This is a genomic window from Pantoea sp. PvP021, assembly GCF_054056055.1.
Map to the genome: position 1 here is coordinate 283,940 of NZ_JBSRXX010000002.1, position 56,376 is coordinate 340,315.

The 56,376-nt window shown below is 54.9% G+C and carries 52 protein-coding genes and 2 pseudogenes (2 of these 54 only partly in view); 32 read left to right on the plus strand and 22 right to left on the minus strand.

Translation table 11 applies throughout. From position 1 onward, the window contains the following. Positions 1-597: the 5' portion of a TetR/AcrR family transcriptional regulator gene (locus ACVKSX_RS10470; RefSeq protein ID WP_122889524.1), read on the minus strand. 18 nt of this gene lie to the left of the window's left edge; 597 of the gene's 615 nt are visible here — the first part of the coding sequence; it begins with the start codon at positions 595-597; its stop codon lies beyond the left edge, outside the window. Positions 598-810: 213 nt separating this feature from the next. Between ACVKSX_RS10470 and ACVKSX_RS10475 the strand changes: the two are divergent. After that, positions 811-1,189 (plus strand): annotated as a pseudogene (locus tag ACVKSX_RS10475) (LysR substrate-binding domain-containing protein); the annotation flags it as partial. A 34-nt stretch (positions 1,190-1,223) separates the two neighbouring features. On the opposite strand, the pseudogene ACVKSX_RS10480 reads toward ACVKSX_RS10475, so the two are convergent. Then, positions 1,224-1,481: pseudogene (locus tag ACVKSX_RS10480) on the minus strand (aldo/keto reductase); the annotation flags it as partial. Between the two features lie 144 nt (positions 1,482-1,625). Here ACVKSX_RS10480 and parS point away from each other — a divergent pair. The 3 genes from parS to ACVKSX_RS10495 all read left to right on the plus strand — a co-directional run bounded on the left by parS (position 1,626) and on the right by ACVKSX_RS10495 (position 3,739). Further along, positions 1,626-2,069, plus strand: a complete 444-nt coding sequence (gene parS, locus ACVKSX_RS10485; protein ID WP_033760867.1) for a type II RES/Xre toxin-antitoxin system antitoxin — start codon at positions 1,626-1,628, stop codon at positions 2,067-2,069. Continuing rightward, entirely contained in the window at positions 2,066-2,536 is a 471-nt protein-coding gene (locus tag ACVKSX_RS10490) for an RES family NAD+ phosphorylase (protein WP_354438678.1), read from the plus strand. Before parS ends, ACVKSX_RS10490 begins: the two co-directional genes overlap by 4 nt. Positions 2,537-2,707: 171 nt before the next feature. After that, positions 2,708-3,739, plus strand: coding sequence for an AI-2E family transporter (locus tag ACVKSX_RS10495; RefSeq protein WP_010670602.1), 1,032 nt, complete (start codon positions 2,708-2,710; stop codon positions 3,737-3,739). Here ACVKSX_RS10495 and ACVKSX_RS10500 read toward each other — a convergent pair. Further along, complete coding sequence (locus ACVKSX_RS10500) at positions 3,728-6,457, minus strand: cation-transporting P-type ATPase (protein ID WP_301247904.1); 2,730 nt, start codon at positions 6,455-6,457, stop codon at positions 3,728-3,730. The two genes, ACVKSX_RS10495 and ACVKSX_RS10500, sit on opposite strands and share 12 nt — an antisense overlap. 514 nt (positions 6,458-6,971) lie before the next feature. Between ACVKSX_RS10500 and ACVKSX_RS10505 the strand changes: the two genes are divergently transcribed. The 3 genes from ACVKSX_RS10505 to ACVKSX_RS10515 are packed head-to-tail and all read left to right on the plus strand — an operon-like array spanning position 6,972 to position 12,080. Further along, on the plus strand, positions 6,972-8,060 hold the full coding sequence (locus ACVKSX_RS10505; RefSeq protein WP_033768724.1) for an efflux RND transporter periplasmic adaptor subunit: 1,089 nt from the start codon (positions 6,972-6,974) through the stop codon (positions 8,058-8,060). Beyond that, a complete protein-coding gene (locus tag ACVKSX_RS10510; RefSeq protein ID WP_354438676.1) occupies positions 8,060-11,122 on the plus strand; it encodes an efflux RND transporter permease subunit in 3,063 nt (1,020 codons plus the stop codon). Before ACVKSX_RS10505 ends, ACVKSX_RS10510 begins: the two co-directional genes overlap by 1 nt. Beyond that, positions 11,115-12,080 carry an acyltransferase family protein gene (locus ACVKSX_RS10515; protein WP_010670598.1) on the plus strand — a complete coding sequence of 322 codons (966 nt, stop codon included), beginning with the start codon at positions 11,115-11,117 and terminating at the stop codon, positions 12,078-12,080. Before ACVKSX_RS10510 ends, ACVKSX_RS10515 begins: the two co-directional genes overlap by 8 nt. On the opposite strand, the gene ACVKSX_RS10520 is transcribed toward ACVKSX_RS10515, so the two are convergent. The 4 genes from ACVKSX_RS10520 to ACVKSX_RS10535 form a co-directional block, all read right to left on the minus strand. Beyond that, positions 12,066-12,758, minus strand: coding sequence for a DJ-1/PfpI family protein (locus ACVKSX_RS10520; RefSeq protein ID WP_354438674.1), 693 nt, complete (start codon positions 12,756-12,758; stop codon positions 12,066-12,068). The two genes, ACVKSX_RS10515 and ACVKSX_RS10520, sit on opposite strands and share 15 nt — an antisense overlap. A 56-nt stretch (positions 12,759-12,814) precedes the next feature. Continuing rightward, a complete protein-coding gene (locus tag ACVKSX_RS10525) occupies positions 12,815-13,717 on the minus strand; it encodes an alpha/beta hydrolase (protein ID WP_022624580.1) in 903 nt (300 codons plus the stop codon). 107 nt (positions 13,718-13,824) lie between these two features. Continuing rightward, complete coding sequence (locus ACVKSX_RS10530; RefSeq protein ID WP_010246806.1) at positions 13,825-14,148, minus strand: AzlD domain-containing protein; 324 nt, start codon at positions 14,146-14,148, stop codon at positions 13,825-13,827. After that, positions 14,145-14,813, minus strand: a complete 669-nt coding sequence (locus ACVKSX_RS10535; protein ID WP_010246808.1) for an AzlC family ABC transporter permease — start codon at positions 14,811-14,813, stop codon at positions 14,145-14,147. Before ACVKSX_RS10535 ends, ACVKSX_RS10530 begins: the two co-directional genes overlap by 4 nt. 111 nt (positions 14,814-14,924) lie before the next feature. Between ACVKSX_RS10535 and ACVKSX_RS10540 the strand changes: the two genes are divergently transcribed. After that, the gene (locus tag ACVKSX_RS10540) at positions 14,925-15,473 is read left to right on the plus strand and encodes a helix-turn-helix domain-containing protein (RefSeq protein ID WP_010246810.1); all 549 of its coding nucleotides are present in this window, start codon (positions 14,925-14,927) and stop codon (positions 15,471-15,473) included. Here ACVKSX_RS10540 and ACVKSX_RS10545 read toward each other — a convergent pair whose 3' ends face one another. Continuing rightward, positions 15,474-15,812 (minus strand): ASCH domain-containing protein, encoded by a 339-nt coding sequence (locus ACVKSX_RS10545; protein WP_163641551.1) that lies wholly within the window; start codon positions 15,810-15,812, stop codon positions 15,474-15,476. A 118-nt stretch (positions 15,813-15,930) separates the two neighbouring features. On the opposite strand from ACVKSX_RS10545, the gene zigA reads away from it, so the two are divergent. Further along, the gene (gene zigA / locus ACVKSX_RS10550) at positions 15,931-17,160 is read left to right on the plus strand and encodes a zinc metallochaperone GTPase ZigA (RefSeq protein ID WP_010246814.1); all 1,230 of its coding nucleotides are present in this window, start codon (positions 15,931-15,933) and stop codon (positions 17,158-17,160) included. A gap of 92 nt (positions 17,161-17,252) precedes the next feature. Continuing rightward, on the plus strand, positions 17,253-18,431 hold the full coding sequence (locus tag ACVKSX_RS10555; protein ID WP_033768734.1) for an NAD(P)/FAD-dependent oxidoreductase: 1,179 nt from the start codon (positions 17,253-17,255) through the stop codon (positions 18,429-18,431). Between the two features lie 3 nt (positions 18,432-18,434). On the opposite strand, the gene ACVKSX_RS10560 is transcribed toward ACVKSX_RS10555, so the two are convergent. Next, positions 18,435-19,805: an aldehyde dehydrogenase family protein gene (locus tag ACVKSX_RS10560; RefSeq protein WP_346454979.1), complete on the minus strand. Its 1,371-nt coding sequence runs from the start codon at positions 19,803-19,805 to the stop codon at positions 18,435-18,437. 459 nt (positions 19,806-20,264) lie between these two features. Between ACVKSX_RS10560 and ACVKSX_RS10565 the strand changes: the two genes are divergently transcribed. From ACVKSX_RS10565 to ACVKSX_RS10575, 3 genes are all read left to right on the plus strand, one after another. Then, positions 20,265-21,194: a RepB family plasmid replication initiator protein gene (locus ACVKSX_RS10565; protein ID WP_010246820.1), complete on the plus strand. Its 930-nt coding sequence runs from the start codon at positions 20,265-20,267 to the stop codon at positions 21,192-21,194. A 1,800-nt stretch (positions 21,195-22,994) separates the two neighbouring features. After that, entirely contained in the window at positions 22,995-24,194 is a 1,200-nt protein-coding gene (locus ACVKSX_RS10570) for an AAA family ATPase (RefSeq protein ID WP_010246822.1), read from the plus strand. A gap of 7 nt (positions 24,195-24,201) precedes the next feature. Next, positions 24,202-25,173, plus strand: coding sequence for a ParB family protein (locus ACVKSX_RS10575; RefSeq protein ID WP_010246824.1), 972 nt, complete (start codon positions 24,202-24,204; stop codon positions 25,171-25,173). Between the two features lie 1,146 nt (positions 25,174-26,319). On the opposite strand, the gene ACVKSX_RS10580 is transcribed toward ACVKSX_RS10575, so the two are convergent. From ACVKSX_RS10580 to ACVKSX_RS10595, 4 genes are read right to left on the minus strand one after another with little or no spacing between them, the layout of a single operon-like run. After that, entirely contained in the window at positions 26,320-27,330 is a 1,011-nt protein-coding gene (locus ACVKSX_RS10580; protein WP_022624574.1) for a transketolase family protein, read from the minus strand. A gap of 1 nt (position 27,331) precedes the next feature. Next, a complete protein-coding gene (locus ACVKSX_RS10585; protein WP_031292457.1) occupies positions 27,332-28,174 on the minus strand; it encodes a transketolase in 843 nt (280 codons plus the stop codon). Positions 28,175-28,186: 12 nt separating this feature from the next. Then, a complete protein-coding gene (locus ACVKSX_RS10590; RefSeq protein WP_060679377.1) occupies positions 28,187-29,485 on the minus strand; it encodes an MFS transporter in 1,299 nt (432 codons plus the stop codon). A gap of 54 nt (positions 29,486-29,539) precedes the next feature. Beyond that, complete coding sequence (locus ACVKSX_RS10595; protein ID WP_354438670.1) at positions 29,540-30,289, minus strand: SDR family NAD(P)-dependent oxidoreductase; 750 nt, start codon at positions 30,287-30,289, stop codon at positions 29,540-29,542. Positions 30,290-30,486: 197 nt separating this feature from the next. On the opposite strand from ACVKSX_RS10595, the gene ACVKSX_RS10600 reads away from it, so the two are divergent. From ACVKSX_RS10600 to ACVKSX_RS10615, 4 genes are all read left to right on the plus strand, one after another. After that, on the plus strand, positions 30,487-31,389 hold the full coding sequence (locus tag ACVKSX_RS10600) for a LysR substrate-binding domain-containing protein (protein WP_354438668.1): 903 nt from the start codon (positions 30,487-30,489) through the stop codon (positions 31,387-31,389). Positions 31,390-31,588: 199 nt separating this feature from the next. Further along, a complete protein-coding gene (locus tag ACVKSX_RS10605) occupies positions 31,589-33,040 on the plus strand; it encodes a sugar porter family MFS transporter (RefSeq protein ID WP_022624569.1) in 1,452 nt (483 codons plus the stop codon). A 345-nt stretch (positions 33,041-33,385) separates the two neighbouring features. Next, positions 33,386-33,946, plus strand: a complete 561-nt coding sequence (pagP, locus tag ACVKSX_RS10610) for a lipid IV(A) palmitoyltransferase PagP (protein WP_010246837.1) — start codon at positions 33,386-33,388, stop codon at positions 33,944-33,946. A gap of 18 nt (positions 33,947-33,964) precedes the next feature. Further along, positions 33,965-35,464 carry an alpha/beta fold hydrolase gene (locus ACVKSX_RS10615; RefSeq protein ID WP_010246839.1) on the plus strand — a complete coding sequence of 500 codons (1,500 nt, stop codon included), beginning with the start codon at positions 33,965-33,967 and terminating at the stop codon, positions 35,462-35,464. A gap of 39 nt (positions 35,465-35,503) precedes the next feature. On the opposite strand, the gene ACVKSX_RS10620 is transcribed toward ACVKSX_RS10615, so the two are convergent. Further along, positions 35,504-36,358, minus strand: coding sequence for an aldo/keto reductase family oxidoreductase (locus tag ACVKSX_RS10620; protein WP_354438667.1), 855 nt, complete (start codon positions 36,356-36,358; stop codon positions 35,504-35,506). 95 nt (positions 36,359-36,453) lie between these two features. Here ACVKSX_RS10620 and ACVKSX_RS10625 point away from each other — a divergent pair, with 95 nt between their 5' ends. Beyond that, positions 36,454-37,401: a LysR family transcriptional regulator gene (locus ACVKSX_RS10625; protein WP_354438665.1), complete on the plus strand. Its 948-nt coding sequence runs from the start codon at positions 36,454-36,456 to the stop codon at positions 37,399-37,401. Here the strand turns inward: ACVKSX_RS10625 and ACVKSX_RS10630 are convergent. Next, entirely contained in the window at positions 37,366-41,895 is a 4,530-nt protein-coding gene (locus ACVKSX_RS10630; RefSeq protein WP_435530756.1) for an ATP-dependent helicase, read from the minus strand. The genes ACVKSX_RS10625 and ACVKSX_RS10630 overlap by 36 nt on opposite strands. 112 nt (positions 41,896-42,007) lie before the next feature. Further along, positions 42,008-43,198, minus strand: a complete 1,191-nt coding sequence (locus tag ACVKSX_RS10635) for an MFS transporter (protein WP_354438662.1) — start codon at positions 43,196-43,198, stop codon at positions 42,008-42,010. 309 nt (positions 43,199-43,507) lie between these two features. Between ACVKSX_RS10635 and ACVKSX_RS10640 the strand changes: the two genes are divergently transcribed. Further along, a complete protein-coding gene (locus ACVKSX_RS10640) occupies positions 43,508-44,515 on the plus strand; it encodes a hypothetical protein (RefSeq protein ID WP_062759005.1) in 1,008 nt (335 codons plus the stop codon). Positions 44,516-44,684: 169 nt separating this feature from the next. Then, a complete protein-coding gene (locus ACVKSX_RS10645) occupies positions 44,685-45,077 on the plus strand; it encodes a VOC family protein (RefSeq protein ID WP_064690974.1) in 393 nt (130 codons plus the stop codon). Positions 45,078-45,200: 123 nt separating this feature from the next. Here ACVKSX_RS10645 and ACVKSX_RS10650 read toward each other — a convergent pair whose 3' ends face one another. Beyond that, positions 45,201-45,818 carry a pyridoxamine 5'-phosphate oxidase family protein gene (locus ACVKSX_RS10650; protein WP_033787202.1) on the minus strand — a complete coding sequence of 206 codons (618 nt, stop codon included), beginning with the start codon at positions 45,816-45,818 and terminating at the stop codon, positions 45,201-45,203. Between the two features lie 410 nt (positions 45,819-46,228). On the opposite strand from ACVKSX_RS10650, the gene ACVKSX_RS10655 reads away from it, so the two are divergent. The 3 genes from ACVKSX_RS10655 to ACVKSX_RS10665 all read left to right on the plus strand — a co-directional run bounded on the left by ACVKSX_RS10655 (position 46,229) and on the right by ACVKSX_RS10665 (position 47,766). After that, entirely contained in the window at positions 46,229-46,777 is a 549-nt protein-coding gene (locus ACVKSX_RS10655; RefSeq protein WP_064690935.1) for a GNAT family N-acetyltransferase, read from the plus strand. A gap of 142 nt (positions 46,778-46,919) precedes the next feature. Beyond that, positions 46,920-47,051, plus strand: a complete 132-nt coding sequence (locus ACVKSX_RS10660) for a hypothetical protein (protein WP_022624561.1) — start codon at positions 46,920-46,922, stop codon at positions 47,049-47,051. Between the two features lie 127 nt (positions 47,052-47,178). Further along, complete coding sequence (locus tag ACVKSX_RS10665) at positions 47,179-47,766, plus strand: TetR/AcrR family transcriptional regulator (RefSeq protein WP_124890711.1); 588 nt, start codon at positions 47,179-47,181, stop codon at positions 47,764-47,766. Here the strand turns inward: ACVKSX_RS10665 and ACVKSX_RS10670 are convergent. After that, positions 47,732-48,613, minus strand: coding sequence for a LysR substrate-binding domain-containing protein (locus tag ACVKSX_RS10670; protein ID WP_029519249.1), 882 nt, complete (start codon positions 48,611-48,613; stop codon positions 47,732-47,734). The genes ACVKSX_RS10665 and ACVKSX_RS10670 overlap by 35 nt on opposite strands. Before the next feature lie 96 nt (positions 48,614-48,709). On the opposite strand from ACVKSX_RS10670, the gene ACVKSX_RS10675 reads away from it, so the two are divergent. The 3 genes from ACVKSX_RS10675 to ACVKSX_RS10685 are packed head-to-tail and all read left to right on the plus strand — an operon-like array spanning position 48,710 to position 49,928. Beyond that, complete coding sequence (locus ACVKSX_RS10675) at positions 48,710-49,015, plus strand: carboxymuconolactone decarboxylase family protein (RefSeq protein WP_207253840.1); 306 nt, start codon at positions 48,710-48,712, stop codon at positions 49,013-49,015. Continuing rightward, complete coding sequence (locus tag ACVKSX_RS10680) at positions 49,015-49,404, plus strand: tautomerase family protein (protein WP_045139977.1); 390 nt, start codon at positions 49,015-49,017, stop codon at positions 49,402-49,404. Before ACVKSX_RS10675 ends, ACVKSX_RS10680 begins: the two co-directional genes overlap by 1 nt. After that, the gene (locus ACVKSX_RS10685; protein WP_010246862.1) at positions 49,401-49,928 is read left to right on the plus strand and encodes a DUF4865 family protein; all 528 of its coding nucleotides are present in this window, start codon (positions 49,401-49,403) and stop codon (positions 49,926-49,928) included. Before ACVKSX_RS10680 ends, ACVKSX_RS10685 begins: the two co-directional genes overlap by 4 nt. A gap of 25 nt (positions 49,929-49,953) precedes the next feature. On the opposite strand, the gene ACVKSX_RS10690 is transcribed toward ACVKSX_RS10685, so the two are convergent. Then, the gene (locus tag ACVKSX_RS10690) at positions 49,954-50,331 is read right to left on the minus strand and encodes a RidA family protein (protein ID WP_137241050.1); all 378 of its coding nucleotides are present in this window, start codon (positions 50,329-50,331) and stop codon (positions 49,954-49,956) included. Between the two features lie 450 nt (positions 50,332-50,781). Here ACVKSX_RS10690 and ACVKSX_RS10695 point away from each other — a divergent pair, with 450 nt between their 5' ends. Both ACVKSX_RS10695 and ACVKSX_RS10700 read left to right on the plus strand, forming a co-directional pair. Next, positions 50,782-51,057: a hypothetical protein gene (locus ACVKSX_RS10695; protein WP_010246864.1), complete on the plus strand. Its 276-nt coding sequence runs from the start codon at positions 50,782-50,784 to the stop codon at positions 51,055-51,057. Positions 51,058-51,071: 14 nt separating this feature from the next. Beyond that, on the plus strand, positions 51,072-51,410 hold the full coding sequence (locus ACVKSX_RS10700) for a type II toxin-antitoxin system RelE/ParE family toxin (protein ID WP_010246865.1): 339 nt from the start codon (positions 51,072-51,074) through the stop codon (positions 51,408-51,410). Between the two features lie 294 nt (positions 51,411-51,704). On the opposite strand, the gene ACVKSX_RS10705 is transcribed toward ACVKSX_RS10700, so the two are convergent. Further along, complete coding sequence (locus ACVKSX_RS10705; RefSeq protein WP_033768762.1) at positions 51,705-52,025, minus strand: hypothetical protein; 321 nt, start codon at positions 52,023-52,025, stop codon at positions 51,705-51,707. Between the two features lie 115 nt (positions 52,026-52,140). Next, positions 52,141-52,836 (minus strand): B3/B4 domain-containing protein, encoded by a 696-nt coding sequence (locus ACVKSX_RS10710; protein ID WP_022624553.1) that lies wholly within the window; start codon positions 52,834-52,836, stop codon positions 52,141-52,143. Between the two features lie 43 nt (positions 52,837-52,879). On the opposite strand from ACVKSX_RS10710, the gene ACVKSX_RS10715 reads away from it, so the two are divergent. Further along, complete coding sequence (locus tag ACVKSX_RS10715; protein ID WP_033768765.1) at positions 52,880-53,482, plus strand: helix-turn-helix transcriptional regulator; 603 nt, start codon at positions 52,880-52,882, stop codon at positions 53,480-53,482. A 5-nt stretch (positions 53,483-53,487) separates the two neighbouring features. On the opposite strand, the gene ACVKSX_RS10720 is transcribed toward ACVKSX_RS10715, so the two are convergent. Next, positions 53,488-53,994 carry a MarR family winged helix-turn-helix transcriptional regulator gene (locus ACVKSX_RS10720; protein WP_022624551.1) on the minus strand — a complete coding sequence of 169 codons (507 nt, stop codon included), beginning with the start codon at positions 53,992-53,994 and terminating at the stop codon, positions 53,488-53,490. A gap of 137 nt (positions 53,995-54,131) precedes the next feature. Here ACVKSX_RS10720 and ACVKSX_RS10725 point away from each other — a divergent pair, with 137 nt between their 5' ends. The 3 genes from ACVKSX_RS10725 to ACVKSX_RS10735 all read left to right on the plus strand — a co-directional run. After that, positions 54,132-55,289, plus strand: coding sequence for an MFS transporter (locus ACVKSX_RS10725; protein WP_163763514.1), 1,158 nt, complete (start codon positions 54,132-54,134; stop codon positions 55,287-55,289). Between the two features lie 67 nt (positions 55,290-55,356). Beyond that, entirely contained in the window at positions 55,357-56,049 is a 693-nt protein-coding gene (locus ACVKSX_RS10730; protein ID WP_033760791.1) for an aspartate/glutamate racemase family protein, read from the plus strand. A 33-nt stretch (positions 56,050-56,082) separates the two neighbouring features. Further along, on the plus strand, positions 56,083-56,376 hold the 5' portion of the coding sequence (locus ACVKSX_RS10735) for a DHCW motif cupin fold protein (RefSeq protein WP_010670565.1). The gene runs 36 nt beyond the window's last position; only the first 294 of its 330 coding nucleotides appear in the window; the start codon lies at positions 56,083-56,085; its stop codon lies beyond the right edge, outside the window.

The window sequence follows — 56,376 nt, forward strand, 5'->3', positions numbered from 1 at the left end:
CGCCAGGGGGATGATGCTGGCATCGGGCCGGGTCGCAGCAACTTTACCGGCGACCCGCATCCCCAGAACAATGCAAAGCATTAGCGAAGCGGTGGCGTCTCTGTCCAGTGCAGGATTGACCGAACCATCCTGCTGACCCAGGCTGATTATCTGCTGCAGATTCTGCTGGTTGCGTATCAGCGCCGCGCTGACGGCTCCGGCAAGTTCCTCATCCAGAGTTTGCAGCTCCACGGCGCTGACAGCCACCAGACAGCCGCGCTCACCTTCGACATCGCGCACTGAATCCACATAAAAATTGAGTAGCGCCGCCAGTTGCTCACGGCCATTTTCACATTGCGCCAGCCGCGCAGCTAAACTGCTGTTACGCATTGAGAGATAGCGAGCGAAGACGTTTGCAAACAGCGTGCGCTTGTCGGTAAAAGCTTTATAGATGCTGCCGGTAGTGAGCTGCATAGCATGGCCCAAATCGCCGATCGAAGTGGCGTGATAGCCCTTTTGCCGGAATACCAGCATTGCGCTGTCCAGTGCCGCATCGGTATCAAACGCCCGCGGTCGTCCCCGCTCTTTATAACGGTTATCGTTCATCACAAACACCATTAGAGAATGATCATTTCCTTAAAGATAGACTGATTTGTCCGCCAGATAAAGGCTTTCTTATGCCTGGGGCTCGCCTGGAAATGGAACTCGCCCCTCACCATGACCTTCTCAGATAAAACACCGTTTCGACGGCGCGTGAAAGGCATAGGCCCAGACATGTTCGGCACGTCAGGCACGCCGTTTTAATCTCGCGTTATGTAATCAGGCCTATCTGAGCCACGTATTGCCGATCTTGAGCAGGAGCATGAATTTCAGGTTCAACTCAATGGAACGCTCTCTGGCAATATCCGTTTATCCGCAGGGGAGCATGCAGCTCAAACTCTCGTATGGCCGAAATTAAAACTTTTATCATTGGAAGTTCGTGAAGGAAGGAAAATCGTTACGTGTCAGAGTTGAAGGACAGGTCACGTTTAATTTTCTGTCAGAAAGAATCGATGCCGTATTATCGGGTTTTGGTATTGCCTGTGTTCCTGAAGATACGATCAGGGAGCATGTAAAATCCGGAAAGCTAATTCAGATTCTGCAGGATTGGTGCCCTGCATTTCCCGGTTATTATCTCTGTTATCCGAGCCGTAAACAGCACCCGGAATAGCGGGTCTGCAATTCGATGCAGACCCGCCTGAATCTTAACGGCCCACACGAGCCTGATGCTCAGGGGAGTAACGCTCGCCGACGATTTCTATCGTTTCAAGCGCCTCTTCTATCTGCCGCACGTCGTCCTGTGAAAGCGTGATGTCGGCAGCACCCAGGTTTTCATCCAGCCGGTGCAGTTTAGTAGTGCCGGGGATGGGAACAATCCACGATTTTTGTGCCAGCAACCATGCCAGTGCTATTTGTGCAGACGTAACCCCTTTTCCGGCAGCCAGTTCACCCATTAATGAAACTCATGAATATGTGTGAGTCGCGACTTGATCTGACACATGCCACTGAAAGGTTCAGAGTGACCGGTTTTCCTGATTTATCAGATCCTGAAATTTGCGCCCCTCCCACCAAATGGTTATAGTTAAATGACCAATTGGAGGTGACAGATGAAAACATTCAGCTTTTCTGCGAACAAAACCAGGCCGCCACGCTTATGGCAGGCCGCAGGCCTGAACAACGCTGATGGTGTCGCCCTGCTGGGCCAGATTAATGAAGGCCTTGATGGCAACGTAGCTCACCTGATCGTCAACTGGGCGAAGATTACGCAAAACGACCTGCGCAAAATGTCCGGTATACCCTCCACGACGTTCAGCCGAAGCGTGAAAGCGAAATTCAGCGCTGAACAAAGTGAACGACTGGTACGTATTATCCGTGTCATTGATCGCGCAGTTGAACTGTTCGAAGGTGATAAGGATGAAGCGCAAAAATGGTTGAATGAGCCTAACAGGGCGCTGAGCTGGAAAATGCCCGCAGAACTGATGGCGTCTGAAACCGGGGCTTACGAGGTCATGAAATTAATCACGCGCCTGGAGCACGGAGTTTACTCTTGATTCTCTACAGGCTGACCAAGACAAAGTATCTTTCAACAGCCTGGACGGGATTTGGCGCAAAAGAGGCGGGCGGCCGCTGGAACAGCATCGGCATCTCCATGGTTTATGTTTCTGAAACAGCATCACTGACTTTGCTGGAAACACTGGTCCATCTGCACTCAGCACACATCCTGGATGCTTTCACACTTCTGCGCATCGATGTTCCCGATGCGTTGATTCAGACCGCTGATATCACTGAGTTGCCTGCAAACTGGGCTGATGAAGACGCACCGGCAGAACTGGCTGACTATGGAGACGCCTGGTGCTCTGCCTGCGATGCTGTTGCGTTGCGTGTTCCCAGTGCCCTCTCCCCTGTAGAATATAACTATCTGTTAAATCCTGAACATCCCGAGTTCTTCCGGATAGTTCAACAGGCTGAGGCTATTCCGTTCCGGTTTGATCGTCGGCTGAATCCGGATCGTAAATAAATTATCCGGATAGCTTTTAGTCGCGCATTCGTGCGTTGAACAAGTGCCGGAAGCCACCGATGATCGTCTCTTATGCCCTGAGACAAGCCTTTCTCCCTCTGACCTGACGCAAGGCACTGAAGCTTAAGCCTCATCTATACTGCAGCTTATCTTTGCTGAAGGAGCCCAATCATGGGACTGAGCTGGTTCACCCTCTGGCCGCCACTGGCACGCGTGCTGTTTATCCTCGCCTGTCTGACCATTATTCTGACCGGCCTTTATCTGGCAGCACCGCTGATCAATCAGGTTCTGCTGGCGATGTTACTGGCCATCATGCTTGATCCCCTGATTACCCGTCTGGAAAACAAACGCATACCGCGCATCGTCTCGTCACTGCTGGTGATTATGCTGATGCTGTTGATCATGGTGGTCACTATCCTCAAGTTAACCGTGCTGACGCCCGATTTGATGCAACTCAGCCGCCAGGCGCCCGTGCTGCTGGCGGCACGGCTTGAACAGCTGACGCTGGCCTTTGCCCGGCTTGATATCGGTATGACGCCCGACCAGTTGCTGACCTTTGTGGATGCTGGGGCGATAGTGCGCATTGTCACTGCATTTCTGACGCAAATCCCTGGCGTCATCTCATGGTGGATCATGGTGTTCCTGATGCTGCTGTTTATGCTCTATGAGATGCCGCTGCTGAAAGCTGCACTGCAACAGCGGGTAAAGGGAAAACATCAGGCCTTTTATCTGGCGCTGCAGGAGGGAATTCAGAGCGTGATTGTGTATGCCAGAGTGAAAACGCTGACCAGTATTCTGGGCGGGTTAATCGTGGGCGTCGGTGCGCATCTGATCGGGCTGAAGTTTGCCTTTTTCTGGGGCGTGCTGATGTTCATCTTTAATTACGTGCCGGTGCTTGGCTCCTTTCTGGCCGCGATTCCGCCGGTGATCCAGAGTTACATCATGTTTGATTTACAGATCGCGCTGGCGGTAGCTGGATTCTTTGTGGTGCTGAACCTCTGTCTGAGTTCGGTGATCGAACCATTGCTGATTGGGAAGCGACTCAATCTGGCGCTGACCACGCAGCTGCTGGCGTTTCTGTTCTGGCAGGCGTTACTGGGGATTACGGGCGGGATACTGGCTATTCCACTGACCTATCTGATTAAAAAGGTCCTGCTGGCGAGCTATCCGCAGCAGGACCCGGAGGCAGAATTAACTCAGTGATGGCGTCTTCACCCGCCATGCGCGGGTGAGGCGTTTTTCGATCTCAACTATGATGAAGATCGCGATGCTGACAATCAGCGAAATCAGCCAGTAGTTGATCGGCAGTGGACGGGTACCAAACAGTGTGTTCATTAATGGCACATAAATAATGATCGCCTGAAGGACAATCAGTACCAGCGTCACCAGCCAGATACCGCGATTTTTTAGCAGACCGCGATCCAGTGAGAAGCCATCCGAGTTACGGCAGTTAAGCATGTAGGCCCACTGCGCAGTCACCAGCATCTGCAGCAGCACGGTACGGATAAACTCGGCACTGTAGCCACGCGGTTGCAGCCAGGCTTCCAGCACAAAGGCACTGATTGAAATCAGCAGACCGACAAACACCACGCGCCAGATAGCGTAAGCGTCCATCACGTGCGCTTTAACATTGCGCGGTGGCCGGCGCATCGCATTGGCTTCAGCAGGCTCGAACGCCAGACCAAACGACAGCGTGGCGGATGTTGCCATGTTCATCCACAGAATCTGTACCGGGGTTAACGGCAGCAGATTGCCCATCAGAATCGCGATAATAATCAGCAGACCCTGTGCCAGGTTGGTGGGCATAATAAACAGGATGGTTTTCTTGAGGTTGTCGTAAACCCGACGTCCCTCTTTGACTGCCGCAGCGATGGTGGCAAAGTTATCGTCGGCCAGAATCATATCGGCCGCCTCTTTTGTCACCTCGGTGCCTTTAATACCCATCGCAATACCGACGTTGGCCTGTTTCAGCGCCGGAGCATCGTTGACGCCGTCGCCGGTCATGCCGACGATCTCGCCGCTCGCTTCCAGCGCTTTCACCAGACGCAGTTTGTGTTCCGGGCTGGTGCGGGCAAAAATGTCATAGGTTTTTGCCGCGTCGGCCAGTTCGGCGTCACTCATGTGTTCAAGCTGGTAGCCAGTGATAGCAGCCTGGCTGTTGCCGATTCCCAGCATCTGACCAATCGCCATCGCGGTTTCCTGATGGTCGCCGGTGATCATTTTGACGCGAATGCCCGCTTTCTGGCACTCGTCAATGGCGGCAATCGCCTCGGGACGGGGGGGATCCATCATACAGGCCAGACCCAGCAGCACCATGTCACTTCTCAGATCGGCATGATCCAGCGCGGTAACGGGTGCAGAGGTTCTCTTCCAGGCGGCGGCAACGGTGCGCAGCCCTTCGCTGGCGTAGGTGGTGATGGCGGCATCCCAGTACGCACGGTCTATCGGCTCTGCACCCTCCGGTGTTTGCTGCTGCTGACATAGCGTCAGCAGCACGTCTGGCGCACCGGTCAGCAGCACATAAGATTCGCCGTTGGCAACACAGCTGACCGACATATATTTATAGAGGGAATCGAACGGCAGCTTGCTCACCACCTCAACCGGCTGAGGTGTCGTCTGACCCTTCGCCGCCAGCACCTTCAGCGCGCCTTCAGTCGGGCCGCCAACAATCGTCCAGTGTCCCTGACTTTCCTGACGCAGCTGGCTTTCATTACAGGTGTCTACCGCATGCAGGAACTGCTGAAACAGCGGATCCTGTGCCGCAGAGAGTCCACTTGCGTCGCCCTGCTCAGCAACAATCTCCCCTTTGGGTTCATAGCTGTTTCCGCTGACGCGCCAGCGGCTCTTCGCCAGCACCACCGCTTTCACCGTCATCTCATTCATGGTGAGCGTGCCGGTTTTATCGGAGCAGATCACCGACATCGCGCCCAGGGTTTCAACAGTCGGCAGCTTACGGATAATCGCCTGGGTGCGCGCCATCGACTGCACGCCCAGCGACAGGATGATAGAGATAATGGCAGGCAGACCTTCCGGAACCGCAGCAACCGCCAGGCTGATGACGGACAGCGAGAGCTCGCCCAGTGGAATGTCACGCAGCAGATAGCCGAAGATAAACAGGGCGACCATCATCAGCAGGATGATGAAAAAGATCGCTTTACCGAGTTTGTCGATCTGCACCAGCAGCGGAGTTTTAACCTCTTTTATGCCGCTGATCATTTCGTTGATATGGCCCAGCTCAGTATCACCGCCGCTGGCGATCACCACGCCTGCGGCGGTGCCGGAACTGACGGTAGTGCCTGAAAAAGCCAGGTTCAGACGGTCGCCCAGCGATTTTTCACCGCTCAGCGTATCGGTGTTCTTCGACACCACCGTCGACTCCCCGGTGAGAATCGCCTCTTCAACCCGCAGATTATTGACCTCAAACAGTCGCAGATCAGCCGGGATTTTATCGCCGGGGCGTAACATCACCACATCACCGACCACAATATCGCGCGTCGCGACCGTGACCTGTTTGCCATCCCGCACCAGCATCGCTTCACTGGCAAGCATGTTCTGAATACTTTTCAGTGACTTCTCGGCATTATTCTCCTGAATAAAGCCGATCAGGGCGTTAATGACGGCCACGCCGATAATGACAAAGGTATCGACCCAGTGACCCATGATCGCGGTGATCACCGCCGCGGCCAGCAGAATATAGATCAGCACATCTTTAAAATGCGCGATGAATTTGAGCAGAGCCGATTTCTCAGCTTTTTGCGGAAGGGCATTGGGACCGTGTTTCTGCAGGCGTTCCTGCGCAGTGGCGGTGGATAATCCTGCTGATGAGCTCTGCAGTTCGGAGAATATCTCTGCCACACTACGCTGATACCAGGGGCGCTCAGATAAAGCAAACGCTTTATCCTGCTTATCATTATTTAGCATATATAAACCTCGTGCCATTTAGCGATGAAATAAAGGCGCAATTAAAAGACATGCATTTTGCAGGCAGCCCCTCCTGCAGGTAATGACCGATATCATATTTACGTAAGAAACGTCTGACGAATAACATAAAATGGCTAAATTAAATCTAACCTATATTATGAGAATGACAACGTTGTTTTTGTTTAGCTAAGGTTTAAGTATGCTGATGCAGTGTGCATCGGTTTATACTCTGGCTCGCAAAAGGAAACTCTGATGAAAAAACAGAGCATTATCATGCTTTGCGGTTTCGTTATTCTCGCGGTCGCCGCAACGACTCTGGTGGGCTTACTGACCTGGCTGGTGGTCTCTCAGATGGCGGCGTAAGCCGATTCAGGCGAAGCGGCCCTGCCGCTTCGTTAAACTTATATGACGAAGATTAAAAATAAGTTTATCCCGGTCGCGATAAGCATCAGGGTTTATTACGCCTTAATGCTTATCAAACCGCAGTTTAAAAGCTGATGTTAAGGCGAAGAAAATGATTAAACGCAAGGTTATCCTCATTTTGCTCTGTTGTTTTTTTATGACAGCGTGCGATGAAAAAAAAGAACCGGATGCTCCCCCGCCCCGCGTAATTAAAGTTTTCACCCTTGAGTCGGACATCGCTCAAAATATCCGGGTATTTCCTGCGCGTATTCAGGCGGGTGATAATACCGATCTTGCGTTTAAACGGGCAGGCCAGCTGGTCCAGCTTGATATTCGTGACGGAACGCCCGTGAAAGCGGGACAGCTTCTCGCTACCCTGAATGATGCAGATGCGAAACTACGGGTACGCGACCGCCAGACTGCACTGCAACTGGCGGAGCGACAATTTCAGCGCTTCAATACGCTGGCCCAGCGCAGCGCCGTTTCAAAATCTGAAATGGATGTGCAGCGTGCTAATCGCGATGCCGCCGCGACTGCGCTGAAAATCGCACAGGAGGAGTTACAGTTTCTTAGCCTTCGCGCGCCGTTTGATGGCGTGATTGCAAGGGTACAGGCGCGTAATCATCAGGTCGTGGCCGCCGGACAGCCCATTGCGCTGCTGACCCGTGCCGATCTGCTCGACGTCATCTTTACGCTGCCCGAAACCCTCTTCACCAGCCTCGATATCCAGAATATTGACTATCAGCCTGAGGTGCAGTTTAACGCCCTGCCAGGCCGCTTTTTCACCGCACAATATAAAGAGCATACCAGCCAGACGGATGCCGCCACGCTGACCTATCAGGTGGTGCTGACCATGCCGCGTCCGGCTGATCTCCCTGGCGTTGCCGGCCTCAGCGGATCGGTGCGCGTCAGGCTGCATAACCTGCCAAATGCCCCTGCCCAGCCGCGTCTGGTCGTGCCTGCGGCTGCGGTGTTCAATCCCGATCGCAGCCCCACCAATCAGCCGCACGTCTGGCTGGTTGAGCAGGATGGCGAGGCGCTGCGCATCAAAGATCGACCTGTCGAAGTGGGTCGTCTCACCGCCCAGGGCATTGAAATCATCAGCGGGCTGAAGCCGGGCGACCGTATCGTTGCCGCCGGTGTGGGTGAGTTGCGTGACGGTGAAGCGGTGCGCATCTGGCAGCGCGAGCGGGGGTTATAATGCGTATTCAGGAGCATTTTCTTGATAAATCCATTCGCATCTGGATGGTCATTCTGCTGCTGGGCGTGGGCGGCATCTATGCGCTGCTCAACATTGGCCGCCTCGAAGATCCGCTGTTTACCATTAAGTCGGCGGTAATTGTCACCCACTATCCCGGCGCGTCCGCACAGCAGGTTGAAGAGGAGGTAACGCTGCCGCTGGAGAATGCGCTGCAGCGCCTGCCGTCGCTGGACAATGTCACGTCCATTTCTGGCAATGGCCTGTCGCAGATTACCGTTAATATTCATACCCGCTATCTGGCCGATCAGCTGCCGCAAATCTGGGATGAGTTACGTCGTCGGGTCGGCGATGCGGCCCGGCAGTTCCCGCCTGGCGTTCAGGCCCCGCTGGTTAACGATGATTTCGGCGATGTTTACGGCTACTTCTTCGTCATTCATGGTAAAGACTTTACCAACAGCGAACTGCGCAACTATGCCGATCAGCTGCGGCGCGATCTGGTGCTGGTGCCGGGTGTGGCTAAAGTTGCGGTAGCGGGCGTCGAGCAGGAGGAGATCCGCATCGCTCTCTCCGCCAGCAAAATGACCGCCTATGGTATGACGCCGCAGCGCGTCGCCGATCTGCTGAGCCGGAATAACAGTGTTGCCAGTGCCGGAACGCTGCGGGTCGACAGCGAATCGATCCGTTTTCATCCCACCGGCGAACTGCAGACGCTGGACGATCTGGCTAATCTGCCGATTCTGCCCGCTGGTAACCCACAGAACGTGCATCTGCGCGATATCGCCACCCTGACGCGTGGCGTTACCGACAATCCCGCCAATATCTACTTTGCAGACGGTGAAGCGGCTCTGGCTATCGGCATTTCGTTCGCGCCCGGCGTCAATGTGATTGATGTTGGCGACGCGCTTTCCGCCCGAATGGCGCACTATCAGCAGGATACACCCGCCGGTATCAGCCTGAAGGTGTTCTATAACCAGGCGCATGAGGTAAAACAGTCGGTTGATGGCTTTATCCTCAACTTCCTGATGGCGCTGGCGATTGTGGTGGGAACGCTGCTGCTGTTTATGGGCCTGCGCAGCGGCATGGTGATTGCCGCCTCGCTGGCGCTTAACGTGCTTGGCACACTCCTGATCATGTACCTGTTTAAACTTGAGCTGCAGCGGGTGTCGCTGGGCGCGCTGATTATTTCGCTTAGCATGCTGGTGGACAATGCCATTGTGGTGGTCGAAGGGGTCAAAATCGATCATCAGCGCGGGCACCCTTTACAGCAGGCCATTGCCCGCATGGTGCGGCGCACTGCCCTGCCGCTGCTGGGTGCCACGGTGATTGCAATTCTCGCCTTTGCACCGATTGGCCTGTCGCAGGATTCGACCGGCGAATATTGTAAATCACTGTTCCAAGTGCTGCTGATTTCACTGATGCTGAGCTGGGTCACGGCGCTGACCTTAACGCCGGTATTTATCAACTGGAGTGAGAAGCGCCGCAGCACGGCTCAGCCTGAGCAAACCGAACCCTCCACGCCTTATCAGGGCATCGTATTCCGGCTCTATCGTCAGGCGCTGGGCGGCCTGCTGCGTTTCCGCCTGACCACGCTGACGGTAATGGTGGCACTGCTGGCTCTGTCGCTATATGGCTTTACACTCGTGAAGCAGAACTTTTTCCCCTCCTCCAGCACGCCGGTCTTTTTCACCGATCTCTGGCTGCCCTATGGCACCGATATTCATTACACCGCGAATACGGCGGTGGATATTGCCCGGTTCATTAACCAGGATCCTGAGGTCGCAGCCACGGTCACGACGGTGGGCCAGGGCGCTCTGCGCTTTACCCTGACCTACGACGCGGCACGGCAGTACAGCAACTTCGCCCAGATTATGGTGCGGGTTAAGGATGGCCGACAGCTTGATGCGCTGGCGCTGAAAACCGAGGCCTATATTGAGCAGAACTTCCCACAGGTGAATCAGCGCATCAAACGTATCCAGTTTGGCAGCGCCAGTGACAGCGCCATTGCCCTGCGGGTGATCGGCCCCGATCCCGAAGTGCTGCGCCACATCGGCAGCCAGCTGGATGCCATTTTCCTGGCGGATGGCTCAACGTTTCCGGTTCGCAATGACTGGCAGGAGCGCAGCAAAGTGATCCGCCCGGTCTATTCGGCGCTGCGTGGTCAGGAACTGGGTATCGATAAACATGACATCGATCAGGCGCTGAGAATGAATTTCAGCGGTGACGCGGTGGGCATTTTCCGTGACGGTTCGCGGCTGATGCCGGTGATGCTCTATCCGGCTGATGAAGAGCGGCAGAGTGTCGATCACATCGAGAATATTCAGCTGTGGAGTGCGGCCCTGCAGCACTTTGTGCCCCTGAGCAATGTGATTTCTGACTTCCGGCTGGAGTGGGAGAATCCGCTGATTATGCGTCGCGATCGTACGCGCGTGCTGACGGTGCAGACCGATCCCGATCCCGCTTCAGGGTTAACCTCCGCACAAGTGGTGGCGCGGGTTCAGCCACAGATCGACCAGCTTAAACTCCCGGCGGGCTACCGGCTTGAATGGGGAGGTGAGCTGGAGAGTTCACGTGAAGCGCAGAGCGGGCTGCTGAGTTCGCTGCCGGTGGGATTCCTGGCGATGTTCATCATTACCGTGCTGATGTTTAACTCGCTGCGCGACGCCGTCGCTATCTGGATCACCGTGCCGCTGGCGCTGATTGGCGTCACCTGTGGCTTTTTGTTCACCGGTATTCCGTTTGGCTTTATGGCGCTGATTGGGCTGCTGAGCCTGTCGGGCATGCTGATCCGTAACGGGATCGTGCTGATTGAGGAGATCAGGCTGTTCCGGCAGGAGAAATCGCTGCAGCTGGCGATTATTGATGCGGCGACCTCACGTCTGCGTCCTATTCTGCTGACCGCCTTCACCACGGTGCTGGGCCTGCTGCCGCTGCTGCGCGACGTCTTTTTCCAGAGCATGGCGGTGGTCATTATTTTTGGCCTCGGGTTCGCGACAGTATTGACCCTGCTGGTGCTGCCGGTCATCTATCGTTGCTTCCATGGTCGGGAGGCGCACGGTGAATAAGAGCGGACTGGCAATGCTGAAGACGCTGGCCTGTATCACCGCCGTCTCGTTTTTCACGCTTTACCAGAGCTACGACAGCTACCATTACGACATTAATCTGACGCTGAACGTGCTGAGTTTTGTTTCGACGATCGCCACGCCGCTCTATTTTCTGCTCAGCGGTTATATCGACGCCGGTGAGCTGCATACACCCGCGTGGCAGCTCGGCAAAATTCGCCGCATTCTGCTGATTTTTATCTTCTGGTTCAGCTTTTTCTGGTTTGCCGGGATGCATCATAAGGGCTATCTGATTCAGCCGTGGTTTGTAATTGCGTTGATTGTGATTTATGTGTCGCATCCGCTGATTGACCGACTCATTCAGCGGCCTGGGCTGATGGCATCGGGGATTTTACTGCTGCTGGTGTTAGCTTTTGCCTATGACCTGCTCGCCAGCCTCTACCCGGGCCAGCGGGCCTTTTCGCTGCTGCCGCAATACCGAATCTGGACCTGGGTGCTCTACTACCTCACAGGTCGGCTGATGGCCGCGCCGCGCGTGATGCAGTTGCTGACATCACCCAGAGTGATAAAGATCAGCCTGCTGCTGCTGCCCGCGGTTTATCTCTTTACCTGGCTGTATGAGCGTCATTACTTTCTTGCGCGTTTTCTGGCGACCCATAACGATGTGGTGCTGACGGGCTCGCAGGTTTATCTGCTGGTGGTGCTGATTGTGATCAGCATTAACGCCATTCGCCTGCCGGAAAAAGTCCAGTGGCTGACGCCGTTTCTGACGACCCTGGGGAAGACCATGACCGGCGTCTATATCCTGCACTATCTGATTTTTGGCCTGCTGGCGGCGGCAATCCGCATCCAGACACTGGGCGATAAACTGCTGGTCATCGCCCTGACGTTAATCTTCTCAATGGCGCTGTCACTGCTGCTGTTGCGCATCCCCGGTGTCAGTAAGCTAATCAGCCTGTAGTCGCAGAGCGGCTCGTTCGGTTGCCGCACGGCGAGTGGCAAGAAACTCAGCCATTTTCGCCCGCGCCTGCTCCACTTCCTGTGGCGGTGCGGTATGCGGCGAACCGCTGGTAAACGGCGGTTCGGGATCATATTCCATCTGCAGCTGAACCGCTTTCGCCACCGCGTCACCCGCAATTTCGGCCACCAGCGTCAGGGCAAAATCGATGCCAGAGGTCACGCCTGCGCCGCTGATACGATTGCGGTCGCGCACCACCCGCTGACTGACCGGCTCCGCGCCAAGCAGTGCCAGCTGATCGATGGAGCTCCAGTGCGAGGTCGCACGATATCCTTTTAGCAATCCGGCGGCCCCCAGCACCAGCGAACCGGTACAGACCGACGTAACCCACTTCGCCTGTTCGGCCTGCTGACGAAGGAAATTCAGCGTGACGTCATCCGACATCAGGGCGATCTGTCCCGGCCCGCCAGGCACACAGATCACATCCAGTGGCGGACAATCTGCAAACGTAGTGGTCGGCAATATCGACAGGCCGCGATCGGAACGCACCGGCTGAAGATCTTTCCAGATGAAATGGCATTCGACACCAGGCGTGCGCGCAAATACCTCCCACGGGCCGGTTAAGTCGAGCTGAGTGACATCAGGGAACAGCAAAAGACCAATCTGTAGCGGACGATTCATGCGTGAACTCCGGGCAGGTGATGAAACGCCATCATGCCGCGATGCCCGGTCAGATATCAATCCCGGCTACCGGAAACTATTTCCAGCGTATCCACCAGCGATGAGGGTAATATCTGGCCGTGACTCTGACCGGGATAACGCGTCAGAATCAGTCTGGCACCGCTCGGGCGCAGGATGTCGGTAAGCGCACGCTCTTCCTGCTGAAGATCGTCAGAGTGGCCGGTTCGGCGTTCGGTGATGCCATCGCCCTCCATCAGATAGAGCGACAAATGTTTAAGCGGTCCGGCGTCGGCGCGTCGGGCCAGGGTAAGAATGCGCTGATGATTCCAGCTCAGCGAGGGAGCAGCCGAAAAGTAATGGCTGAACCAGGCGGCATGAAAGAAGGTATCCAGCACGAACAGTCCGCCGTAGGAGTGCCCCCAGAGCGCACGCCGCTGCGGATTACTGGGCGCAAGACGTTCTGCCCACGGGACAATTGTGTTCAGCAGCAGCTGACGAAACTGATGGCTGCCTCCGCCTTTGCGGCCATGAGGCTGAGTGACCAGAGTATCAGGCGCATCATTGGGTGGGGTGTAGTCGTAATTACGCGCCACCACATCAAAGGGCAAATGGGTGTCGTAACCCACCGCGACCAGCACTGGCGGCGTGCCGCTGCTCAGCTTTTTAAGCAGAGGTTCTGTCAAATGTGCCATCGCCGCATTGCCATCCAGTAGCCAGAGCACCGGATAGCCGCCTGGCGGCGCATCGCTTTTGGGGATAGCAAGCCACACCCGATAGTGCCGTTCCCCATCCTGTGAGACAAACTTTTTACTCTGGAAGCGATACCAGGCGGAGCCTGTGTCGGCGATGTTCTTGCCCAGCGGACGCATATCGGGTCGGGCAATAGCCGGAACGGCGGTTAAACCGGCTGTCATCACGGTCAGCAGCATCAGGAGGAAACAGGTACGGATAGTGTTCATTCAGCAATCCCTGCAAGGTTATCGGGCTAATCACGCCTGAGAGAGTGCCATCCTGACAAATTTTCACTGCGATAACATCCCCGCTTTTGCCGGGGTTAATAACATCCTCAGGGCACGCCGAGAAAACGCAACAGCGCCGTCATCGCCGCCGCCCCCAGAATAATCATAATCAGCGGCGCACGACGCCACGCCAGCAACAGGGCAAAGCCCACGCCCGCCACCCGTGCCACACCGGCAAAATGCTGGCCTTCAAACAGCGTGGTGGTGGCCGCTACCGCCAGCAGCAATATCGTGGCGGCGTCGGAGAGCATCTGCTGGGTGCGCTCGCTGATCGGAAGACGGTTTCCCAGCCTGACGCCTGCAAACCGCATCAGATAGGTTCCGGCAGCCAGCAGGGCAATCCCGGCGATAATCATTCCCTGATGTGTCATTTGCGCGATCTCCATGTCAGCAGGCCCAGCAGTGAAAACAGCACCGGCATGCCCGCCGGAACCAGTGGCGTCGCCAGCAAGGAGAGCAGCGCGCCGACGGTCGCGGGGATCCGGGTGCGTCGCTGGCGCAGCGCCGGGAAGATCAGGGCAATCAGGATCGCCGGAAACACCGCATCCAGTCCGATCACCGAGACATCAGGAATAAACTGCCCGATTGCTGCCCCGATCATGACGCTGACCGGCCATATCAAGCCGATACCGATACCGCACAGCCAGTAAGCACTGCGGCGCTGCGCCAGTTGCGGCTGAGAGATCCCAAACACCACACTTTCATCGTTCATGATGTGACAGCCCAGCCAGCCTGACGGACCCTGCCCCACCAGATCCTTGACCGCGATGCCAAACGGCAAATGACGTGCGTTTACCAGCAGGCCCGCTGCGGCGGCGGTAAATGGACTGCCGCCACCGGCCACAATGCCGATAAACAGGAACTCCGACGCCCCCGCCAGCACCAGCGTTGAGAGCGCCAGCGGCACCCAGAGCGGAAACCCGTCGGCCGACGCCAGCGAGCCATAGGATAAACCAACAATTCCATCAGCCAGGCAGACCAGAAAAATCGCTTTGATCACCCCTTTGTCCAGCAACTGCATTTGCGGAAAAAGCATCACTCTGTCTCATAATGAACATATAATCCGATATAATGAACACCGCGACAGCGTTTTACAAGATGAACGTTATGTTCGATATAAAAAACATTCAGGTTATCAGGAGTGCGTTTGAATACCCCTATCAGCATTATTGCCAATGCCTTAGTACGTGAACGCCAGCGAGCCGGTCTTTCACTGGCTGAAGTGGCGCGCCGCGCAGGGATCGCTAAATCTACGCTGTCACAACTGGAAGCGGGTAATGGCAATCCGGGCATTGAAACCCTGTGGTCGCTTTGCGTAACGCTGAACATTCCATTTTCACGTCTGCTGGAGCCGGATGCGCGTCGTCTGCAGGTGATTCGGCGTGGAGAGGGCCTGACGGTAACCGCCGATCTGGCCGATTATCAGGCCGTTTTGCTGGCCTCCTGCCCGCCCGGCGTTCGGCGTGATATCTATCTGCTGGAAGTTCAGCCCGGCAGCGAACGCATTTCACAGCCCCATATCCCCAATACCATTGAGCATATTATTATCGCTAAAGGGCGTGCGCTGGTGGGCCCGGTCGACAGTGCGGTGGAGCTGGATGTGGGTGATTACATTACCTATCCGGGCGATGAGCTGCATATCTTTCGGGCGCTGGAAGCCGATACGATGGCGCTGCTGGTGATTGAGCACAGCTGATCACTGTTTAGTGAGCTTCTGCAGGGTTTCTGCGGGCGTGAGGTGAGTGATTAGCTGCACCTCACTGCTCAGCCTGATCTCCGGATAGTGCTCGCGCATCCCTTCCAGCAGCACCTCATCAGGCCATTCCTCCTGTTTCCCCAGCGTCGCGGCGACTTCGCTTAAGCGCAGCGTGTCGAACTGCGTCACCCACACGATTATCGCGTCCGTATCATCCTGCTGATTCACCAGTCTCAGCGGACCCATGGTGATATCGCCCTCCTGCCAGCGAATCGTCGAGGTTTTCTCTCCGGACCTGACGGCTGGCATCAGACGCGGGACAAGCGTGAGTTGTTGCATTTCCACTCCCTTTTAACGCTCATTGGTACCCACAACAAAAACACAAATCCGGATTGAAAACAAACTCACTAATGTTATGTTATAACGTATCTCTAATCGCGTTCTTACAGGTAACACCATGACACTCTCTGCTCTGACATCCGACGATCCCCGTCTGCCGGTTGCCGTTCTCTCCGGCTTTCTCGGTGCCGGTAAAACTACCCTGCTTAATCATATTCTGAACAACCGCGAAGGACGACGGATCGCGGTGATCGTCAATGATATGTCTGAAATTAATATTGACGCAGCGCTGGTGCGCGATGGCGGTGCGCAGCTCTCCCGCACCGATGAAAAGCTGGTCGAAATGAGTAACGGCTGCATCTGCTGCACGTTGCGTGAAGATCTGCTGCTGGAGGTAAAACGTCTGGCTCAGGCCGGGCGTTTCGATCACCTGGTGATTGAGTCTACCGGCATTTCTGAACCGCTGCCGGTTGCCGAAACCTTTACGTTTGAAGATGAAGCGGGTGAAAGTCTGTCAGCCTATGCCCGGCTGGACAGTATGATCACCGTGGTCGATGGCTTTAACTTCCTGCGCGATTATCGCTCAGCCGATGATCTGCAGTCACGTGGCGAATCGCTGGGCGCTCAGGATGAGCGCTCAGTGGTTGATCTGCTGGTGGATCAGATTGAGTTTTGTGATTTGCTGGTGCTGAACAAAACGGACCTGCTCAGCCCGGCGCAGCTGCACCAGTTGAAGGGCATGCTGCAGGCGCTTAATCCGCACGCGCTTATTGTGAACAGTGAGTTTGGGCAGGTTCCGCTGGACTGCCTGCTGAATACCGGCCGGTTTGATTTTGACCGGGCAGCGCAGGCACCCGGCTGGCTGCAGACCCTGCGCGGTGAGCATCAGCCGGAATCGGAGGAGTATGGCATTCGTAACTTTGTCTATCGCGCCCGTCGTCCGTTCCATCCGCAGCGTTTCTGGCATGCAGTAAACCACCAGCTTGACGGCGTTATCCGCTCTAAAGGCTACTTCTGGCTGGCCAGTCGGCCGGAATATGCCGCGATGTGGTCGCAGGCGGGCGCGGTGGCACGTCAGGGTTATGCCGGGCGCTGGTGGGTCAGCGTGCCGCGAACTGAATGGCCACAGGATGCAGATTCACTCAACTTTATCGCTGAACAGTGGCAGGAAGGTACCGGCGATGCGCGCCAGGAACTGGTCTTTATCGGCATTGAGATGGACGAGAAGAGCGTCCGTGCCGCGCTGGATCATGCGCTGCTGACACCACAGGAGATGGCTGCGGGGCCTGAACAGTGGATCACCCTGGCCGATCCGGTGCCCGCATGGTTCGATGAAACCACCGCCTGACGCTGCGGTTGACGTACTTCTTTGACTTCGCAATAGTAAACGAACCGGCGGGTAGCAGTTTTCCACTAATCCCTGTTCAGGAGAGACCAGATATGCCACAACGTATTGCCGTAATCGGTGCAGGCGTGCTGGGTTTAGCCGTCGCGCAGTCATTGTCGCGACGGGGCGCACAGGTCACCGTCTTCGATAAAAACTATCCTGGCAGCGGAACCAGTCAGATCAGCTATGCCTGGGTCAATGCCAACGGCAAAGAACCCACCAGCTATCATGATCTTAATGCCCATGCGATAGACGAGCACAAGCGCTGGCAGGCCAGCCATCCTGCATCGCCCCGATGGCTGCTGGAAACCGGCACGCTGGAGTGGGCAGCCGATGAATCATCCCTGCGCCAGCTGGCGCAGCGCGCAGCAAAGCTTACGACGCTCGATTACCCCGTAGAGAAACGTAGCCGCGCCGCACTTCTGGGTGCAATGCCCGAGTTGCGGCTCGATCCCCGCGTTCAGCACGCCTGGTCTTTCCCGTCGGAGTGTCTGCTTTATCCGAGCCTGTTTATCGCCTCTCTGCTGGCAGAGCTGCGTACCAGTGGCGGGCAGCTGGTCTGCAACAATGAAGTGACGACGCTCACTGAATCGGCGCAGGATGTCCATCTTACGCTGGCCAGTGGGGATGAATGGCGCGGCGATCAGCTGGTGCTGGCGACCGGCCGCTGGGCACCGGAACTGATAAGCCAGTGCGGGCTTGAACTGGCGATGACCGATGCGAACCGCGCCGATCCTGTTGCCTGCAGTTTTCTGGCGCAGACACAGCCTTTGCCGATCCCACTTAAATGCAATCTGATTACCCCGGAACTGAATGTGCGGCCGGATGGCGGTGGCCGTCTGATGCTGCAGGCGCTGGATCTGGATCAGCACGCCGATCCGGCGCGGCCGGTCTCGCCGGATGGACTGATTGGCAAAGAGATGCTGCGTCGATTGCGGCGGCTGTTTAAAAACACGGAAGGCGCGAGAATTGAGCGGATTGAAACAGGACAGCGGTCGCGTCCGGCAGATGGCTTGCCGGCATTAGGCTACATCAGCGAGTCAGCACGCGTTTATCTGATGATCAGCCATAGCGGCATGACACTTGCCCCATTGCTGGGCAGGCTGGTGGCTGAGGAGATGCTGAGCGGCACAGGCTCACCAATGCTGAGTGCGTTTGCACCGCATCGGTTGCTGCGTCCGCTCAGTGCGGTCGCTAAAACAGCGCCCGCTTATCTTCCGTCGGCACAGTAAACACTAGCGACGATTCTTCCACACGGTCTGCACGTTACAGAATTCGTGCACACCAAAGTGCGACAGCTCACGGCCGTAGCCGCTTTTCTTCACACCACCAATGGTAACGCGCGGATCGGACGCGCCGTTGCCATTAATAAACACAGCACCGACTTCCAGCTGCAGCGCCAGCCGATCGGCAATCTCTTCATTACCGCTCCAGACGGTGGCGCTGAGGCCAAATTCGCTGTCGTTGGCGATCTCCAGCGCATGTTGTGGATCCCTGGCGACCGCAATAGCGGCTACCGGGCCAAACAGCTCCTGCCTGAACGCGGTCATGTCGCTGGTGACATCAGCGAGAATGGTCGGCGCGTAGTAGTTACCCTGCCCTGCCACTTTCTCGCCGCCCAGTACCAGACGTGCACCTTCACGCAGCGTGGCCTTTACCTGTCCATCCAGTTCGTCACGCAGATCGGCGCGTGCCATCGGGCCCAGGAAGGTATTTTCATCCAGCGGATCGCCCATGGTGAGTGCCTGGACCGCGGCAGTGAAGCGTTTTTCAAATTCTTCAGCGATCGGAGCTTCCACAATAAAGCGTTTGGCAGCCATACACACCTGCCCGGTATTCTGGAAACGTCCAATAACGGCTGATTTAACCGCTTCATCAAGATCGGCATCCCCCAGCACGATAAAGGGATCGGATCCACCCAGTTCCAGCACGGTTTTCTTAAGTGCTGCGCCCGCCTGTGCAGCGATCGCGGCGCCAGCCCGGACACTTCCGGTAACGGCAACGGCGGCAATGCGGTCATCTTTGATGGCTACGGAGACACCATCGTTGTCAACGTTGATCAGGTTAAAGCCGCCAGCAGGCAGATCGGTTGCCCTGAACAGCTCAGCCATCAGTGTGGCGCTTCCCATGACGTTAGGCGCGTGTTTGAGCAGATAGGTGTTGCCTGCCAGCAACATACTCACTGCGCCCCGCAGAACCTGCCACAGGGGGAAATTCCATGGCATCACAGCCAGGATCACCCCGATGGGACGGAATCGCTGCCACGCATCGGCAATCTGCGTAGGCTGATCGGCCAGCATTGCAGGGCCATGTTCCGCATACCAGTCGCATAAGTTAGCGCATTTCAGAACTTCAGCGCGTGCCTGTGCAATGGGTTTACCCATCTCGAGGGTGATCATGCGGGAAAGATCCTGCTCACGCAGACGGATCTGTTCGCCAAGCTGACGTAATACGCGAACGCGGTCCGTCATGGTGCTCTGTTTCCATGCTGCAAAAGCAGATGCGTTTTCAGTTAGTGTCTGTTCCAGCTCTGCACTGTTCTGCAAAGGATAGCGTGCCAGAATTTCACCAGTTGTGGGGTTACGTGATAGGGCATGTTCAGTCATGGTGCCGTTTTCCTCATTCTGTCAGTGATGGAGAGACGATACGCGCTGTAGTTGATGATGAAAAATGAATAATAGTGAGGAAGTTTTTTATCGATTGAGAATGAATGCGGCTATGACCGATTAGTCGGTCAGGCAGTGGGCAGATTGCGGGCCAGTTTTTGCTGGTGGTCAACACGTCTGAAAATGATGTCACGCCTTAAGTTTTCCACTTATACAGTGACCAGATCCTAATAAACGATCCTTAATAGATCATATAGAGATCCTAAGAGATCCCCGATCGTCGCAGGCCGCACCCCACAAGGGCTGAAAGGGTGATCGCGTTCACTATAATCAGTAAAGTGTTCACTGTAATCAGTACTTTATTCACTGTACCAGGTAGAATGTTCACTGTAAACAGTGCTAATGTTCACTGTAGTCAGAAAACGATCCCTTTCATCCACAGAATGAAGATCTTACGCCATGGCAGATAAAGACAACGAAAACAAAGCGTTACTTGAACCTTTTCTGTCAGTGACAAAAAACAGCGGTGAAGTTATTCAGCTTCATCCCAACAAGAATAATACCGTTCAGCCTGTCGCTTTAATGCGTCTTGGGCTGTTCGTGCCGACGCTGAAATCTACTGCACGCGGTAAATCCGGTGCGATGGCATCAACGGATGCGACGAAAGAGCTGAAGAATCTGACGCTGGTGAAAGCGGAAGGCTACGAAAAGATTACCATTACCGGCGCGCGGCTGGATATGGATAACGATTTCAAAACCTGGGCGGGTATTATTCAATCGTTTTCCCGCTATCCGACCAAAGGCGATACTGTCACGCTGCCGTTTATCGACTTTGTTAAGATGTGTGGCATTCCCTCTGCCAACTCTTCAGCCGCCCTGCGCAAGCGTCTTGATGCCTCTCTGCGCCGTATCGCGACCAATACGCTCTCTTTTGAAGGTAACGGCAAGGCCTATCACACCCACCTTGTTCAGTCTGCTTATTACGATCGCGAAAAAGATATTGTGCGCATCCAGGCCGACCCCAAGCTGTTCGAACTCTATAACTTCGACCACAAGGTCCTGCTTCAGCTCCGTGCAATATCCCGTTTGAAGCGTAAAGAGTCTGCGCAGGCGCTTTACACCTTCCTGGAAAGCCTGCCAACCAATCCGGCGCCTATCTCGCTTGCACGCCTGCGTATGCGCCTGAACCTCGGCTCTAAGACCACCACGCAGAACCATGTCGTGCGGCGCGCGATGGAGCAGCTGAAAGAGATCGGTTATCTGGATTACTCAGAAGTGAAGCGTGGCCGCTCAGTCTTTTTTATTATCCACAGCCGTACGCCTAAGCTTGATGGCATCAGTAATCTTGAGAGCATCGATTCGCTGGATGAGATCGAGTTTGATGATTAACCCCTCACGTTCACTGTAATCAGTATTCCTGCGTGGCAGTGTCACTTTCTGCGTCACCGGTGACATTGCGCCATCCACTCTTCATTCACTGTAATCAGTACTCCCCAGGGATTCACTGTGATCAGTAACGTTCACTGTAATCAGTAACCGGGCCGCCGTGCAAAAGTGTGTTCAGACCCTACCCCCCTTCAATGCGCCTGATAACAAGGGCTTATAAGTAAGTTAGTGCTTACTCTCATATTGGTTAGCACTCAATTATACTGTGTTTACTGATTACAGTGAATGCCCTGACTTCGGTTGGCTAAGCCTCTCTCTGCTGATTACAGTGAATCCTTTTTACTGACTACAGTGAATGCCTTTGCTCTGCCCTGTTCTCAAAGAGCATTACTGGCTGGCCAGCAAATCAGGGTTGGATGCGGTTTACCATGAGGGGTCTGCTCAGCGTGATTCACATGATACGTATGACCTGAATGACACACGTAACCATAGAGAACAGCGTGACACTGTTACTGATTACAGTGAATGTTTGCTGATGGGCGCTACCCTCGCCTCACCATTGAATCTCTTTAACGGCTTTCCGAATCGCTACTGATTACAGTGAATGTTGTTGCCAGATGCCCGGTCTGAGGCGAGTCATAACTGCCATGGCGGGATGCTAATCTTGTACTGATTACAGTGAACGTTCTGCTGATTACAGTGAATGTTTGCTGCGGTGTACCTGAAGGCATCGTGCATTCTACTGATTACAGTGAACGTTAAAGTGAACCTGCTGACGGCATTGCTGATGTATACGATACGGGGCTGGTGCATGACTGGCTGAAGGGCGACAGAAGAAGCCGTTGCTCGCAAGGTCTGGTCACTTCATGACTCACGACCACGTCGGCACACACTGATGCAGAACAGAATCGCCTCTGTCTACTTACTGCTATCTACTGACTCATATTACGACCCCGTCGGCACGCCCTGATTCAGAAAAGAATCGCTTCTGTCTACTTACTGCTGACTACTGACTACAGTGAATGTTTGCGCGGTTGTTCTCCTTCTAATGCCTCTTCTGTTTGTGATGTTACTGACTATAGTGAATGTTTACTGCTTTCTGGATTTACTGATTACAGTGAACGTTTATGGGCTTTACGCTTCTGTATCGCAGACCAGAGTCGGTTGTGACGTTGCCGGTGTATATTCCCTCTCCAGATTCCGATGCTTTTATCATCCGCTGAGGATTTTTCAACCCATCCTTACTGACTACAGTGAACGTTTACTCTGCCCTGCTCCCTCTTCTGGCTCCTGATCGGCAAGTTTACTGATTACAGTGAACGTTGCTCTTCACAGAGCTGAACACGTAAAACGCTACTGACTATAGTGAATGTTGAAGTGATGCAGTGGCAAAGATCAGCACTGCAACCTGCAGTCACTGCCTGAAATCCATTTATCAATGTATCCATCGCTCTTTCGCCTGCTCCATAACGTCACCGAAAGAGACACAAGCTTTACTGACTACAGTGAACGTTTGATCTCAAGGTTCGTCTTCTGTGTTTTCCCCTTTCACGCTCAATGTACCCGGTTTGTCTGATGATTTTTTAAACCTGTTTGCTCACTACAGTGAATGTTTTGCTGATTACAGTGAATGCTGACCGCAATTAACCTGCAAAATATATTCGGCCAGACGAAATAATGTGATGAAGCTCACCAAAACCCGTGTGGTTACATAAAAACGGAGATTATGTTGAGAAGATAATTTATTGCCTCACGTGCAGGATTTCTGTATAAAGTCATAAATCCTACATGTTTGGAGCAACTATGGCTAATGATGACAAGCAGGTGATGAAGGTTGCGCAGCGTTCAGAACGCATGCTGCTAAGCCTCACCGAGCAAATTCAGGCGCAAAAGCAGGAACTGCATGAAAATACCTACTATCAGGTCTATGCCAAAGCGGCGCTGGCAAAGTTGCCCAAACTGACCCGAGCCAGTGTGGATTACGCAGTCAATGAGATGGAAGAAAGCGGTTATCAATTTGATAAACGTGCGGCCGGTTCTTCCGTTAAATATGCTATGTCGATTCAGAATATTATCGATATCTATCATCATCGTGGCGTGCCGAAGTATCGCGATCGCCATAGTGACGCTTACACCCTGTTTGTCGGTAATCTGAAGGGCGGTGTCTCCAAAACGGTTTCAACCGTCTCGCTGGCACATGCGTTGCGCGCACATCCCCATCTGCTTTTTGAAGATTTGCGCATCCTGGTTATCGACCTTGATCCGCAGTCCTCAGCAACCATGTTTCTGAACCACGAGCGCTCCGTCGGGCTGGTGGAAGCGACTGCGGCGCAGGCAATGCTGCAGAATGTCTCACGAGATGAGCTGGTCAACGAGTTTATCGTTCCGTCGATCATTCCGGGTGTGGATGTGCTGCCAGCATCGATTGATGACGCCTTTATCGCCTCAAGCTGGGATCAGCTTTGTGCTGAGCATCTTCCGCAACAGAACGTTCACGCCGTGTTGTATGACAACGTTATTGCCAAACTGAAAAAAGATTATGACTTTATCTTTATCGACAGCGGCCCGCATCTTGATGCCTTCCTGAAGAATGCGATTGCAGCGTCAGATCTTCTGATGACTCCGGTGCCACCGGCTCAGGTAGACTTTCACTCGACACTGAAATACCTGACTCGTCTTCCGGAACTGATTGCGATTATCGAAGACTCCGGCGCGACCTGTCGGCTGCAGGGTAATATTGGCTTCATGTCGAAGCTCTCCAATAAAGCAGACCACAAACTCTGTCATAGCCTGGCAAAAGAGATTTTTGGTGGCGACATGCTTGATGCTGCCCTTCCCCGCCTTGATGGTTTCGAACGTTGTGGCGAATCCTTTGATACGGTTATCTCCGCCAATCCTTCGACCTACGTCGGCAGCAGCGAAGCGTTGAAGAATGCACGATCCGCCGCAGAAGACTTTGCTAAAGCCGTCTTCGACCGTATCGAATTTATTCGCCTGAACTGAGGTTTGTATGAGCGCAAAAAGAATTACGATTGGCAGAACCTTCAGCCAGACTCCACTGGAAAATGACACGCCAGACAGCCAGCACAACCAGACATTCGTTCTGGCAACGGGCAAGCGCGCCCTGTTTCGCTTTGAACGCATTGCCGCCAGCGACGTTGAAAGCAAAACGTTCGTCACAATGGAAACCAACGGTCGCGATCAGGCAGGCCTGACACCTGATTCGCTGCGCGACATTATCCGGACCATTAAGCTGCAGCAGTTCTTTCCCGCTATTGGCGTGATGCGCGATGACCGCATCGAAATCCTGGATGGCTCACGTCGTCGTGCAGCCGCACTCTACTGCAAAACCGGCCTGGACGTGCTGATCACTGACGCGGCCATCACCGCTGATGAAGCCCGCCGACTGGCGCAGGATATTCAGACGGCACGGGAACACAATCTGCGCGAAGTGGGTATGCGTCTGTTAACACTTAAAGATGGCGGTTTGTCGCAGAAGGAGATTGCTGAAAATCAGGGTTTGTCCCAGGCGAAAGTGACGCGTGCCCTGCAGGCCGCCAGCGTTCCATCAGATTTGATTTCACTTTTTCCTAATCACGCTGAGCTGACCTATCCCGACTATAAAGCGTTGTTACAGGCTGCTGACAAGTTGAGTGAGTCCGGGCAAAGCGTTGAAGCTCTGATCAAATCCATTTCCAGGGAAATTGATGTGGTCTGTGCCCGTGAAGGTCTGGCCGAGGACGAGCTTAAAAATCATATTCTGCGTCTGATTCGACAGGGCAGCCAGACTCTGATCAAAGAACCGGAGAAAGATAAAACCCAGGCGACTGCGCTCTGGTCTTTTGCTGATAAAGATCGGTTCGCCCGAAAAAAGGTACGCGGACGGATGTTCAGTTATGAATTTAACCGGCAGTCGAAAGAGTTGCAGGAAGAGCTGGATAAAGTTATTGCGGAGACCCTGAAAAAATATCTCAACCGTTAACGTATCTGCACTCAAATCAGCCAGCGATAGACGCTGGCTTTTTTTTCGATTTTTGTAGCGAGTCGTCGTTAAAAGAGATGGCGGACACCCAAATTTCAGGCTGAAATCGCCAGATTTTTAAGTGTGAATTCATGGTTAAGCTATTGAAATATAATAAATTAATCTATTGTTTCTCGTTGAAAAACTGCATGAAATCGCCACTTCGCTGAACTCTTTCGCCAGATACCGAAGCCGCCACCAAACCGCACAGGCCACTATAAACAGAGATAACGTTTTTCGTCTGAAGCTTTCGTTGATAAATCTCATCGCCGCCAGCGCGCATCCGACGGTCAGAATATTGCAAGTAATGATTTTCCGGGGCTGGTTCATTAGTGACCAATCAACCCCCACTGAACCTCATTAACAGCATACCGGCTTCACACACTCCGCTAAACCCTCTGCCTGGCCTTTCTCCAATCATTAGCCCGCCAGCGATATTTCGTGATTAACTGTTTGTTTTTAATATAAAAGATGCAAGAATTTCAGCCTGAAATCGCCATGCCTGCAGCTAAAAGCTCCCTCGTTTCAGGCCTGAGGGCGAACGGATAAGATCAGAAAAGAGGCGTATCTTGAGAGCAGTAAAGTCCTGAACAGAGAGTGAAAAAAGATACTCAGAAACTATCCCTCACTTATCCACAGAAAAAGTGGATAACTTTTTCTGCGCGATAAAATTTTTTTTTGAAGAGGTGCGATACAAAATGCAGCTTTGGCAGGGAACTCCATTAAAACCTGATCAGCGCGAAAAGATTGTCACAGTCTGCTCATGACGGAAAGGTAGTTGCATGGCATCAGATTCACTGTATTGGGTAAAGCAGATGAAATCGGCAGCTTACGGACGAAGAGCCCCTATCGGCCTACCTGATAAAAGGCGATGGCTCACTGCACTGCTGTTTACAGTGAATTGCGAGAAATAACGTCTGTATGGCATTGAACCGGGTTATAAGTGGCTGTTATCAGCATACAGCGTAGTTGCTGATGCGCAGAGAGTGCTGACCACTGCAATCAGTAATCAGACCGATGTGAAGTGACGTAATGCAATGATGATCTTCCACGGCAGCAGCGAACCTATGCAGAAGAAAACCGGGCCAGGCCCGGTTTTGATATGAATCAGGCTTCAAGCCAGGCGGTGATTTGCTTAACCATGGCATCCGTTGAGATGCCATAACGGTCATGCAGCGTCGGTAGTGCGCCTGCTGCAAGGAAAGCATCCGGCAGCGCAATCTGTTTAAAGCGCGGTGTCACATGGTTTCGCATTAATAGGCCGGCAATAGCTTCGCCTAAGCCACCGGTTATCGAATGATTTTCAGCGGTGATAACCAGCTGGTTATGATGCAGTGCTACTCCCGCCTCACGCAGGATGGTCTCTTCATCCAGAGGCTTAATCATGGGTGAGTGAACCACACCGACCTCAATCCCCTGCTTCTCCAGCGCTTCAGCGGCCTCAAGCGCCCGCATGGTCATCAATCCGCTGCTGATAATAACGGCATGCTTACCGCCGCGCAGGCGCTGAGCCTTACCGTGCTGATAGCGATAGTCATATTTATCCAGCACCAGCGGAACCTTACCGCGCAGCAGGCGCAAATAGACCGGACCCTGATGTTCAGCGATAGCCGGTATCACCTGGCTAATCTCCAGTGCATCGCAGGGATCGATGATAGTCAGGTTCGGCATGCCACGGAAGATTGCCAGGTCATCAGTCGCCTGATGACTCGGTCCATAACCGGTGGTCAGGCCCGGCAGTGCGCAGGCGATTTTAACGTTCAGATTCTCTTCGGCAATGGCCATGCAGATAAAATCATAAGCGCGGCGGGAAGCAAAGACGGCATAAGTGGTGACAAAAGGCATAAAGCCTTCACGCGCCATACCTGCTGCGGCGCTCATCAGTAACTGTTCCGCCATGCCCATCTGATAAAAGCGTTTCGGAAAAGCCTCTGCGAACAGGTGCAGATCGGTATATTTACTTAAATCAGCCGTCAGACCGACCACATCTGAGCGCTGCTCTGCCAGAGAGACCAGGGCATGTCCAAAAGGAGCTGAAACCGTGGGCTGGCCTTCAGCGGCGATCGAGGCGATCATGGCGGAAGTGGTCAGACGTTTTTTTTGCGGTTGTGAACTCATCTCAGACTCCTTGCTCAAGTGCGGTCAGGGCTTTGTCCCACTCATCGGCATCGACCCGAATAAAGTGGGTTTTCTCACGACTTTCCAGAAACGGCACACCTTTGCCCATTCGGGTATCGCAAATGATGACGCGCGGCTGGGGTTCGGGCCAGCTGCGAGCCGCATCAAAGGCGGCCTGCAAAGCAGAGATATCGTTGCCATCAACCCGCTGGGTGTACCAGCCAAAAGCCTGCCAGCGATCCACAATCGGTTCAAAAGCGAGAATCTCACTGCTATGGCCGTCAGCCTGCTGATTGTTGACGTCGATAAGGGCGATCAGGTTATCAAGTTGCCAGTGTGAGGCGGACATTGCCGCTTCCCAGGTAGAGCCTTCATTCAGTTCACCATCTGAAAGCAGGTTATAGACTCGTGCCTGCGAGCCTTTCTGTTTCAGCCCCAGACAGGCACCCACAGCAATACCTAAGCCATGACCCAGTGAACCGCCGGTAATTTCCATGCCTGGGGTATAGGCAGCCATGCCGGACATCGGCAAGCGGCTCTCATCAGTCCCATAAGTTTCCCTTTCTTCTTCAGGTATCACGCCTGCTTCCAGCAAGGCGGCGTAAAGGGCGATAGCGTAATGGCCAATCGACAGATAGAAGCGATCGCGGTCTTCCCACTCGGGTTGATCCGGCCGGTAATTCATGGCGTGGAAATAGCTGACAGCAAGCAAATCGGCGGCACCCAGCGCCTGACCGATATATCCCTGCCCCTGAATCTGCCCCATTAATAAGGCATGGCGGCGAATATTGGTGGCTCGTTGCTGCAATGAGAGCACGTGTGAAGCGTGACGAGAGTCAGTCATATTACCTCCTGATTAACGATTAACGTCCGCTGCCCGGATGCGCAGCACGCATAGCGCGCCACCCAGCAGGACGGCAGCAATAAAGTACATTCCGGAAGCGGGCGTACCGGTTGCGGTGGTGATGGTGCCTATCAGCCACGGTGAGAAAAAACCGGCCAGATTAGCAATGCAGTTCACGGCGGCGATGCCTGCGGCGGCAGAGACGCCACCTAACAGATTGGTCGGCAACATCCAGAACAGCGATGAGGCGGAAAGAATGCCCGCAGCGGCAATACAAAGGGAGAGCAGTGACAGGGAAACGCTATGGCTCAGCAGAGTTGCCAGCGTCAGTCCGGTGAGTCCGATCAGCATTGGAACAATCAGATGCCAGCGGCGTTCACGATAGCGATCGCCACTGCGCCCGGCCAGCAGCATAAAGATAATGGCGCAGAGGTAAGGCAGACTGGTCAGCAGCCCAATATGCAGCGGTTCACTGACGCCTGAGTTTCTCACCAGCGTCGGTAACCAGAACGTCAGGGCGTACTGACCCATCACCACACAGAAGTAGATCAGCGCCAGCAGCCACAGACGACGGTCGGCGACAAAGGCTTTTACCGTGCCATGACAGGCTTTCTGCTGATTATCTTCATCCAGATCGGCGCGCACCCGGCGTTTCTCATCTTCGTCCAGCCACTCTGCCTGTTCAACACGATCCTTCAGAACCAGCAGTACCACTAATCCCATAACAAGGGTGGGGATAGCTTCCAGCATAAACATCCACTGCCAGCCGGCCCATCCGTGAAAGCCTGCAAAGGTCGCCATAATCCAGCCTGAGAGCGGGCCGCCAATCATCCCTGAAAGTGGAATGGCGACAAACCAGAGCACGGTCATACGCGCGCGACGGTGTGATGGAAACCAGTAGGTCAGGTAGAGCAGTAAACCTGGCGCAAGACCGGCCTCGGCGACGCCGAGCAGAAAGCGCAGCAGGTAGAACTGCCATGCGGTTTCTACAAAGGCGAACAGGGCTGAGATGATTCCCCATGTGATCATAATGCGGGCAATCCAGCGGCGTGCGCCGACACGGTGCAGGATCAGGTTACTCGGCACCTCAAAGAAGAAGTAGCCGATAAAAAAGATCCCGGCACCCAGTCCATACACGGTTTCGCTGAGAGACAAATCATCCATCATCTGTAATTTAGCGAAGCCCACATTGACGCGATCAAGATAGGCGCAGAGATAACAGAGCATCAGCCAGGGCATCAGGCGCCAGGCAATTTTGCGATAGGTGATATCGCGCGCAGCAGAGGCTGCGCTCAGATTAAGCGTGGTCATGGTGTTCACTCCCGAGGTTAGCCCGCCAGGCGTGCGGGCAGGGAAGGGCGCTATTTAATGGATCAGCATGCCGCCGTTCACATCCAGCGTGATGCCGGTGAGATAACCGGAGAGATCGCTGGCGAGAAACAGCGCAGCGTTGGCGACGTCACTGGCGGACCCAAGGCGGCCGAGCGGAATTCCGTCGAGAATGGCGTGGCGGCGTTCATCCTGTAACAGGCCACCAGTGATGTCCGTCTGGATCAGACCGGGCGTCAGGGCATTAATGCGTATCTGGTCAGGGCCAAATTCGCGCGCCATCGCTTTAGTCAGGCCCAGAACGCCCGCTTTAGCAGCACTGTAGTGCGGGCCACCGAAAATCCCGCCGCCGCGCTGTGCTGAGACCGAGGACAGGCAGACGATACTGCCGCCTTTCTGCTGCTGCATGGTGGGGATCACCGCCTGAGACATCAGCAGCGTGCCGCGCAGATTGACATCAAGAATACGGTTGTAATCCTCGATGCCGATTTCCAGTGTTTTAACCGGCTGAGTAATACCTGCATTGTTGACCAGCACATCAATACGGCCGAAGTGCTCAAGGACCTGGTCGATGGCACGACGAACAGAGAGGGGATCGGTCACATCGGTGGCCAGGCCGAGATGCCCCTCACCACAAGACTGTGCGCTGGCCTGGGCGGCCTGCAGATCTAAATCGAGCACTACCACGCGCGCACCATGCTGAGCAAAACAGGCGGCTGTTGCCCGGCCAATGCCGCGCTGAGAGGTGGCACCTGTAATAATCGCAACTTTATTTTCGAGTAACATTGTCCACTCCAGAAAAATAATTATTAGTGGTTCGGTATCGCTACCGGCAGGGTCACGATCAGAATTGATAAAGCGGCTAATATTGGCAATGCAAAAAAATTCATTTGATGCTGAATGAATTTGTTGGTTTGATGCAGTTAACAATTCTGCGATTTAAAAATGGGCACACATCACAAAATTCCAGTGTGGAGAGGCGGATGGAAAAGCAGTCTGATCACTTACCTTCGATTAAATCACTGCGGGTTTTTGAGCAGGTGGCCCATTTTGGTAATGTCGCGCGTGCGGCCGAGGAATTAAGTATTACGCCTTCGGCGGCCAGTCATCAGCTGGCAAAACTGGAGCGTGAACTGGGCTGTATTCTGTTTAATCGTTCGGCAAAGGGCGTAGTGCTGACGCTGTCGGGTGAGCATTACCTCAGGGAGATTGGTCCGATACTGCTGAGTCTGACGCAGGCGACTGCACGCATCAGTAACGAGAAAGCCCGCAGCAACCTCAGGATCCACTGCGCGCCCAGTCTCGGTCTGCTGTGGCTGTTGCCGCGCATCCATAAATTTCGCGACAGCTATCCCGAGTTCCAGCTCACGCTCTCCTGCTCTTACGAGAATTTATCTTTCAGCCGCGACAATATTGATATTGCGATACGCCATGGATTCCCGGACTGGAACTCATTCGAGATTAAAACGATCCGCCACGAAAGAATGTCGGTGCTGGCCTCGCCTGAGTATCTGAAAAAACATCCTGTTAATCAGGCCGCTGATTTAATTCATCATGCGCTGATATTATCGGAGTCGCCGCTTATTCAGTGGCCGCAGTGGTTTGCTTCTCAGCAATTACCTCAGCCAGATAAAGAGTGGTTATTTCGCTTTGATCGCTCTTATATGAGTCTTGAGGCGGCGATGTTAGGCCACGGTCTTATATTTGAAAGTGAATTGCTGGCGGAGGATTATCTGCGCAGTGGAAAACTGGTCAGAGTCTTGTCCGAACAGGAGAGTCTGCCCGTTAGCGCCCATCATCTGGTCTTCCCGCGTGGATTTGCCCAGTTTCCCCGCGTCGCGCATTTCCTGAGCTGGATCCAGCAGGAACTGAAAGTGTTAACCTAATGTTAAAATAACTTTCACGTCGTCATTATTGCGCCGGTTTATTTATCCGGTTAACTATCCCTGTTATAAAAATCGCATTGCTAAAGCTAACTTTTAAATACCGTCTACACTTCTTTACCCACTCGGTAAATATGTTCCATTTCTATTCCGTATGAAATTTAATCAAACGGATGTTTAACTTATTAATGGCAGGGATATTATGAGTACGAATACACCAGACTCTGGTGAAGCGGGCGATCACGCGCCTGCGGATACGGTACGCCAGCGCATTTTTTTAGTGGTACTGGTTGCCACTATGGGCGCGCTGGCTTTTGGTTATGACACCGGGATAATCTCGGGTGCGTTACCCTACATGACCTCACCACCCGATCAGGGTGGACTTGGACTGAATTCATTCACTGAAGGGCTGGTAGCCTCTTCGCTGGTGTTCGGTGCCGCGATAGGCTCTTTCCTGAGTGGTTTCTTCTCTGACCGGTTTGGCCGGCGTATTACACTACGCAGCCTGGCGGTTATTTTTGTGCTGGGTTCACTGGGAACAGCGCTGGCGCCTTCTGTCAATGTCATGGTGGCAATGCGCTTCCTGCTGGGGATTGCTGTCGGTGGCGGTTCCTCTACCGTGCCGGTGTTTATCGCCGAAATTGCCGGACCGCGCCTGCGTGCGCCGCTGGTCAGCCGCAATGAGCTGATGATCGTTACCGGACAGCTCATTGCTTATGTTGCCAGTACGCTGCTGAGCTATCTGCTGCATGATGAGCACCTGTGGCGCTACATGCTGGCAATTGCCATGGTACCGGGTCTTTTGCTGTTTATCGGCACGTTCTTCGTTCCCGCCTCACCTCACTGGCTGGTGGCGGAAGGGCGTCTGAAAGAGGCTAAAAAGATCCTGAAGTATCTGCGTGAAACGCCGCGTGAAGTGCGCCATGAGATGGCGCAGATGAAGAAGCAGGCGAGAGCGGCGGAACGTGGGCCGGATGCGAAAACCCTGATCCGTGAGAAGTGGGTGATTCGCCTGATGGTTATCGGCGTCGGTCTGGGCTTTGTTGCCCAGTTCACCGGGGTAAATGGTTTTATGTATTACACCCCGATCATCCTTAAACAGACCGGACTTGGCACCAGCGCCTCGATTGCCGCGACCATCGGTAACGGCGTGGTCTCAGTGGTGGCGGCGATTGTAGGTATCTGGGCGGTTAGTCGCTTCCCGCGCCGGACGATGCTGATTACCGGCCTGTGTCTGGTGGTAGCTTCGCAGATTATGCTGGGCAGCGTGATGACCTTTATCGCTCCCAGCCTGATGCAGAGCTACCTCGCCCTGGCCTGTATTCTGCTGTTCCTGTTCTGCATGCAGATGTGCATCTCCCCGGTCTACTGGCTGATGATGTCGGAACTGTTCCCGATGCAGTTGCGCGGCGTGTTAACCGGCGGCGCTGTCTCACTACAGTGGATCTTTAACGCGATAGTCGCCTTTGGTTTTCCACCGATAATGGAATATGCCGGCAGCACCACCTTCTTTATCTTTGCCGCGATTAACGTCGGGTCGCTGATCTTCGTGATGGCGATGGTGCCAGAGACGCGGGGCAAAAGCCTGGAAGAGATTGAGTCACACATGAAAGAGAAGTTTGGTGAAAAGCCAAAAGAGGCTGAAGCCTCCTGAGTCTCCCACCGGATTCAGCCCACCGGCTGAATCCGGTTTTACCTCCTTATCGCCTTATCTTGTTACCTCCTTATCTTCTTACTAACCGTTGCACCGCATTTCCCCGTACTTATCCTCACTAAGTACCATCAGACAACATTCACTGTAATCAGCAATTTTCCCTCGATTAATTTCCATACAGTTCTGGCGATTTCAGGCTGAAATCGCCAGAACCTGACTGAATAAGCTGTCGTTATTGTCTTCAGAAACTACCGGTTAAGCGAAGCATGACCGCTGACAAAGATTGCATCAGGCTCTGCGCTATACTCATTTTTCATCTGCTCCGCACGCTGACCGGTACGCACTATGAAAATTTCAACCACCACGGCAGTTTTTGCCGCATTGCTGACTGCTGCGCCATTGCATGCTGAAAACACACCAATCTCCTCCTGGTGGAATGGATTCACTGACGATGTTGCGCAGACCTGGAACGCGCCTCAGCATACCGATCTCTACCTGCCATTTATCAGCTGGCACGCCCGCTTTATGTACGACAAAGAAAAAACCGATAACTATAACGAGAATCCCTGGGGAGGCGGTCTGGGCATTTCCCGCTACAGCGACAGCGGCAACTGGAGCGCGCTTTATGCAATGGCTTTCAAAGACTCACACAATGAGTGGCAGCCGATTGTCGGTTATGGCTGGGAGAAGGGCTGGTATCCAGGTTCGAATCAGGACTTTCGTCTTGGCGCGGGATTAACCGCCGGTATCACTGCACGCGAAGATTTTGGTAACTATATTCCGCTACCGATTATTCTGCCGCTGTTCTCTGCCGGTTATAAGGCGCTGAATGTACAGTTCACCTATATTCCGGGCACGTACAATAATGGCAACGTGCTGTTTGCGTGGTTTCGCTATGCATTTTAATTTTTCAGGAAAGGATTTATGACCCGGAGGTGGAAAACCGTCACCCGCAGGCTCTGGCGTCTTGCGATTGTGTCTGGAGTATTGTTACTGCTGCTACTGATTATTCGAATCTATGAAGCGGAGCGCGGGCCGGAGTTACATCGCTGGCACACCTGGGTCCCGCATGAACTGACAGTAGAACAGCTTGATAATGCGACCTATGCCGACTACCTCAAGGCCGAAAATCATCTGTTCGACGAGATGAAGCAGCAGGTCAGCAACCGGCTGGATGCGGAAGATAAAACGCCACTCAACCGATACTATGCTGGCAGCATGATCTATCCGGGGCATTTCGCGCAGGACTGGAACCGTTCCTATATTCTGCAACCGACGGGCAGGCCGCGCGGTGCGGTAGTGCTGTTACATGGACTGACCGACAGTCCTTACAGTCTGCGGCATGTGGCAGAGGCTTACCGTCAGCAGGGTTATGTGGCGGTGGCGATACGGTTACCGGGTCACGGTACGGTGCCTGCGGGTCTGACCGATGTTGACTGGCAGGACTGGATGGCCGCCACACGCCTGGCGGTGCGGGAAGCGACCCGGCTGGCGGGCACGCAGACGCCGCTGCATCTGGTGGGTTTCTCGAACGGCGGGGCGCTGGCGGTAAAATATGCGCTCGACAGCCTGGGCGATCACACGCTGCGTCGTCCGCAGCAATTGATTCTGTTATCGCCGATGATCGGTGTGACTCGTTTTGCCCGGTTCGCAGGTGTTGCCGGGTTGCCCTCTGTTTTCCCTGCCTTCTCGAAAACGGCCTGGCTGAATATCGTGCCGGAGTTTAATCCGTTTAAATACAACTCTTTTCCGGTTCACGCTGCCCGGCAGACCTATTTGCTGACGCAGGCGCTGCAGAAAGAGATCCTCCAATATGCGCGTAATCAGCAGCTCTCCGGTTTCCCGCCCGTGCTAACCTTTCAGTCGGTCATGGATTCCACCGTCAGTACGCCTTCGGTCATCCGCTCGCTCTATAATTATCTGCCAGTGAACGGCAGCGAACTGGTGCTGTTCGATATCAATCAGGCGGTCAGCGTCAGTCCGTTATTCCGCCACTCCTCATATACCGCGGTTAATCAGCTGTTGCCTGCGGCGCGTCGGAATTACTCATCCACAGTGATCACCAATGCCTCCGCCACCTCACTGGAGATGGTGACGAAAAGCGTTCCCGCGGGAGAGATGCAGGAACGGATTCAGCCGCTGGCAATTGCCTATCCGGCGGGTCTCTACTCACTGTCGCACGTTGCGATTCCATTCCCGGCCGAGGATGGGTTATATGGCAGCGCGCCCGCGCAGAAGAATGAGTTTGGTATCAGTTTTGGGACGTTGTCACTGCGCGGCGAGAGTGCGGTGCTGATTGTCGGGCTGGACTCGATTATGCGCGCCACCTCTAACCCGTTTTATCCTTATATGATTAACCGAATCGATCACCACATCAGTTGTAGCGACAAGCCGCAACTTGCGGCCTGTCTCAGCAGTTTCTGAATCAGTACAGCATCAGGCCCGCACGATGCGGGCCTGATGTTAAATAGCGTTCAGCATTTCCATCACATCATCCGACAGTTCCAGGCTGTCGCTGGCAAGATTCTCTTTAAGATGTTCCGGGGAAGAGGTGCCTGGAATCAGCAGAATATTTGGCGATCGCCGCAGCAGCCACGCAAGTGCGACCTGCATCGGCGTGGCATTCAGGGATGTAGCCACTTCATTAAGCTGATCCGACTGCAACGGAGAGAAGCCACCCAGCGGGAAGAACGGCACATACGCAATTCCCTGCTGCGCCAGCTGATTCACCAGCTCATCATCCTGTCGATGCGCTAGGTTATACATATTCTGCACGCAGACAATCGGCGTCATCGCCTGAGCTTCTGCGATCTGCGTGGCGGTAACGTTACTCAGGCCAATATGGCGAATCAGTCCGCGCGCCTGTAACGCCAGCAGCGCCTCCAGTTGTGGCTTCAGAGAGCCTTCTTTCGGCCTGGCCGGATGCAACATACTGCGCAGGTTCACCACTTCAATCACATCCAGCCCCAGGTTGCGCAGGTTATCTTCAACTGCCTGCGTCAGCGCCTCTGGCTCCATCGCCGCCAGCCAGCCGCCTTTGGCGTCGCGTCGGGCACCCACTTTGGTGACGATGCAGAGATCCTGCGGATAGGGATGTAGCGCCTTTTTAATCAGCTGGTTGGTTTCGTGCGGACCGTAAAAATCGCTGGTGTCGATATGATTAACGCCTGCCGCGACAGCGTCGCGCAAAACCCGGATTGCCCGGGCTTCATCTTTTACCGGGCCGAACACGCCCGGCCCGGCCAGTTGCATTGCGCCGTAGCCGATACGGTTAACTTCACGATCGCCTAACGTAAAAGTCATGGTGGTGTTTGACATGAAAACCTCCTGCGTGAATGTAGATCAATTGTAACGGTGATTCAGCTGTGCAACTATCCGGTGAAATCAGGACAGACTGTACAGGGTGATGCACAATGGCGATCGATATGGCGCTGCTGGATGCCGTCGTGGCGGTGGCAAAAGCGGGAGGGTTTCGGGAAGCGGCACGCGTCACCGGCAGCAATGCGTCACGCCTGAGCGATGCGGTTCGACGGGCGGAACAACAGCTGGGCATTCGTCTGTTTCACCGCACCACTCGCACCGTGGTGTTAACCGAAGCGGGCAGGGCGCTGATGGAACGTCTGCTGCCCGCGATCAATGAAGTTAACGCCGCGCTGGATGCGGTGAATCGCTACCGAAACACCCCTGGTGGCACGCTGCGGCTGAATGTGCCGGTCAGTGCTACGCGGCTGGTACTGCCCGCGCTGGTGCCGGAATTTTTGCAGCGTTATCCCGACATCCGGCTGGAAATTGTGGCGGAGAGCAGCGTGCAGGATGTCTTTCGTGACGGTTGTGACGCCGGGATTCGTTATGATGAGCGGCTGGAGCAGGATATGGTGGCGATGCCAATTGGCCCCAGACAGCAACGGTTCGCGCTGGCGGCTTCTCCGGCTTATCTGGCAGAACATGGCCGACAGGAACATCCGCGCGACCTGATCCATCATCGCTGTCTGCGTGGCCGTTATGCCAGCGGCCTCATGGCTGACTGGACCTTCAGCCACGAGGGCGAAGAGATCAGCGTTGAAACCAGCGGGCCGCTGGTGGTTTCGGTCGGTGGCGCAATGGATCTGGCGGTGGAGGCGGCCATCGCCGGAAGCGGCGTGATATATCTGTTTGACGAGTGGCTCAGGCCAGCCCTTGACAGCGGCAGGCTGGAACCGCTGCTGCAACCCTGGTGGCTGACTTTCTCCGGTCCGTGGCTCTATTACAACGATCGCCGCCTGATCCCCGCCCCGCTTCAGGCATTTATCGACTTTGTGCGCGAAAAAAACGGGCGCGAAAACAACTCAGCTATACCAGTTAAACCCCTGTGGCACCCGTGAAAATCCGGCATGTCGCAACGCGTTAAGCAGCGGTGACCGCGAAACCGGTTCACCATCTACCTTCTCCAGCGTGAAACTCGCGGGCTTTTCACGCTTCAGTGCCAGGCCCAGCGCCGCCACCGCGACCTGCTGCAGCGCGGGATCGTCGGTGAATGTCAGCAACTCTTTGCCTCCCGGCGTCAGGTAGAGTACCAGCGCGCCGCCTGCAATCACCACGCGACCTCCCTGACGGCGGGTCGGGCGGATGCCGCTGGCGTGGAGCGGCCAGCTCAGTAACGCACCAAATGGATTCGCCGGGTCCGGTGCGGCCAGCGCCACAGCCTCTGTCGCGGTCAGCGGCTTTTCTGCCAGCTCCCGCAGCCGCTCAATGGTGTTATGGTCGGCAAACTGCGCGCCGCCCGCACCAGCGACAAACCGGCCACGCAGCAATCGTCCGGCATCTTCCATGCTGCGTAATACCGGCTGTAACGCCGGGAATCCTCCGGGGATCTGCTCCGATATCGCGCTACCCCGGCTGATCACCCCATAACGGTCGAGAAGATTTTCCACCAGCGACAGGGCCAGCCGGGCAGGAGCAATCTCCTGTCGGTTAACCCGCGACCAGCGACCAGCCAGCGTGTTGACCGCCGGTCGGCGTGCAGAAAGTGCGCCCGGGGTGAAGCGCTGACCAAAACGGGTGCGCAGGGTACGCGCGGGACGTGAACGGGGGGCGCCTGGCGTGGTCAGCAGCCCACGCACCGCAATCCAGCTATCGGCAGTGACATAGCCCTGCCACACCAGTTGCCACAGGGCAGCATAAATATCGGTGGTTTGCGTCTCTGCCTCGTCCATCTGTGCCATGATCTCATGAACAAACCACGAGCCACCCCGGCTCAATGCGTCGAGAGTCGCCTGCTGAATCGGCGTCAGAGGCTGCGTAGTGTCAATCATCGGCAGTGTTTCAGCGGCATATTCCGTGAGGTGCAGCGAGATCAACCCATCATTCTGACCCAGCGCTTTGTGTCCGCACCAGGTAACCTCGCCACTGGCTAACAGTTCATCGAGCATCGCGGGCTGATAGTCGGCTATCCTGGCGCGCAGGATTTGTGACTCCCACAGCGAGGCCGGTAGCGGCACGCCCGCAAGTTGCTCAATCACACGTAACAGCCTGCTAACCCCCTGATGCTCTTCACGCTGCGTGTTAAGCACACCGTGACGCTCCAGCAGCAGGTTGATCCAGGCGGCAGGTGGAACAGGCCGGGTTGCTTCACGTGCTGATTGCAGTGAACGTAAGCGTAACCGTTTGAAGATCTCTGTGGAAACCCACTCCGTTTCCGATGCGCCCTCTGGCGAACCCATATTGAGCAGGTTGCCCTGCTGATGCAGGGAGAGCAGCACCTCATTCACAATGGCGATACCCAGACCAAAATACGTGGCCAGCTGTCGGGCAGTGAACAGGGTATGGGTTCGGGCGTAGCGATTAATGAGATCGCGTAGCGGATCGGCCTGCGGCTCCAGAAATGTTTCGGGCAGATCGTCAGGCAGTACAACGGCCAGTGCATCGCGCAGGCGGGCTGCATCTTCAATGATCGCCCAGCGCTCTTCACCGGCAAGGGTGATCGGGATCATTCGCTGCGCGGCATCGAACTGCGTTATGGCTTCCGCGATCTGCTGGGCGTTGCCACTGAAACGTGCCGCAATACCGGCAACCGCGAGCGGGCCAAGATCGCGCAGCAGATCGATAATGCCTTCGGTGTGCTGCGCCTGATAGCGGGAATCAATGCGCTGCAGTTCCTTTTCAACCTGCTCAACGACGTCAGGTGCCAGCAAATCACGCTTGCTGGTCTGGCCGAGCAGCTCACCCAGCAGGTTACTGTCGAGCGCCAGCAGTGAGGCGCGCCGTTCTGCCAGGGGGGCGTCGCTGGCGTAAATAAACTCTGCAACATAGCCAAACAGCAGCGGCGCGGCAAAAGGGGAGGGCTGTTCGGTCGTCACCTCGACCAGTTTTACCTTTCCCTGTGCCATCTGTTCCATCAGCTGGTGCAGGGCAGGCAGATCGTAGACATCCTGCAGACATTCGCGTGCGGTTTCGATAAGGATGGGGAAATCGTCATACTGTCGTGCAACTTCCAGCAACTGACCGGCGCGCAGCCGCTGCTGCCAGAGCGGCGAACGTTTGCCCGGATTACGCCTCGGCAGCAGCAGAGCGCGTGAGGCACATTCACGGAAGCGGGCGGCAAACAGCGCCGATTGACCGACACTCTCAGTGACCTCCCGGGTCAACTGGTCGGCGTCGAACATAAACAGGTCAGCGCCGGGTAACACTCCCTCGCTGGCGGGAAAGCGGGCCACGATGCCGTCATCGCTGGCCGCAACAGAAGCATCAATGCCCAGGCGTTGCTGGATTCGGGCGGCAATCGCCAGCGCCCATGGCGCATTGACCCGCTTTCCCCAGGGCGAATGCAGGATCACCCGCCAGTCGCCGATTTCGTCACGGCAGCGTTCGATCAGCAATGTGCGATCGTCCGGCAGTACGCCGGTCGCGGTGCGTTGTTCAGCCAGCAAAGCCAGCAGATTCGTGACTGCGCGGGCATCCAGCCCCAGCGCGCCCAACTGCTCCTGCGCATCCGCCGGTGAAGCCGCACTCAGATGACGCAGAAACAGCCCGAGGCTGGCACCCGATTCGGCCGAGCGGCCCACACCTTCTCCGCGCCAGAAAGGCAGACGAGCCGGACGGCCTGGCGCAGGCACCACCAGTACCTGGTCGTGGGTAATCTGCTGAATCCGCCACGACGTTGCGCCCAGGGTAATAATGTCATTGACCCGCGACTCATAGACCATCTCTTCATCCAGTTCGCCGACACGACGTGAGCCAGCCTGCTCTTCGCCTTCCGGCAGAATGACGCTGAACATGCCGCGATCGGGAATGGTGCCGCCGCTGGTCACGGCCAGATGCTGAGCGCCGGGTCGCGGCGTCAGCAGTCCGCTCTGACGATCCCACACCAGCTGCGGCCGCAGCTGAGCAAAAGCGTCTGAGGGAAACTTACCCGCCAGCATATCGAGCGTGGCATCAAACAGCCGACGCGACAGAGTGCGAAACGGATCGGCCCGACAGACCTGCGCATACCAATCATCGACCTGTAAGGGATCCATTGCGACGGCCGCCAGGGTTTGCTGCGCCAGGATATCGAGCGGGTTACGCGGCGGAGCCAGCGCATCGAGCTGGCCCGCACGCATCGACTGCAATATGACGGCCGAATCCAGCAGATCGCGCCGGGTGCGCGGAAACAGGATGCCGGTTGATACGCCGCCAACCTGATGTCCGGCGCGTCCCACGCGCTGCAGTGAGCTGGCGACTGAAAGCGGTGCGCCCACCTGGATCACCAGATCCACCGGCCCCATATCAATGCCCAGTTCAAGACTGGAAGTCGCCACCACGCAGCGCAGTCTGCCCAGCTTCAGTGCGGCTTCAATCTCGCCTCGCTGCTCCTTCGAGACGGACCCGTGGTGCGAGCGGGCAATAAGATCGTCACTGTCGTCCGGTTCTGCATCCCGATCGCCAGCGGTTGTCTGCTGCGCCAGATAACGCGCATTGAGCCGCGCAGTCAGCTTTTCCGCCAGGCCACGCGAATTCACAAACACCAGCGTGGCGCGATGGGACATGACCTGCTGCAGAATGCGCGCTTCAATGTGCGGCCAGATCGAACCGCTGGCAGAGGTGGCTTCACCGGTCAGGTCATCGGGGCTGGCAATATCGGTCATATCTTCGACCGGCACCTCGATGGTCAGGTGCAGCGTCCGGTCGGCGGCCGGATTAACGATCTGAACGGGCTGACAGCCGCCAAGGAAGGCGGCCACCCGCTCAACCGGTCGGACCGTAGCGGAAAGCCCGATACGCTGGGCGGGCTGTGGCAGCAGCGCATCGAGCCTCTCCAGGCTCAGCGCCAGCTGAGAACCCCGCTTCGATCCCGCCACCGCATGCACCTCATCGACGATGACCGTGGTCACGCCCTGCAGCGTCGTTCGCGCTTTTGAGGTCAGCATCAGAAACAGTGACTCGGGTGTGGTGATCAGAATATCGGGCGGGCGGCGCACCAGCCTGGCGCGCTCTGCACTGGGCGTATCGCCGGATCGCATTCCGATATTCAGAGTGATCTCTGGCTCATTCAGCGCCTGCCGCTCAGCGTAAACGCCTGCCAGCGGCAGATTAAGGTTGCGCTGTACGTCCGCGGCCAGCGCTTTAACCGGTGAAATATAGAGAATGCGGGTGGTCGTTTCACGTGCAGGTGAGGGCTGCGCGGTTCGGAACTGAAACAACGTGTCGATGGCGGTGAGGAAGGCCGCCAGCGTCTTCCCTGAACCGGTCGGGGCGATCACCAGCGCATGTTCTCCGCTGGCTATCGCCTGCCATGCCGCCTGCTGCACCGGCGTGGGTGCAACAAAGGTGGCAGAAAACCAGCGTCGTGTGGCGGATGAAAACCGGGCTAAAACCGCATCAGATTGGGATTTCGACATCATACTCACGGTATCACGCAGCAACTGCGCCTGAAATTAATCCGTTGAGTGTAAGTGAAAATTGCCGTTTGTGGATGACGCGGCAGATATCTGGCCGCGTCGGGCGGATTTATTAACTGGCCGCTCCGGCTAAAGCGCGACCTCTGATCGCCAGCAGCGACACCAGTGCCAGCACGATAATAGTCATGCCATAGAACCAGGCGGTCTGGTTCAGCCCGATATGCGGCGCTGCCACTCCGGCGGCAATCGCAGGGAGGGCAAAGGCGAGATAGCTTTTGATCAAAAAGGCGGAGAACAGTCCGGCGCGTTCATGACTTTCAGCGAACTGCATAATGATCTTCAGCACGCTGGAGAAAATCGATCCAAATCCCTGACCCGCAATGGCAGTGCCGAGATAGAGCCAGGCCACGCTGTGCAGAGAAAGGCCCGCAAGAGTGACGCTGACGCCCACTATCAGCATCAGCGTACCGATAACTAATGCCCGCGCGGGCGGTAACGGGCGAAAGAGAAATACTGCTGCCGTTGCGCTCAGCATCAGCGTCGCCACAATCGAGCCGCCGATAAAAGGCGATGTCAGGCCGGTTGCGTTCGCCACCATTGAGGGCATCAGTGAAAGGTAAAATCCGCCCAGCATCCAGGTTGCGATATTAACCGGCGTCACCATTAACAGCGGGCCCAGCGCGCGTCGCGGTATGCTGACCTGAGGTCGCAGTGCGGCCAGAACACCCGGCTGAGGCGCAATGGTTTCTGGTATTAGCGGCAACAGCGCCATGGCAACCAGCATCAGTATCAGCAGCAGCGCGTAAAGCGTCACCGTGGGAAAGGGCGCAAAGGTGACCAGTATGCCGCCCGCCAGCGTGCCCAGCGTCATCCCCAGAAAGGCGGTGAATGAGTTCAGCAGTGGCCCACGGGTTTTACTGGCGTCAATCAGGCTGGCACCAAAGGTCGGTAAGGCAATACCGGTAGCAAAGCCCTGCACCAGCCGGGCGGCGATTAAGGTCGCCGCAGAACCGGCAGACATAAAGATCACCAGCGCGACCGCATTGATCGCCAGCGCCAGCAGCATCAGCGGGCGGCGGCCGGTATAGTCGGACACTTTACCGACCGTCAGCAGCGCGGCCAGCAACGCGAAAGCATAGGCACCAAAGATCAGCGTCAGCATGGTTGGCGTCAGATGGAACAGGCTGCGATAAAGTGGGTAGAGCGGCGTTGGCGCACTGCTGGTGGCGGAAATCAGCGCCGCACCGGTAAAACTGAAAAGCGTGGTGCGGGCAGCAGCCTGAGGCGTCAATGTGGGGTTCATGGAAATCACCTTAATGCAAAGTATTAGCTTTTAATAAGGTATACGGCTATCTGAACCTTAATGCAATATCTTTGCTTTAACGTTTATTGCGGTGGGGCTGAAGGCGTGTCTGAGAGTTTGTAACGGTGAGAGCTCTTCAAGGTGTTACGTCTGCTTTTTGACAGAGGCAAGCCTTTTATCAGGATATTTGATGTACTGACCCTCTACTGACGGGAGTTCATGTGCTGGCAGAGGCACGTTGACTTTGGGCCACCGTGACTTTATAGATAAGCTCAAACCTTTATAAATTTAATTTGGGGAAAAGGGCGCATGCTATTGCAGGAAAGCCTTAAACAGGAAGTTACTGAAGCAGTCAAAAAATCACTCACCTTCGATATTTTTTATCAGAGAATACGGCCTGATATATCAGCTTTCGTGGCTGCAACGTCACAACTGCCATTGAAAAGTCTTGATGACTGGGAGCGATTAATACGCTGGCAGATTGACTCATCTTTTTATACATCAGGTTATAAACGGACAGGTGCTGAGATCCAGCAGGTGGGTTCTCTCAGGTGGATGGACTTATGTCATGCAGATGGTTTTCGGCGGGAACGCGCATTACGAACATTATCAGTTGGTGCACCCAACAGTTTTTTATTTGCCTTAGCCGTCAGAAGGTTAAATGATTGGGTTCCTCAGGTGAGAGAAGCCGCCCGTGAAGCACTTCCCTCAATCGCAGCAGCTTCTGACCCGGAAGTTATCGTGGATGTCTTGTTTATAACGCTTCCCTATTGGACCTCATGGGGAAGAGCGGGTGAGAAGGAACACGAGGTACTGACAGACATTATTTCAATGGAGAACGTCACTGCCTCTCTGAAAAAAAGACTTATCTGCACTTCTTCGGGGCCTGCTGCAACTGTCTTTACCCAAGCAGGACGCACGTCAGTATTAGATAATTTTCTGTCTGAGATTGCTGAATCCTCCATTCAGCCCTCACTGCGTGCGAAGGCGTACCGCTGCCTGTTCGAAGGCAAAATTATCTGGTCCGAGGGGATGGAATGGAAGTGGATTGATAAAGCCTTTGGCGTACGACGGCGTGTACCTGTTTTAAATGAAAAAACAATAGCCGTTTCCAGGCCTTTTATTGATATCTTAAGGATGGCCATACTTGACCGCTCACCGATGGTACGGCGTATAGCCGGAGAAATGCTGATTAAAGAATTAGAAAATATATGTGATGAAGCCTTTTCCATGGCCACTCAACTGGCTTCCGATATATCAGAATCTGTAGCGGAACGAGGAAGGTTTGCACTGGTCTGCTTAAAAAAGGATAAGTGAGGCTTTAATTAAACAAGCTAAGCAATATGATTGTCGCAGGAGCCTTTAGGGTAATCTCTGTCCGCCATAAAGAATCATGGTAAATTTCATGTTGTCATGTGCTTTTCGGGTTGTTTATCAATAATGTTTCGGCGAGTCTCACTGTTAATAACAATCAGGGAGCCAGATGATGAAGATAGCTGAGATCGATCATATCCATCTCTACGTTGAAAATATTGAACAGGCAGAAAAGTGGTACAACGAGATCCTGGGCTTTGAACGCGACCCTTCCCTGTACTTCTGGTTTGAACAGGGTGGGCCGCTGGTCATAAGAAATAACAGGGCATCACTCTCTCTTTTCCTGCGAAAATCTCAGCCACCAGGCCATACGGTGGCTTTCGGGGTGGCAGCCTCATCTTTCAACGAACTTATGCCTGTACTCCGTAAGAATAAAATCCCTTTCAGCGTCAGTGACCACGACGTGTCGATGTCCGTCTATTTCAGCGATCTCAGTAATAATAAAATTGAAGTGACCTCTTACGACTACCTGCATGCAAAGCAGATACTGGAGAGCTTTGCGTAACGCTATCGCAGTTTGCGCTTAGAGGCGTGACTGCAGGCGCACTGTGATCTCCGCTCCGAAAGTATAAGTACTTCACTCATCAGCACGCTGGAGGAAGTTAAGCCTCCAGGCCCTGAACGGCGATTAATAAAGTGAGTTCTTCAATCGCTCAGGCAGCGCTTTGTCGTAGGCATCGCCATCAATCTCTGCAATCTGTTTGAGGATCGAACCGGTGCTGGGCAGCGACTGCCGTGAGATCTGCGTTTCGGCATCCCATAATCCGGAGCGAATAATCGCCCGGCTGCACTGAAAGAAAACGCTCTCCACAGTGATGCGCAATACGGTTTTTGGCAGCTGATTGTTGATGGCAAAGCGCTCAAGCAGCGCCGGGTCGGTGCTGATCGCCGCTGTGCCGTTCACGCGCAACGTCTCGCCAATGCCAGGGATGAGAAAAAGCAGCGCTACCCGATTGTCATGCAGAATGTTGCGCAGGCTGTCGATGCGGTTATTGCCGCGTCTGTCGGGTAATAACAGGGTCTTGTCATCTTCGATTTCGATAAATCCGGCCGGATCGCCGCGCGGTGAAACATCCAGTCCCTCAGGCCCCGACGTTGCCAGCGCCACAAAAGGCGAGGCGGCGATAAACGGACGATAGGCGGGATGAATATGATCCGTCTCTTTAGCGACAGAGGGCCGGGCGACCGTGCCGTAAAGACCTTCAAGTTCGGTAAGTTCAGTGATAATGCTGCTCTGTTCAGCCATTTTTGCACTTTCCTTTCACTATTCAGATCCTCATGACGCTGAAGTTGAGACTACACAGACCCGACGCGCCAGTTTAAGCAGCACTTTAACACCCATGCAGCGTATTCAGAACCCGTGCGCCACCCTTTATGGCAATCGCCCCAGGTGAATCCGTCTTCCCGCCGCTAAAACAGCTTATTACCTGGGGCGGCAACCTCTTTCCACCCTTTACCAATATCAGAAGCACAACACAACGTAGTGACAGCCTCTGATGAGAGGTCCATATTCTGCAATCAGATGAGCACGAAAACCGCGACTTGTGCACTGAAATTAGCCGCCGTTCGTTAAGCGTATTAACAGAGTTGGTGACAGCAGAAGTTGCTGATATAAAGAGTAAAGATTGCTTATTCAGCACCCAAAAGGAGCGCATGATGGTTTGGGAATCAGAGCGGCTGCTCTGTAGATATACTCTTCGCGAGGATCTTGACGACCTCTTCAGAATTTATGGCGACCCCGAAACGCATAAATTTAACCCGCGAGGTCCATGGCCCGACAGAACGTATGCCATTCAGGCCATAGAGCGCATATTACAGAGCTATCAGGAACAGGGTTTTGGCGACTGGACGATATTTGAGAAAGCCCATCCGGATAAAATCATTGGCTTTGGGGGCGTTTTCAGAAGCCAGTTTGACGGTCGTCAGACGAATAATCTCGGTTACCGGTTTGAGCCTGCTGCCTGGGGAAAAGGGTATGCCACCGAGCTTTCCCGCAGAGCCATTCGCTACGGATTCGAAGAGGCCGGGCTGAGCATCATTACGGGTGTGACGCGCGAAAACCATCTGGCTTCGCGGCGGGTACTGGAAAAAGCGGGCCTGACCTTTTTGAAAAAGGTCGACGATCCTGAGGGGTTGCCTCCCAGCCTGATGTACACCCTGACACGACGTGACTGGCTTGCGGCTGGCAACATCGTTACCGAATAAGTTTGATCTTTCCCGTTTGTGATTCAGGCGTGGCGAAATCTGCGCCACCTTTTCGCGCAAAGTCCCTTTAAACCCTCTCTTATCCCGCGATTAATACTCCCCTGTGTGGATTACTTTAGCCACCTTAATCAGGGGAGGCTTTATGGATATTCGTACAATTTTTATTTCAGCAGTTATGGCAGTCAGTCTTTTATGGATAGGCGCATCAGATAACCGTTCGTCACGTCTCACCGCCGAGCCGGTTAAATCTGTCCTGAGTAAACTGCAGCCTTGATTCTCAATCGCCCGATAGCACACATTAGCGCCTGCTCAGCCTGAGATGCGGTACACTGCCGGTATCTGTTAATGCAACTTCGTTGCTTTAACCATGACGTTCAGGCTGATAAAAGCGGGAGAAAGAGATGGCGAGGGAGATGATTCGGCAGGGTGGGCGCAGCGCACGTATTCAGGCGGAAGTGCATAACACCGTTAACCGCTTGCTTGAAACGCTTGATCGTTCAGCTATTACAGTGCCGATGATCGCCGAACAGGCAGGTGTGACACCTTCCACGATCTATCGGCGCTGGGGCGATCTGTCCCAGTTGCTGGCGGATGTGGCCGTGGCACGGATGCGGCCCATTGCAGAACCGGAAGATACCGGATCGACGGCCGGCGATCTTACCGCGTTCATCCAGCAGTATGCTGAAGAGATGTCGTCCAAAGTCGGTCGTGAGCTTCTGGCTGATGTGATAGGAAGTCAGGCTGAAGTGGCGAGCCAGAAATGCTGTGGGTTTACCTATCAGCATCTTGAAACACTGAAAAGTCGGGCCGAGGCACGCGGCGAATCAGGCTTTGACGTTGATCGCATCATCGATGTGGTCGTGGCGCCGGTGATGTTTCATATTCTGTTCGGCGACCGCGACATCTCAGCAGAATACTGTTCGTCTCTGGTTCAGCGGGCATTTCAGACAGTAGTCAGCGCTGAACAAAGGGCAGGGCGGCTTGCGTGATCAGATGCTGCAAGAGTGCTCGCGCCGGATCGTCACCCTGATCGGAGCGGGCGAGCGCGATACCCAGATAGCCGGGCATTGGCAGCCGGTGTGATTCAATCACCAGCGTCTCCGGCAACCCGGCGCGGGTGCGCAGGGTGATGCCCAGCCCGGCCTGTAATGCCGCCCAGATCCCGCTAAGACTGTGGCTGGTGAACACTACCCGCCACGGAATACCTGCCTTATCCAGCGCCTCGATGGCGCGCGATCGCATGACACACGGCGCATCGAATGCCACCAGCGGCAGCGGCTCGCCGCGCTGCAGATATCCCGCCAGATCAAACGCCGGATGCTGTATCCAGGCTAACGGACACTGACCAATTAACTGCGTGCCAGCCTGCTGCTCTGCCTGCCACAGCAGCGCCAGATCCAGCTCATGACGGGCCAGCGCCGTAAGCAGCGGCAGATTTCTGTCGACGCGTGCGGTCAGCATCACCTCCGGATGCTGCCGGTTGAACGCGCCGAGAATGTCCGGCATCAATGCCTCGCCAAAATCCTCCTGCATCCCGATGCGTATTTCGCCCTGTAACGCTTCGCCTTTCACTGCCCGCAATGTCTCATCGTTCAGCGACAGCAGGCGTCTGGCGTAACTCATCAGCTGTTCACCGCTGCGGGTCAGCTGCACATGCCGCCCTTTTTTCATCACCAGCGCCGTGCCGCATTGCTGCTCCAGTTTCTTAAGCTGCGCACTCACGGCCGAGGCAGACCGACACAGATGCTGTGCCGCCAGGGCAAAGCTGCCGGCATCAATGCCCGCGACGAAACTGCGCAGCGCATCCATATCGAGGGACTCCGGTACCTTGTTCATTATTGTCCTGTAATTATGGATGGTAAGAGCTGATTAATTTGATTTTCAGGATTGAAGGCCTGAGTGACACTCTGTCTCACCACTGAGGAGTGTGCAATGAAAAAATCGCTTGATCGGGAAACACTGGCGCAGCGCGCGCCAAAACTGGCCGAACTGACACAGCAGGTGCTGTTTGGCGATATCTGGCAGCGCGAGCTGCTGTTACCGCGTGAGCGCAGCCTGCTGACGCTGGCAACGCTAACCGCGCTGGGAAGAGTCCAGCAGCTGCCGTGGCACATCGATTTCGCCCGACAAAATGGGCTGACACAGGATGAGCTGGTGGAGAGCTTCACCCATCTGGCGTTTTACGCAGGCTGGCCCGCCGCCGTCACCGCGCTGGGTTATCTGGAGGATAATCACTGATGCCCTTTACCCGAATTACCCTGCGTCAGGGCTACAGCGAGGCGGCTCTGCATCAGATCTCCACGCTGCTTCAGCAGGCGCTGGTCGCGGAATTTGACGTTCCTGAGCATGATTGCTTTCAGGTGATTGAGATGCTGCCCGCCGGACAGCGGGTATTTGATCGTCACTATCTCAGCGGCGGGCGCAGCGATAATTTCGTGCTGTTTCAGGTGACAGCAGGCCGACCGCGAACCCGACAACAGAAGCAGCAGTTTTATCATTCACTCTGTACGACGCTTCAGGCGGAGATGGCGATCGATCCTGACGACGTGATGATCATCATTCAGTTTAACAGCACCGAAGAGTGGAGCTTTAGCGGCGGCCGGATGCTGGCACAGGAGGCGTTATGATTATCATGCACTACCGTTTTACCCTGCCCGCTGACTACGACATGGGCATCATCGAACAGCGCATCAGTCTGAACGGAGCCCGGCTTGATGGCTTTCCAGGGCTGGTGGCCAAGGCATATCTTTACACTTGCCGTGATGATGACGGACAGAATGAAAACCGTTATGCGCCGCTCTATTTCTGGCGGGAGGCGAGTGGTATGCAGCGTTTCCTGCAAAGTCCTGGCTTTGCGACGCTGGTCAGGGATTTTGGCTGGCCGATCATCGAAAGCTGGCTGGCGCTTGAGGGGCTGACCCACATGCCGGATCTGGCCGATGCCCGCTTTATAACGCTGAACCGCTGGACGATTCCACCGCATTCAGACCTTACGACACTGCCGGTAACAACAGGGATCAGCGCCTGGGATGTGAGCCGCTGGCAGGGAGTAGACGTTAACGCTTCACACCAGCGCCCCGCTGGCGAGCAGGAAGTCTATCGCATCGGTTATCTGGCGCGGGGCGCAGCCGCCGCGGATCTGCAGCTCTAGCATCGGGAATGTCGTTGTTTTCTACTCAGAGGGCAAAAATGGCTTCAATCTCTATGCGCAGGTCAGTGGAGAAAAGTCCGCTGACCTGTACCAGTGAGCTGGCGGGCAGATGCTCGCCGTAGTTGCGATAAAGCACTTCCCGCAGCGCGGTGATCTCTGTGAAAGAGGTGATGAATATCGTGACCTTCAGCAGCGCTGCGAGCGACGTATGCTCAGCTGCGGCAACCGCCCTGAGTTGATCAAAAATAGCCTCTGCCTGTTCAGCCATATTTCCCTGCTGAGCCGCCGTACCGAAAGCGGTCAGCCCAGAGACATACAGCGTCGCGCCATGCTTCACTGCGTGGACATAAGGCGCTTTTACTTCGCCCAGTTGCGGGTAATTTTTGCGTTCTGGCATCGTCATATTTTTCTCTTTTAAGTGATTTCATACCATACAGGCTACTGGCATTAAAGCAGGCTGAGAGTCGATAGCGGGTTGTGTTAACAAATCGGCAATAGGCAGAAGAGGTGATTGCTGGTGGTTAAGGCGATCTTTTGACGATTTCAGTCGATTTCAGACATCAACGCCGGTCCTGTGTTGCGTGCTATATACAATACATTGAATAGCATGACTACCTTCTGCTTTTAAACCTATTAGGACGATGCCTTGCCATCCAGATTCAGTAACGTGGATAGGGTGGATAAATATGTACACGATTTCACTCGTAGGTTATATTCATCCTATGACCCTCGGAAAAGAGAGGGGCAGTTCAAATCTTACGGTCTGTGAAGTTTTTTAATCAACGATGAAATCTGGATGGCTCTACCGGCAATCCCTTTGATTTTACCCGTCCTGTCTAATCGGAAATCATGTATGAACTCAAATCAAACCATGTCCCAGAAGCTTGCCAGAGACAGTCTCGGAAATGCTGCCGCCTTCGAAGGAGGAGTATACGTAACAAAAAACGGCGTCTCTGAACTCTTCATCCAGACTGCTGCTGAGCGTCAGGCTGAGATTAGAGAGATCGAGCAGGAAAGAAACATAAACGCCCTTTTCAAGCTGGCCTTGCAAGCTAAAAAGGAAGTCGCTGATGGCAAAGGCATGACCCCTGAAGACGTTCTGGGAAGGTTACGTGCCGCAAGAAAATAATAGAGAGGCTTTGAGTGTCAGAACAATATCAGCTGGTAATCGCGCCTCTGGCTGAACAGTGTCTCAAGGACATTGAGTCCTATAAGAGCGGAACAGTTGGGGCGCAGCAAGCGGCTGCATTTGTCGATAATCTACTCATGGATTCAGTCGACAATATCAGTCAGGATCCTGAAAGGTATCGCTACAATGCTTATCTTTCAGAGCGCGGGCTTTTGTTACGCGAACGTCTTGATGTTGAAGGAGAGTATCGTGTTCTGTACGATTTCGTGGACAATACTATCCAGATTCTTCTTTTCGTTAGCATGAAACAGGATTTCGGAAATTTGCTCTACAGATACAACATACTGAAATGACGCTCAGGGCCCGCTAATGCGGGCTTTTGCATAATGAAAGCTTATGAACGTAAGTGCCACTGTCAGCATCCCCGTTTTAGTTTCACTCAATTTTTGAGATTTGCGGATTCTCAGCCATAAGCCCATATTCTTCCGGCATCAGGTTGTCAGGGATTCATAAGCCCGCTTACCTGTAAGTCGTAGACAAAAAACACGGTAATTTCAGATGCGTAGGGATAAGCCAGGACGGGCGCGGCCATAATGATGACCAGCGCGAAATCATATGAATAATGATATGAACACGCCCGTCAGAAATCAGCGCTTCAGCATCTGCTGGCAGGCGAGGTTATCCTGGGCGGCGCGCTGCTGTTCATCAGGTGTCAGTTGCTGCCAGCGAGCAATCACGCTGCGGCCCAGCCCCGATTTATAAGTGATTTTTTGCAGCGCATAATCAGAGTTGCCGCCTTCAATGACGTTCTGCATCTGCCGGTCAAGGGGCTGCTTACTATCATGATCAACCGCGCACAACACCGCGACGTAATACGCCTTATCTTCCTCACTGTCGTGTGGGATAAACCACCAGGCGGCCAGGGCGAGGATCAGCAGCAGGGGCAGGATATATTTTACTTTAGCCATTTTAGTCACCGGTTGAGTGCCGTTAAGTCAGCCGGGTATGGCCAGACGCAGGGCGCGTATCCTGCCACAGTTTCCGCTCACCGTTAACCTCGTTTAGCCGCTGTTGAGGCAATGTTCAGTTTGCTGGCGCTTCAATCAGCGTCGTACTGATTTGCGCACCCGGCATCATCTGCTGTAATCCCGAAACCAGATCGTCGCTGGCCTGTTGCAGCGCGGAAAGCGGCATAGCGGGCAGACTTTCCAGAATGAACCACATCTGCTGCGCGCTGGCATCCAGTCGGGTTCTTACACCCTGACGCCAGTTCCAGCGGCGACAGGTCACGCCCTGATCGTCGCGCCAGATCACTTCGCCCGGTTCCGGCGACTCATAAACCACCTCGCCCTCTTTAACGGTATCGAAACGTTCACTGCCGTCAGCTATCACCAGGCGTGGCTCGCCAGCATAGGCCTCGATATTTTCACCTCCGACCGGCAGCGCATAACGAATGCTGATGGCGTTATAGAGATCGACAACCGGATCGATGGCAGGCAATGCGCCATCCCGCAGCACACGCTTACGCAATGCTTCTGCCGAACAGGGTGTACGTTTCGCTTTGGCACCAAAGGCTTTAAATACCTCAGCCCAGGCGGCGAGATGCGCGTCTGCCCACGTCGCATCATCATTTAACACCTGCTGGCATGCGCTTTTCAGTGCATCGCTGGCAACGTCTGGTCGGGTAATCGGTGTGGCTTCCACCACAATACTCATGGCACGAAAGCCGGGAGCGAGCGCGAAAACAGCAGGATCGATTGACGGGTGAACAGATAACATCGGATACTCTCTCAGTGACTAATTTATTTCATAGTAATGACCGATGACCAAAAAAGTCAATATAACGACCGATGCGGGTGCCGATGTCGCCAGTGTCAATCAGGCTGTTTCGGACAGCATCAAAAGCTGGCGTAAAAGTCAGAAACTCTCGCTGGATGAGTTATCACGCCGGGCTGGCGTCAGTAAAGGCATGCTGGTGGAGATCGAAAAGGGTGCCGCCAATCCCAGCATCGCCATTCTCTGTAAAGTGGCTGCCGCACTGGGCGTCTCGGTGGCAGATATCGTCAACGTTGCGCATGCGCCTGACGCCTGGCTGATTGAGAACAGCGAAATGCCCCGGCTGTGGCAGGGTGAGCAGGGCGGTTATGCGCAGCTGCTGGCGGGAACCCGTGGGCCGGATATGATCGAGCTCTGGCGCTGGCAGATGTTTGCGGGCGAAGCTTTCCGTTCTGCCGGTCACTCCTCAGGCACACTCGAACTGTTGCATGTCGAGCAGGGCACGCTCGCCTTAACGGTGGGTGAGCAGACCCTGGTGGTGCAGCAGGGCTGTGCAGCCGTAGCGCGAACCGATATGCCGCATGCCTATGCCAGTGCCGATCACCTGCCGGTTATCTTCACCATGACAGTGGCCGAACTGCAGCGCTGACGGCGCTATTCTGCGGCTGTCGCTTCGCCTGGACACGCCAGCAGCAGCGTTTTCAGCAACCTTTCCAGTTCGGCACGCTCTGAAGCGCCAAGCGGTGCCAGCAATGCCTCCTGCGTAGCGGTATGGACGCGGAGTGCATGCTCAATCTGCTGCTGCCCGTGCGGCGTCAGCCCGACCAGCATGCTGCGCTTATCCTCTGGCGCGGCAATACGCTCAATCAGATGCTGCTGCTCCAGCCGGTTCAGACGATTTGTCATCGCACCGGAAGTCACCAGCAGCGCCTGGTAGAGCTGGGTGGGCGACAGGCGAAAAGGCGATCCCGCCCGTCGCAATGTCGCCAGCACATCAAATTCCCCCTCCTGAAAACCAAAAGGCTCCAGTGCCTGGCTGCGCGCTTTCGCCAGATGTTTCATCAGACGCAGCACCCTGCCGAAGATTCGCATTGAAGAGGCGTCGAGATCGGGCATCGCGTCGTCCCACTGACTGACAACGAAATCAATATGATCATGCATAAATCACCTTTAAATATTGTGGTTATGTTGTCGGGTTGTGCGCAGCCTCTTAACACCGGGGGAAATTTATCTTAACGTTAAGATAAATGGTGGCAGCCCGTTGCTGTCATCGTCAATCCTCTGTTAAGGCGTCGATGATGAAAAATAAGGTGTTGTTCCCCATTCTGTTTGCCGTGATCGCTTTTCTTATCGGGCTGAATCTGCGCCCTATGCTGGCGATTATCGGCCCGCTGTTCCCGGTGTTGCAACTGCAGGCCGGGCTGTCGGCGACGACGTTCAGTCTGCTGACCACGTTGCCGGTGGCGATGATGGGCCTGGCCGCACTCTCTGGCCCGTGGCTGATCGCCCGCATCGGGCCGGTAAAGGGAATCGCCGCCGGTTTGCTCTGTCTGACGGTCGCCTGCCTGTGGCGCGGCGTTACGCTTACTCCCTCTCAACTGCTCCTCACCGCGCTGGCGGGGGGCGCAGGGATTGGCGTGATACAGGCGCTGATGCCCGCTCTGATCCGTCAACGCTTTGCTGAAGCCGCGGCGACGCTGATGGCGCTGTTCAGCACGGGCATTATGGCGGGCGCGGCACTGACTGCTGCCGGTGCTGACCCGCTGTTTTCATGGCTGGGCCTGCAACCCGCGCTGGCGCTTTCCGGCGGGTTAACGCTGGTCACACTGATGATCTGGCTGACTTTAGTCAGGCGATCGCCGCAGGTGAGCGTGGCCTCTGATGCAGCGACGCTGCCTGTGCGGCGTACCCTGTTGCTGATGCTCTTTTTCGGCATTGGCACGGGTGCTTATACGCTGGTGCTGGCCTGGCTGCCGCCATTCTATATTCAACTGGGCTGGAGTGCTCGCCACAGTGGCTATCTGCTCGCCGCGCTGACGTTAACCGAAGTGGTGGCAGGATTCATCGTCTCGGCGACGTTACATCGCTTTCCCGATCGCCGTCCGCTGCTGCTCGGCGTGCTGGCCCTGTTGCTGCTGGGGCTGCTGAGTCTGGTCTTTTACCCGGGCACGATGCCGATACTCTCTTCACTGTTACTGGGTACGGGCATCGGAGCGCTCTTTCCGCTGTCGCTGATTGTCACGCTGGATCATGCGCGCAGTGCCAGAGAGGCGGGCATTCTGCTGTCACGCGTGCAGGGAGGCGGATATCTGATTGCGGCTCTGATGCCGCTGCTGGCAGGCTGGGTGCGTGATAGCGGCACGTCAATGACCCAGGCCTGGCTGATCATGAGCGCTGGCGTGGTGCTGTTGATGGTGATTGCCCGACGCTTCAGACCTCAGAACAGTATCAACTGAACAAAGCCGTTGCCGATCAATGTCGATCTGGCATGCTGGAATAAAACCCCTGAACCCGGAGTGCATTGTGAAAGTGATTGGTCTGTTAGGCGGTATGTCGTGGGAGTCTACCGCGCTCTATTATCGCATTCTCAATCAGCAGGTTAAACAGCGGCTGGGCGGCCTGCACTCGGCGGAGCTGGTGCTCTATAGCGTCGATTTTCAGCGTATTGAGCAGCTACAGGCCGCGGGAGAGTGGCAGCAGGCGGGAGAGATACTGGCTGAAGCGGCACGCAATCTGGAACGGGCTGGCGCGCAGTTCATCGTACTCTGTACCAACACCATGCATAAAGTGGCAGCACAAATCAGCGCCGCAACGGGCATCCCGCTGCTGCATATCGCCGACGCCACCGGACGGCGCATTCAGCAGGCCGGGGTGCGTAAGGTCGGATTACTGGCGACGCGATTCACCATGGAACAGGATTTCTATCGCGGGCGACTTCAGCAGCAGTTTGGTCTTGAGGTGATCACGCCGGATAGAGAGGATCGGATTTTTGTGCATGAGGTGATTTACCACGAGCTCTGTCTGGGCGAGATCAATCCCGCGTCGCGTCGCCGTTATGGTGAGATCATGCAGCAGCTGGTTGCGCAGGGGGCGGAGGCCATTATTCTCGGCTGCACCGAAATCACACTGCTGGTGGATGCCACGGATGCCAGCGTGCCACTGTTTGATACCACGCTTATCCACGCGGAAGAGGCCGTTACCCAGGCTCTGGCCTGACGTTTATCCTGCACTTAGCCTTGAGGGAATCGCATGAAAATTGAAAATCTGCCGTTTGGCCTGACCCAGTGGGATCAGATTGAAGAGACGATTCATCCCGGCGACCAGGGGCAGGCGACCTGGCGAACCGTGAAGTTTAACGATATCCGGGTGCGGATGGTCGACTATTCACCAGGCTATGTCGCCGATCACTGGTGCACAAAGGGCCATATTTTGCTGTGCATGGCGGGTGAGTTGCACACTGAACTGGCAGATGGTCGCCGTTTCGTGCTGACACCGGGCGTCAGCTATCAGGTGGCGGACGATGCTGAACCACATCGCTCCTTT

Excerpts from the sequence above, each read along its gene's own strand:
- ACVKSX_RS10570 (WP_010246822.1), top strand. The coding sequence starts at position 22,995 with ATGGCTAATGATGACAAGCAGGTGATGAAGGTTGCGCAGCGTTCAGAA.
- ACVKSX_RS10725 (WP_163763514.1), top strand. The coding sequence starts at position 54,132 with ATGAAAAATAAGGTGTTGTTCCCCATTCTGTTTGCCGTGATCGCTTTT.
- ACVKSX_RS10565 (WP_010246820.1), top strand. The coding sequence starts at position 20,265 with ATGGCAGATAAAGACAACGAAAACAAAGCGTTACTTGAACCTTTTCTG.
- ACVKSX_RS10590 (WP_060679377.1), bottom strand. The coding sequence starts at position 29,485 with ATGACCACGCTTAATCTGAGCGCAGCCTCTGCTGCGCGCGATATCACC.
- ACVKSX_RS10620 (WP_354438667.1), bottom strand. The coding sequence starts at position 36,358 with ATGTCAAACACCACCATGACTTTTACGTTAGGCGATCGTGAAGTTAAC.
- ACVKSX_RS10505 (WP_033768724.1), top strand. The coding sequence starts at position 6,972 with ATGATTAAACGCAAGGTTATCCTCATTTTGCTCTGTTGTTTTTTTATG.
- ACVKSX_RS10520 (WP_354438674.1), bottom strand. The coding sequence starts at position 12,758 with ATGAATCGTCCGCTACAGATTGGTCTTTTGCTGTTCCCTGATGTCACT.
- zigA (WP_010246814.1), top strand. The coding sequence starts at position 15,931 with ATGACACTCTCTGCTCTGACATCCGACGATCCCCGTCTGCCGGTTGCC.
- ACVKSX_RS10705 (WP_033768762.1), bottom strand. The coding sequence starts at position 52,025 with ATGGCTAAAGTAAAATATATCCTGCCCCTGCTGCTGATCCTCGCCCTG.
- ACVKSX_RS10660 (WP_022624561.1), top strand. The coding sequence starts at position 46,920 with ATGGATATTCGTACAATTTTTATTTCAGCAGTTATGGCAGTCAGTCTT.
- ACVKSX_RS10675 (WP_207253840.1), top strand. The coding sequence starts at position 48,710 with ATGAAAAAATCGCTTGATCGGGAAACACTGGCGCAGCGCGCGCCAAAA.
- ACVKSX_RS10695 (WP_010246864.1), top strand. The coding sequence starts at position 50,782 with ATGAACTCAAATCAAACCATGTCCCAGAAGCTTGCCAGAGACAGTCTC.
- ACVKSX_RS10510 (WP_354438676.1), top strand. The coding sequence starts at position 8,060 with ATGCGTATTCAGGAGCATTTTCTTGATAAATCCATTCGCATCTGGATG.
- ACVKSX_RS10690 (WP_137241050.1), bottom strand. The coding sequence starts at position 50,331 with ATGACGATGCCAGAACGCAAAAATTACCCGCAACTGGGCGAAGTAAAA.
- ACVKSX_RS10715 (WP_033768765.1), top strand. The coding sequence starts at position 52,880 with ATGACCAAAAAAGTCAATATAACGACCGATGCGGGTGCCGATGTCGCC.
- ACVKSX_RS10640 (WP_062759005.1), top strand. The coding sequence starts at position 43,508 with ATGCTATTGCAGGAAAGCCTTAAACAGGAAGTTACTGAAGCAGTCAAA.
- ACVKSX_RS10605 (WP_022624569.1), top strand. The coding sequence starts at position 31,589 with ATGAGTACGAATACACCAGACTCTGGTGAAGCGGGCGATCACGCGCCT.
- ACVKSX_RS10500 (WP_301247904.1), bottom strand. The coding sequence starts at position 6,457 with ATGCTAAATAATGATAAGCAGGATAAAGCGTTTGCTTTATCTGAGCGC.
- ACVKSX_RS10585 (WP_031292457.1), bottom strand. The coding sequence starts at position 28,174 with ATGACTGACTCTCGTCACGCTTCACACGTGCTCTCATTGCAGCAACGA.
- ACVKSX_RS10635 (WP_354438662.1), bottom strand. The coding sequence starts at position 43,198 with ATGAACCCCACATTGACGCCTCAGGCTGCTGCCCGCACCACGCTTTTC.
- ACVKSX_RS10615 (WP_010246839.1), top strand. The coding sequence starts at position 33,965 with ATGACCCGGAGGTGGAAAACCGTCACCCGCAGGCTCTGGCGTCTTGCG.
- ACVKSX_RS10555 (WP_033768734.1), top strand. The coding sequence starts at position 17,253 with ATGCCACAACGTATTGCCGTAATCGGTGCAGGCGTGCTGGGTTTAGCC.
- ACVKSX_RS10495 (WP_010670602.1), top strand. The coding sequence starts at position 2,708 with ATGGGACTGAGCTGGTTCACCCTCTGGCCGCCACTGGCACGCGTGCTG.
- ACVKSX_RS10685 (WP_010246862.1), top strand. The coding sequence starts at position 49,401 with ATGATTATCATGCACTACCGTTTTACCCTGCCCGCTGACTACGACATG.
- ACVKSX_RS10530 (WP_010246806.1), bottom strand. The coding sequence starts at position 14,148 with ATGACACATCAGGGAATGATTATCGCCGGGATTGCCCTGCTGGCTGCC.
- ACVKSX_RS10645 (WP_064690974.1), top strand. The coding sequence starts at position 44,685 with ATGAAGATAGCTGAGATCGATCATATCCATCTCTACGTTGAAAATATT.
- ACVKSX_RS10665 (WP_124890711.1), top strand. The coding sequence starts at position 47,179 with ATGGCGAGGGAGATGATTCGGCAGGGTGGGCGCAGCGCACGTATTCAG.
- ACVKSX_RS10655 (WP_064690935.1), top strand. The coding sequence starts at position 46,229 with ATGGTTTGGGAATCAGAGCGGCTGCTCTGTAGATATACTCTTCGCGAG.
- ACVKSX_RS10720 (WP_022624551.1), bottom strand. The coding sequence starts at position 53,994 with ATGCATGATCATATTGATTTCGTTGTCAGTCAGTGGGACGACGCGATG.
- ACVKSX_RS10625 (WP_354438665.1), top strand. The coding sequence starts at position 36,454 with ATGGCGATCGATATGGCGCTGCTGGATGCCGTCGTGGCGGTGGCAAAA.
- ACVKSX_RS10560 (WP_346454979.1), bottom strand. The coding sequence starts at position 19,805 with ATGACTGAACATGCCCTATCACGTAACCCCACAACTGGTGAAATTCTG.
- ACVKSX_RS10670 (WP_029519249.1), bottom strand. The coding sequence starts at position 48,613 with ATGAACAAGGTACCGGAGTCCCTCGATATGGATGCGCTGCGCAGTTTC.
- ACVKSX_RS10630 (WP_435530756.1), bottom strand. The coding sequence starts at position 41,895 with ATGTCGAAATCCCAATCTGATGCGGTTTTAGCCCGGTTTTCATCCGCC.
- parS (WP_033760867.1), top strand. The coding sequence starts at position 1,626 with ATGAAAACATTCAGCTTTTCTGCGAACAAAACCAGGCCGCCACGCTTA.
- ACVKSX_RS10535 (WP_010246808.1), bottom strand. The coding sequence starts at position 14,813 with ATGCTTTTTCCGCAAATGCAGTTGCTGGACAAAGGGGTGATCAAAGCG.
- ACVKSX_RS10580 (WP_022624574.1), bottom strand. The coding sequence starts at position 27,330 with ATGAGTTCACAACCGCAAAAAAAACGTCTGACCACTTCCGCCATGATC.
- ACVKSX_RS10710 (WP_022624553.1), bottom strand. The coding sequence starts at position 52,836 with ATGTTATCTGTTCACCCGTCAATCGATCCTGCTGTTTTCGCGCTCGCT.
- ACVKSX_RS10575 (WP_010246824.1), top strand. The coding sequence starts at position 24,202 with ATGAGCGCAAAAAGAATTACGATTGGCAGAACCTTCAGCCAGACTCCA.
- ACVKSX_RS10650 (WP_033787202.1), bottom strand. The coding sequence starts at position 45,818 with ATGGCTGAACAGAGCAGCATTATCACTGAACTTACCGAACTTGAAGGT.
- ACVKSX_RS10595 (WP_354438670.1), bottom strand. The coding sequence starts at position 30,289 with ATGTTACTCGAAAATAAAGTTGCGATTATTACAGGTGCCACCTCTCAG.
- ACVKSX_RS10600 (WP_354438668.1), top strand. The coding sequence starts at position 30,487 with ATGGAAAAGCAGTCTGATCACTTACCTTCGATTAAATCACTGCGGGTT.
- pagP (WP_010246837.1), top strand. The coding sequence starts at position 33,386 with ATGAAAATTTCAACCACCACGGCAGTTTTTGCCGCATTGCTGACTGCT.
- ACVKSX_RS10680 (WP_045139977.1), top strand. The coding sequence starts at position 49,015 with ATGCCCTTTACCCGAATTACCCTGCGTCAGGGCTACAGCGAGGCGGCT.
- ACVKSX_RS10525 (WP_022624580.1), bottom strand. The coding sequence starts at position 13,717 with ATGAACACTATCCGTACCTGTTTCCTCCTGATGCTGCTGACCGTGATG.
- ACVKSX_RS10545 (WP_163641551.1), bottom strand. The coding sequence starts at position 15,812 with ATGCAACAACTCACGCTTGTCCCGCGTCTGATGCCAGCCGTCAGGTCC.